The sequence below is a fragment of the Pantanalinema sp. genome (assembly GCA_036704125.1).
Classification (GTDB): Bacteria; Cyanobacteriota; Sericytochromatia; order S15B-MN24; family UBA4093; genus JAGIBK01.
In genome coordinates, this window is the sequence record DATNQI010000085.1 from 1 (window position 1) to 55,779 (window position 55,779).

At 67.8% G+C, this 55,779-nt stretch carries 52 protein-coding genes, 4 tRNA genes and 1 other RNA gene (1 of these 57 only partly in view); 39 read left to right on the top strand and 18 right to left on the bottom strand.

Translation table 11 applies throughout. The features are described 5' to 3' along the window. Window positions 1-41: 41 nt before the first annotated feature. A tRNA-Ile gene (locus V6D00_13315) sits at window positions 42-114 on the bottom strand. Between the two features lie 92 nt (window positions 115-206). Here V6D00_13315 and V6D00_13320 point away from each other — a divergent pair. Then, a complete protein-coding gene (locus V6D00_13320; protein HEY9900151.1) occupies window positions 207-1,286 on the top strand; it encodes an HD domain-containing phosphohydrolase in 1,080 nt (359 codons plus the stop codon). A gap of 78 nt (window positions 1,287-1,364) precedes the next feature. Next, on the top strand, window positions 1,365-1,952 hold the full coding sequence (locus V6D00_13325; GenBank protein ID HEY9900152.1) for a hypothetical protein: 588 nt from the start codon (window positions 1,365-1,367) through the stop codon (window positions 1,950-1,952). 55 nt (window positions 1,953-2,007) lie between these two features. Here V6D00_13325 and V6D00_13330 read toward each other — a convergent pair whose 3' ends face one another. From V6D00_13330 to V6D00_13345, 4 genes are all read right to left on the bottom strand, one after another. Beyond that, entirely contained in the window at window positions 2,008-2,859 is an 852-nt protein-coding gene (locus tag V6D00_13330) for a purine-nucleoside phosphorylase (GenBank protein ID HEY9900153.1), read from the bottom strand. Window positions 2,860-2,892: 33 nt separating this feature from the next. Continuing rightward, window positions 2,893-2,982 (bottom strand) — tRNA-Ser (locus tag V6D00_13335). 44 nt (window positions 2,983-3,026) lie between these two features. Next, a tRNA-Lys gene (locus V6D00_13340) sits at window positions 3,027-3,099 on the bottom strand. Between the two features lie 30 nt (window positions 3,100-3,129). Further along, window positions 3,130-3,202 (bottom strand) — tRNA-Lys (locus V6D00_13345). A gap of 334 nt (window positions 3,203-3,536) precedes the next feature. On the opposite strand from V6D00_13345, the gene V6D00_13350 reads away from it, so the two are divergent. The 8 genes from V6D00_13350 (at window position 3,537) to V6D00_13385 (ending at window position 11,980) form a co-directional block, all read left to right on the top strand. Continuing rightward, the gene (locus V6D00_13350; protein HEY9900154.1) at window positions 3,537-4,784 is read left to right on the top strand and encodes a D-alanyl-D-alanine carboxypeptidase family protein; all 1,248 of its coding nucleotides are present in this window, start codon (window positions 3,537-3,539) and stop codon (window positions 4,782-4,784) included. A 3-nt stretch (window positions 4,785-4,787) separates the two neighbouring features. Next, entirely contained in the window at window positions 4,788-5,366 is a 579-nt protein-coding gene (locus V6D00_13355) for a PilZ domain-containing protein (protein ID HEY9900155.1), read from the top strand. A gap of 86 nt (window positions 5,367-5,452) precedes the next feature. Further along, entirely contained in the window at window positions 5,453-6,529 is a 1,077-nt protein-coding gene (locus tag V6D00_13360) for a BON domain-containing protein (protein ID HEY9900156.1), read from the top strand. Between the two features lie 111 nt (window positions 6,530-6,640). Further along, window positions 6,641-7,636 carry a Clp protease N-terminal domain-containing protein gene (locus V6D00_13365; protein HEY9900157.1) on the top strand — a complete coding sequence of 332 codons (996 nt, stop codon included), beginning with the start codon at window positions 6,641-6,643 and terminating at the stop codon, window positions 7,634-7,636. Next, the gene (locus V6D00_13370) at window positions 7,621-9,252 is read left to right on the top strand and encodes an ATP-binding protein (protein HEY9900158.1); all 1,632 of its coding nucleotides are present in this window, start codon (window positions 7,621-7,623) and stop codon (window positions 9,250-9,252) included. Before V6D00_13365 ends, V6D00_13370 begins: the two co-directional genes overlap by 16 nt. After that, on the top strand, window positions 9,240-9,509 hold the full coding sequence (locus tag V6D00_13375) for a hypothetical protein (GenBank protein HEY9900159.1): 270 nt from the start codon (window positions 9,240-9,242) through the stop codon (window positions 9,507-9,509). The genes V6D00_13370 and V6D00_13375 overlap by 13 nt, the downstream gene beginning before the upstream one ends. 32 nt (window positions 9,510-9,541) lie before the next feature. Further along, entirely contained in the window at window positions 9,542-10,762 is a 1,221-nt protein-coding gene (locus tag V6D00_13380) for a nucleoside transporter C-terminal domain-containing protein (protein HEY9900160.1), read from the top strand. A 9-nt stretch (window positions 10,763-10,771) separates the two neighbouring features. Continuing rightward, complete coding sequence (locus V6D00_13385; protein HEY9900161.1) at window positions 10,772-11,980, top strand: nucleoside transporter C-terminal domain-containing protein; 1,209 nt, start codon at window positions 10,772-10,774, stop codon at window positions 11,978-11,980. Between the two features lie 106 nt (window positions 11,981-12,086). Here V6D00_13385 and V6D00_13390 read toward each other — a convergent pair whose 3' ends face one another. The 10 genes from V6D00_13390 to V6D00_13435 all read right to left on the bottom strand — a co-directional run bounded on the left by V6D00_13390 (window position 12,087) and on the right by V6D00_13435 (window position 27,469). After that, window positions 12,087-13,436, bottom strand: coding sequence for a glycosyltransferase family 9 protein (locus tag V6D00_13390; GenBank protein ID HEY9900162.1), 1,350 nt, complete (start codon window positions 13,434-13,436; stop codon window positions 12,087-12,089). Window positions 13,437-13,457: 21 nt separating this feature from the next. Beyond that, a complete protein-coding gene (locus V6D00_13395) occupies window positions 13,458-13,826 on the bottom strand; it encodes a hypothetical protein (GenBank protein HEY9900163.1) in 369 nt (122 codons plus the stop codon). Window positions 13,827-13,828: 2 nt separating this feature from the next. Continuing rightward, window positions 13,829-14,242 carry a flagellar export chaperone FliS gene (gene fliS / locus V6D00_13400; protein HEY9900164.1) on the bottom strand — a complete coding sequence of 138 codons (414 nt, stop codon included), beginning with the start codon at window positions 14,240-14,242 and terminating at the stop codon, window positions 13,829-13,831. Between the two features lie 24 nt (window positions 14,243-14,266). Beyond that, entirely contained in the window at window positions 14,267-16,051 is a 1,785-nt protein-coding gene (gene fliD / locus V6D00_13405) for a flagellar filament capping protein FliD (protein ID HEY9900165.1), read from the bottom strand. 123 nt (window positions 16,052-16,174) lie between these two features. Continuing rightward, window positions 16,175-16,558 carry a flagellar protein FlaG gene (locus V6D00_13410; protein ID HEY9900166.1) on the bottom strand — a complete coding sequence of 128 codons (384 nt, stop codon included), beginning with the start codon at window positions 16,556-16,558 and terminating at the stop codon, window positions 16,175-16,177. A 145-nt stretch (window positions 16,559-16,703) separates the two neighbouring features. Next, window positions 16,704-17,537: a flagellin gene (locus V6D00_13415; GenBank protein HEY9900167.1), complete on the bottom strand. Its 834-nt coding sequence runs from the start codon at window positions 17,535-17,537 to the stop codon at window positions 16,704-16,706. 113 nt (window positions 17,538-17,650) lie between these two features. Continuing rightward, window positions 17,651-20,017 carry a tetratricopeptide repeat protein gene (locus V6D00_13420; GenBank protein ID HEY9900168.1) on the bottom strand — a complete coding sequence of 789 codons (2,367 nt, stop codon included), beginning with the start codon at window positions 20,015-20,017 and terminating at the stop codon, window positions 17,651-17,653. Between the two features lie 98 nt (window positions 20,018-20,115). Continuing rightward, entirely contained in the window at window positions 20,116-21,768 is a 1,653-nt protein-coding gene (locus V6D00_13425) for a glycosyltransferase (GenBank protein ID HEY9900169.1), read from the bottom strand. Beyond that, window positions 21,765-26,942 (bottom strand): glycosyltransferase, encoded by a 5,178-nt coding sequence (locus V6D00_13430; GenBank protein HEY9900170.1) that lies wholly within the window; start codon window positions 26,940-26,942, stop codon window positions 21,765-21,767. Before V6D00_13430 ends, V6D00_13425 begins: the two co-directional genes overlap by 4 nt. Then, window positions 26,939-27,469 carry a hypothetical protein gene (locus V6D00_13435; GenBank protein HEY9900171.1) on the bottom strand — a complete coding sequence of 177 codons (531 nt, stop codon included), beginning with the start codon at window positions 27,467-27,469 and terminating at the stop codon, window positions 26,939-26,941. The genes V6D00_13430 and V6D00_13435 overlap by 4 nt, the downstream gene beginning before the upstream one ends. Before the next feature lie 315 nt (window positions 27,470-27,784). Between V6D00_13435 and pseB the strand changes: the two genes are divergently transcribed. The 9 genes from pseB (at window position 27,785) to V6D00_13480 (ending at window position 38,529) form a co-directional block, all read left to right on the top strand. After that, entirely contained in the window at window positions 27,785-28,795 is a 1,011-nt protein-coding gene (pseB, locus tag V6D00_13440) for a UDP-N-acetylglucosamine 4,6-dehydratase (inverting) (GenBank protein ID HEY9900172.1), read from the top strand. Between the two features lie 11 nt (window positions 28,796-28,806). Beyond that, entirely contained in the window at window positions 28,807-29,970 is a 1,164-nt protein-coding gene (gene pseC, locus V6D00_13445) for a UDP-4-amino-4,6-dideoxy-N-acetyl-beta-L-altrosamine transaminase (protein HEY9900173.1), read from the top strand. Beyond that, the gene (locus V6D00_13450) at window positions 29,967-30,719 is read left to right on the top strand and encodes a glycosyltransferase family protein (protein ID HEY9900174.1); all 753 of its coding nucleotides are present in this window, start codon (window positions 29,967-29,969) and stop codon (window positions 30,717-30,719) included. The genes pseC and V6D00_13450 overlap by 4 nt, the downstream gene beginning before the upstream one ends. Next, on the top strand, window positions 30,716-32,467 hold the full coding sequence (pseG, locus tag V6D00_13455) for a UDP-2,4-diacetamido-2,4,6-trideoxy-beta-L-altropyranose hydrolase (protein ID HEY9900175.1): 1,752 nt from the start codon (window positions 30,716-30,718) through the stop codon (window positions 32,465-32,467). The genes V6D00_13450 and pseG overlap by 4 nt, the downstream gene beginning before the upstream one ends. Before the next feature lie 2 nt (window positions 32,468-32,469). Further along, on the top strand, window positions 32,470-33,144 hold the full coding sequence (locus V6D00_13460) for a hypothetical protein (GenBank protein HEY9900176.1): 675 nt from the start codon (window positions 32,470-32,472) through the stop codon (window positions 33,142-33,144). After that, window positions 33,141-33,839 (top strand): PIG-L family deacetylase, encoded by a 699-nt coding sequence (locus V6D00_13465; protein HEY9900177.1) that lies wholly within the window; start codon window positions 33,141-33,143, stop codon window positions 33,837-33,839. Before V6D00_13460 ends, V6D00_13465 begins: the two co-directional genes overlap by 4 nt. Before the next feature lie 11 nt (window positions 33,840-33,850). Then, on the top strand, window positions 33,851-34,903 hold the full coding sequence (gene pseI / locus V6D00_13470; protein HEY9900178.1) for a pseudaminic acid synthase: 1,053 nt from the start codon (window positions 33,851-33,853) through the stop codon (window positions 34,901-34,903). 129 nt (window positions 34,904-35,032) lie between these two features. Beyond that, complete coding sequence (locus tag V6D00_13475; protein ID HEY9900179.1) at window positions 35,033-36,289, top strand: glycosyltransferase; 1,257 nt, start codon at window positions 35,033-35,035, stop codon at window positions 36,287-36,289. A gap of 113 nt (window positions 36,290-36,402) precedes the next feature. Next, window positions 36,403-38,529, top strand: a complete 2,127-nt coding sequence (locus V6D00_13480) for a S8 family serine peptidase (GenBank protein HEY9900180.1) — start codon at window positions 36,403-36,405, stop codon at window positions 38,527-38,529. Window positions 38,530-38,536: 7 nt separating this feature from the next. Here the strand turns inward: V6D00_13480 and V6D00_13485 are convergent, their stop codons facing one another. Further along, entirely contained in the window at window positions 38,537-38,974 is a 438-nt protein-coding gene (locus tag V6D00_13485; protein HEY9900181.1) for a transcriptional regulator, read from the bottom strand. Then, window positions 38,964-39,287 carry a type II toxin-antitoxin system HigB family toxin gene (locus tag V6D00_13490; protein ID HEY9900182.1) on the bottom strand — a complete coding sequence of 108 codons (324 nt, stop codon included), beginning with the start codon at window positions 39,285-39,287 and terminating at the stop codon, window positions 38,964-38,966. Before V6D00_13490 ends, V6D00_13485 begins: the two co-directional genes overlap by 11 nt. Window positions 39,288-39,534: 247 nt before the next feature. Here V6D00_13490 and V6D00_13495 point away from each other — a divergent pair, with 247 nt between their 5' ends. The 9 genes from V6D00_13495 to rimI all read left to right on the top strand — a co-directional run bounded on the left by V6D00_13495 (window position 39,535) and on the right by rimI (window position 45,390). Then, window positions 39,535-40,677, top strand: coding sequence for a hypothetical protein (locus V6D00_13495; protein HEY9900183.1), 1,143 nt, complete (start codon window positions 39,535-39,537; stop codon window positions 40,675-40,677). A gap of 27 nt (window positions 40,678-40,704) precedes the next feature. Continuing rightward, a complete protein-coding gene (locus tag V6D00_13500; GenBank protein ID HEY9900184.1) occupies window positions 40,705-41,778 on the top strand; it encodes a hypothetical protein in 1,074 nt (357 codons plus the stop codon). Then, window positions 41,762-42,595, top strand: coding sequence for a hypothetical protein (locus tag V6D00_13505; GenBank protein HEY9900185.1), 834 nt, complete (start codon window positions 41,762-41,764; stop codon window positions 42,593-42,595). Before V6D00_13500 ends, V6D00_13505 begins: the two co-directional genes overlap by 17 nt. 41 nt (window positions 42,596-42,636) lie before the next feature. Continuing rightward, window positions 42,637-42,818, top strand: a non-coding RNA gene (gene ssrS / locus V6D00_13510) — 6S RNA. A 101-nt stretch (window positions 42,819-42,919) separates the two neighbouring features. Next, a complete protein-coding gene (locus V6D00_13515; protein HEY9900186.1) occupies window positions 42,920-43,180 on the top strand; it encodes a hypothetical protein in 261 nt (86 codons plus the stop codon). Next, entirely contained in the window at window positions 43,180-43,458 is a 279-nt protein-coding gene (locus V6D00_13520) for a type II toxin-antitoxin system RelE/ParE family toxin (protein ID HEY9900187.1), read from the top strand. Before V6D00_13515 ends, V6D00_13520 begins: the two co-directional genes overlap by 1 nt. Before the next feature lie 192 nt (window positions 43,459-43,650). Next, window positions 43,651-44,127: a tRNA (adenosine(37)-N6)-threonylcarbamoyltransferase complex ATPase subunit type 1 TsaE gene (gene tsaE, locus V6D00_13525; protein ID HEY9900188.1), complete on the top strand. Its 477-nt coding sequence runs from the start codon at window positions 43,651-43,653 to the stop codon at window positions 44,125-44,127. After that, the gene (gene tsaB / locus V6D00_13530) at window positions 44,114-44,875 is read left to right on the top strand and encodes a tRNA (adenosine(37)-N6)-threonylcarbamoyltransferase complex dimerization subunit type 1 TsaB (protein HEY9900189.1); all 762 of its coding nucleotides are present in this window, start codon (window positions 44,114-44,116) and stop codon (window positions 44,873-44,875) included. The genes tsaE and tsaB overlap by 14 nt, the downstream gene beginning before the upstream one ends. Further along, window positions 44,872-45,390 carry a ribosomal protein S18-alanine N-acetyltransferase gene (rimI, locus tag V6D00_13535; protein ID HEY9900190.1) on the top strand — a complete coding sequence of 173 codons (519 nt, stop codon included), beginning with the start codon at window positions 44,872-44,874 and terminating at the stop codon, window positions 45,388-45,390. The genes tsaB and rimI overlap by 4 nt, the downstream gene beginning before the upstream one ends. A 5-nt stretch (window positions 45,391-45,395) precedes the next feature. On the opposite strand, the gene V6D00_13540 is transcribed toward rimI, so the two are convergent. Next, entirely contained in the window at window positions 45,396-46,511 is a 1,116-nt protein-coding gene (locus tag V6D00_13540) for a hypothetical protein (GenBank protein HEY9900191.1), read from the bottom strand. Window positions 46,512-46,639: 128 nt separating this feature from the next. On the opposite strand from V6D00_13540, the gene V6D00_13545 reads away from it, so the two are divergent. The 11 genes from V6D00_13545 to coaE form a co-directional block, all read left to right on the top strand. Beyond that, on the top strand, window positions 46,640-47,281 hold the full coding sequence (locus tag V6D00_13545; protein ID HEY9900192.1) for a zinc dependent phospholipase C family protein: 642 nt from the start codon (window positions 46,640-46,642) through the stop codon (window positions 47,279-47,281). A gap of 144 nt (window positions 47,282-47,425) precedes the next feature. After that, window positions 47,426-49,384, top strand: coding sequence for a BamA/TamA family outer membrane protein (locus V6D00_13550; protein HEY9900193.1), 1,959 nt, complete (start codon window positions 47,426-47,428; stop codon window positions 49,382-49,384). Between the two features lie 28 nt (window positions 49,385-49,412). Next, window positions 49,413-49,886, top strand: coding sequence for an OmpH family outer membrane protein (locus tag V6D00_13555; GenBank protein HEY9900194.1), 474 nt, complete (start codon window positions 49,413-49,415; stop codon window positions 49,884-49,886). A gap of 1 nt (window position 49,887) precedes the next feature. Next, window positions 49,888-50,922, top strand: coding sequence for a UDP-3-O-(3-hydroxymyristoyl)glucosamine N-acyltransferase (gene lpxD, locus V6D00_13560; GenBank protein HEY9900195.1), 1,035 nt, complete (start codon window positions 49,888-49,890; stop codon window positions 50,920-50,922). An 11-nt stretch (window positions 50,923-50,933) separates the two neighbouring features. Continuing rightward, the gene (locus V6D00_13565) at window positions 50,934-51,392 is read left to right on the top strand and encodes a hypothetical protein (GenBank protein HEY9900196.1); all 459 of its coding nucleotides are present in this window, start codon (window positions 50,934-50,936) and stop codon (window positions 51,390-51,392) included. Between the two features lie 21 nt (window positions 51,393-51,413). After that, window positions 51,414-52,298, top strand: a complete 885-nt coding sequence (gene lpxC, locus V6D00_13570; protein ID HEY9900197.1) for a UDP-3-O-acyl-N-acetylglucosamine deacetylase — start codon at window positions 51,414-51,416, stop codon at window positions 52,296-52,298. Beyond that, window positions 52,279-52,755, top strand: coding sequence for a 3-hydroxyacyl-ACP dehydratase FabZ (gene fabZ / locus V6D00_13575; protein HEY9900198.1), 477 nt, complete (start codon window positions 52,279-52,281; stop codon window positions 52,753-52,755). Before lpxC ends, fabZ begins: the two co-directional genes overlap by 20 nt. 1 nt (window position 52,756) lies before the next feature. Then, complete coding sequence (lpxA, locus tag V6D00_13580; protein HEY9900199.1) at window positions 52,757-53,563, top strand: acyl-ACP--UDP-N-acetylglucosamine O-acyltransferase; 807 nt, start codon at window positions 52,757-52,759, stop codon at window positions 53,561-53,563. 1 nt (window position 53,564) lies between these two features. After that, the gene (gene lpxB / locus V6D00_13585) at window positions 53,565-54,737 is read left to right on the top strand and encodes a lipid-A-disaccharide synthase (protein HEY9900200.1); all 1,173 of its coding nucleotides are present in this window, start codon (window positions 53,565-53,567) and stop codon (window positions 54,735-54,737) included. Next, window positions 54,734-55,675 (top strand): NAD(P)-dependent oxidoreductase, encoded by a 942-nt coding sequence (locus V6D00_13590; protein ID HEY9900201.1) that lies wholly within the window; start codon window positions 54,734-54,736, stop codon window positions 55,673-55,675. Before lpxB ends, V6D00_13590 begins: the two co-directional genes overlap by 4 nt. After that, window positions 55,672-55,779, top strand: the 5' end (the start) of a protein-coding gene (coaE, locus tag V6D00_13595; protein ID HEY9900202.1) for a dephospho-CoA kinase. Its footprint extends 495 nt past the window's final position; 108 of the gene's 603 nt are visible here — the first part of the coding sequence; its start codon is at window positions 55,672-55,674; its stop codon lies off the right edge, out of view. Before V6D00_13590 ends, coaE begins: the two co-directional genes overlap by 4 nt.

Consider the following 55,779-nt stretch of genomic DNA (forward strand, 5'->3'; position numbering starts at 1 on the left):
ATAGGACAAGCGCCCGGGGGATCCCCCGGGCGCTTTGAGAGTGGCACTGGCTGGATTTGAACCAGCGGATGAGCGGGTATGAACCGCTTGCCTTAACCACTTGGCGACAGTGCCGCTGTCGATGATCCCTACTTTATCGCATCCGGCGGGCGACGTCAAGATGGGTTGGTGGTAGGGTTAAGGAGGATGTCTGGAGGAGAGCCGCGATGCGCCTGTTGATGATCGACCAGCTCGTCGCCGGAGCGCGGCTCGGCAAGACCCTCTACGCCGAGGACGGGCGGGCCCTGCTGCATCGCGGCACCGAGCTGACGGACGGCTACCTGGAGGCCCTCTGGAAGCTGGGCTACCGGGCGCTGTACGTGCTCGACCCCCACTCGGAGGACCTCGAGGCGCGCGATCCCATCAGCGAGCGCACCCGCCAGGAGGCCATCACCGCCGTCCGCGACGTCTTCAGGCAGGTGCGCGAGCCCAATCCCGGCCTCGACCAGGAGTGGACGAGCCGCCGCATCCTCTACAACACGGCCGTCGGCATCCTCAACGACCTGCAAGGCAACCGGGACCTCAACCTCCAGGTCGCCGAGCTGCGGACCCTCGGCTCCTACACCTTCAACCACTCGGTCAACACCTGCGTGCTGGGCCTGGCCCTCGGCGAGCGGCTCGGCCTTCCCTACGGCAAGCTGGCGGACCTGGCCATGGGCCTCCTGCTGCACGACGTCGGCAAGACCGCCCTGGGCGAGGGCTGTGCCGAGATGCACGAGGGGGCCGAGCAGCTCGTGGATGCGACCTATCGCCGGCACCCGCGCATCGGCTTCGACATCGCGCAGCAGCTGGGCAAGACCCTCTCGAGCCCCGCGAAGATCGTCGTCCTGCAGCATCACGAGCGCCACGACGGCTCGGGCTTCCCCAAGGGGCTCAAGGGCGACGAGATCCACCTCTTCGGCCGGATCGCGGCGATCGCCAACACCTACGACAACCTGATCCACGACCTGGGCCTGGGCCGCCCCACCCCGCCGCACCAGGCGATGGAGTACCTGATGGCCGCGGGGGGATCCCACTTCGACCACGCCCTGGTCGTCGCGTTCCTCAAGCTGCTCGTGCCCTTCCCCCTCGAGGCCGCGGTCAGGCTCAGCACCGCCGAGGAGGGCCTGGTGGTCGCCATCGACCGGGGGCTGCCCATGCGCCCGACCATCCGCGTCACCATGGACCCCGACGGCACCGAGCGCCGCCGCCCCTACGAGCTGGATCTCAAGAAGCACCCCGACATCACCATCGTCCAGGCCTATTAACTCTTCGCCGCTTCTCGGAACGCCTCGGCGGCTGTGCTACGATGCCCGCGCAATGATCCTTTACACGGGAGGCACCATATGAAGGGACCGACCAAGGCCTCGGGCATCGGCGGCACGCTGAGCACCCACGGGGGGCGCGACGCGCGGCGCAAGGTCGTCGGGCGCGCGATCGACCAGTTCCGCCCCGATCTGCCCCACCACGCCAACGCCGCCCCGGACATCAAGGGGGAGGTGGCCTACTGCGTCAGCTGCCATGCGATCTACCGCCCCAAGCAGTGGCACCTGGACGAGGCGGAGTTCCATCGCCTCTCGATCAACCCGGAGGTCGAGGGTCTCACCTGTCCGAGCTGCCGGGCCATCGAGCGCGGGGATTTCTACGGGGAGCTGCGCATGCGCCTGAAGGGCCTCGAGCGCCACCGCGAGCAGATCCTCAACACGGTCTACAACGAGGAGGCCCGGGCCCGGATCAAGAACCCCCACGAGCGCATCGGGCGCCTGATCGACCGGGGGACCGAGATCCAGGTGGACACGGTCAACCCCTTCCTCGCGCACCGGCTGGCGGGCAGCCTCAAGAAGGCCTTCCACGGGACCGCCGTGGAGACCGACTACACCCCGGGCCAGGTCTACGCGCGGATCGCCTGGGGCAAGCCCGAGGGCAGGTCCTGACCAAGAACGAAGCGGGGCGGCCCTGATGGGCCGCCCCGCTTCGCGAATTTGGGAGCTACAGCCGGGCGACGAGCTCGCGGACCAGCGCCTTGGCCTTGCCCGCGCTCTTGCCCACGACCTCGAGCACCTCCTGCTCGGTGGCGTGGTGGTCGCCGTCGGGCAGGGCCATGTCCGAGATGAGGCCGAGGCCCACGACCTTGAGGCCGCAGTGGATGGCGACGATCGTCTCGAAGACGACCGACATGCCGATCGCGTCGGCGCCGATGGTCACCAGGTGCTGCAGCTCGGCCGGGGTGAAGAAGGCGGGGCCCGTGATGCCCGCGTAGACGCCCTCGTGCAGGGTGATGCCCTGCTGCTTGGCGATCTCGTGGGCCACGGCGCGCAGCTCGGAGCGGTAGGCGTCGAACATGACCGGGAAGCGAGGACCGACCTCGGGGTCGTTGGCCCCGATCAGGGGGTTGTCGCCCATCAGGTTGAGGTGGTCCTTGATGAGCATCAGGTCGCCGGCCTGGAACTGCTTGTTGAGGCCCCCCGTGGCGCAGGTGACGACCAGGGTCTCGACGCCCATGGCCCGCATGACCCGCACGGGGAAGGTCACCTGTTGCGGAGTGTAGCCCTCGTAGAGGTGGAACCGGCCCTGCATGGCCATCACCATCTGGCCGCCCAGCATGCCGAAGACCAGGTTGCCGGCGTGGCCGGGCGCGGTCGAGACGGGGAAGTGGGGGATCTCGGCGTAGGGGATGACCTCGGCGCCCTCGATCTCGGAGACCAGCGCGCCGAGGCCCGAGCCGAGGATCAGGCCGACCTTGGGCTGGACGGGCGTGCGCGCGCGCAGGAACGCGGCCGCGTCCGCGATCCGCGCGCGGACTTCGAGGACCTGCGGGGGGAGGGTGGCGGTCGTGCTCATGAAGCCTCCGTGGGGTTTTGGGTTGGAGTGGAGCGGGGAGAGGGGGATTCGAACCCCCGAGACCGCTTGACGCAGCCTACATTCTTTCCAGGAATGCCCTTTCAACCACTCAGGCATCTCCCCCTGCAGGGCTCCCCGCTGTCGATCGGGGGCCTGATAAAAAAGAGTGCACCCTCTGGGGCTCGAACCCAGGACCCGCTGATTAAGAGTCAGCTGCTCTACCAACTGAGCTAAAGGTGCGTGGCAAGACGCCGATCATATGAACTTGAGTGCACCCTCTGGGGCTCGAACCCAGGACCCGCTGATTAAGAGTCAGCTGCTCTACCAACTGAGCTAAAGGTGCCAGTTTGAGGCGGTGAGCGGCGCCGAAAGCGGCGCTGCGTCGCAACGTCTCACACTATAGCCGAAGCCTCGCGAGTTTGCAAGCGGTCGCGACGAAAATTTTAATCCCGATTTAAGGCGCCTGCGCGAAGCCGGGCGATGGGGGGGCGGCCGTGGTGTCTTGGATCACCGCCGTTTCGTCCCTTGCTTTCTAGGATGGTGGGAGAGCGAACCTTAACGAAGCTTAAACGTGGCGTGCCCCGCCGGGCCGCTATAATGTCCGTATCGTTGCAATGTTGATAATGAATGCAGCGACCGCAAGTCGTCCCCCCTCGTCGCACGGGAGGCTCGTTGCCTTGGTTCGAAAGATCCACCTCGCCGCCTTGCTGATCCCCCTGCTCGCGACGATCGCGGCCGTTCCCGCCCAGGCGGCCGGCACGCCCTCGGTCTCGGCCAAGGCGGCGATCGTCATCGACGGCGTCACGGGCCAGGTCCTCTACGCCAAGAACGTCCACGATCGCCTGCCCCAGGCGAGCACCACCAAGATGATGGCGGGGATCGTGGCCCTCGAGCGCGGCAGTCTGGCCGACGAGATCCAGGTCAGCAAGCGCGCCGCCGAGACCGAGGGCTCCAGCATGTACCTGGAGGCGGGTGAGCGCCTGACCTTCGAGCAGCTTCTCTACGGGATGATGCTCAACTCGGGCAACGACGCGACCGAGGCGGTGGCCGAGTACATCTCTGGCGACGCCGACCACTTCGTCGGCCTCATGAACCAGAAGGCCCAGGCCCTCGGCCTGAAGGACACCCGCTACGTCACCCCCCACGGTCTGCCGGCCAAGGAGCACTACTCCAGCGCCTACGACCTGGCCCAGATCGCGCGCTACGCCCTCTCCAACCCGGCCTTCGCCGAGATCGCCGCCACCAAGGCCTTTCCCCTGCCCGGCAACAAGCGCGCCCCCCACCGGATGCTCGTCAACCACAACAAGCTCCTGCGCTACTTCCCCGGCGCCTGGGGCGGCAAGACCGGCTACACCATCGTCGCGGGCAAGTGCTTCGTGGGCTCGGCCAAGCGTGACGGCCGCTACGTGATCGAGGCCCTCCTCAGCGCGCCGGACTGCTGGGCGGACGCCGAGAAGCTCCTCAACTACGGCCTGGACTCCTTCACCTCGGAGCCCGTCGCGGCCGCCGGCCAGGCGATGGCCGACGCGAAGGTCGCAGGCGGCGCCCGCGGCTCGGTCAAGGCGGTCCTCGCCCAGGCCGTCGCCCTCAGCGTCCCCAAGGGGGGCAAGAAGCCCGAGGTGAGCCCGAGCATCCGCCTTTCGCCTTCCCTCAAGGCGCCGGTCAAGGCGGGTCAGCCGGTCGGGACCTACGAGCTGCGCCAGGGCGATCGCCTCCTGGCCTCGACGCCTTTGGTCGCGGCCGCCGACGTGCCGGTGGGCGGCCTGGAGCTCGGGGACCTGGGGGCGGTCTTCGGCTGGTTCCTCAAGGGCGGCGCGCTCTCGGTGGCCCTCTTCTCGGCCTTCCGCTGGCGGGGCATGCGCCGCCGGGGCCGTCGCAAGCGTGGGAAGGGCCTGCTCGGCGCTTCCAACGCCATCCATCGCTAGATCGTGCCCGCCCTCGGATCGCTCGCGGTCGTGAGCCTCGACGGCCAGGAGGTGGTGGGCGAGGTCGTCGCCTGCGACGAGACCCACGCGACGGTGGCCGTCCGGATCCCCCACGACGTGGCCGAGGTCTTCCCGCTCGAGGGCACGGTGACCTGGGACGACGGCCGGGTGCAGCCCTGGCGCCGCGCCCAGGCGAGTGCCGTGACCGTCGTCGAGCTGCGCCTGCCGCTCGCGGCGCTCGGCCCCCAGGAGCCCCGGGCCGAGGTCCACCTCAAGCGCCGGGTGGCGGTGGACGTTCGGAGCCGCGCGGACGGTCAGCTGGTCGCCGCCGGTCACACCCAGACCCTCTCGCGCGCGGGGGCCAAGCTCGTGCTCAAGCGAGCGCTGCGCCCCGACCAGCGCTATCGCCTGGCCCTGTACCTGCCCGACGGCCTGCTCAAGCTCGATGCGGTGGTGCTGCGCGCCGACGCCGCCAAGACCCTCGTCGCCTTCCGGGACGTGAGCCCCGAGGCCGAGGCTCAGCTCGATCGCTTCTTGCGCGAGGGCCTCACGGCCCTGCGCCGCCTGCGCGAGACGCCGTAACCGTCGACGGGGTGTCGGTCCTCGCCGCCGCCCTGTGCTATCCTCTGCGCCCAGCATGACCCGACACGAGCAAAGGGGGAAGCGCGATGAGAGGCTCGAGAGGCACCAGAGGCAAGGAAGACGTCGCCAACGCCCTGCGGGAGGCGTTCGCCAAGGACCCGCTGATCAAGGCCGAGCGAATCCGCATCACCATGCTGGCGCCCGGCGCCCTCGCCCTCCAGGGCGAGGTCTCGACCCTGGCCGAGAAGGACGAGGCCGGCTTCATCGCTCGCCAGATCGCGCCCCAGTGCGAGATCGACAACTCCCTGACGGTCGCGGTCAATCGCCCCATGGGCGACGCCGCCCTCGCGCGGCGGGCCGAGGAGGCCCTGCTCGCGGCCAACCTGCCGCGCACCGTGGGCGTGCAGGTGCAGGACGGGCTCGCGGTGCTCAGGGGCAGCGTGGAGAGCAAGGAGTTGCTGCGCAAGGCGCGGCTCGCCGTCAGCCACGTCCCCGGCATCAAGGACGTGCGCGAGGAGCTGCTGAGCCTCGAGGGCCGGCAGGTCTTCGAGACGCTCGGCGCCGCGCGCACCGGGCGCACGGATCTCGAAGCGCCGGGCGAGGACCTGGAGCTGGTCGATGCGATCCCCGCGCCCGACGTGGTCAACCGCATCGAGGAGCTGCTCGCCAACCGCATGGATCCGGCGCGCGCCGACGAGATCCGCGTGACCTTCGACCAGGGGATCGCCCGCCTGACGGGCTTCGTCAAGACGATCGAGGAGCTGGCGCGGGCCGAGAAGCTCGCCCGCTCGGTGAGCGGGGTGCGGGCGGTGCGCAACCATCTGGTCTCGCTGGACGGCTCCGCGGGCTGCGACGAGGCGCTCGCCACCGAGATCCGCCGGGGGCTCGGCGCCAAGGGCGATCACGCGAGCCCCGTCGACATCAAGGCCTACGTGGCCGAGGACACCGCCTACCTCCAGGGGGTGGTGGACTTCCCCGAGCAGATCGCCCAGGCGGTCGCGATCGCGCGCGGGGTCCAGGGCATCGCGCACGTCCACCACAGCCTCCAGGTGAGCGAGCGCCACTTCCGCTCGGGGGCGGGGCCCGGGCATGCGGCGAGCGACGCGCGCGAGCAGCTGGCCGATAAAGGGCTCGACTGGGATCCGAACCGTCCGGAGTCCTGATCGTCCGATTAGGCGTCGCTCGGCGGGGTACATGGACCTGGAGGCCCGGTGGGGCGTATAATACCCGCGTATGCAGCCGAGCGACGGTCGAAAGGGTGGGGCGCGGCGGTCATGTTCGAGAACTTCTCGGCCAAGGCGATCGAGGCGCTCCAGCTGGCCCGCGAAGAGGCCCGCCGCCTGGAATTCGCTCAAGTGGACACCGACCACCTGCTCCTGGGTCTTCTGGCCGAGGGCAACGGCGTGGCCGCCCGGGCCCTGAGGCTCGAGGGGGTGGACCTGCGCCGGGCGCGGGTGGCCGCCGAGCAGCTCGGGGGGCGGGGCTACATGCGCGCCTCGCAGCTCTTCTTCTCGAGCGATTGCCAGGCCGTCTTCTTCGACGCCGCGGCCCTCGCCGCCCAGGTCGAGCCGGTGTTGGTCGACACCCAGGACCTTCTCTTCGCCCTGCTCAAGCACCCCGGCTGCCGCGCGATCGCCCTTCTGCGCCACCTGGACGCCGACCTGGAGGCCCTGCACCGCCGGGTGCGCTCGGTCCGCGCCCAGGACCTGGAATCGCCCAGCCCGCCTCCCGGCCCGGATCGGCCGGTGCCGCCCAAGCACTTCAGCCCGCGCCTCTTGACCCCGAGTGCTCGCAAGGCCTACGACCAGGCCTTTGCCATGGCGCGCGCCGCGGGCCACACCCTGGTGGGGACCGAGCAGCTCCTGGTGGCCCTGCTGGCCGTCGACGAGGGCCTCGCCTCGCGCGTGCTCGCCGAGAGCGGCATGAGGCGCCTCGACGCCGAGGCCGTCCTGCACCGGGTCATGGGGCTCGGCTCGGGCACGGTCGACTCCAAGCACGTGCTCAGCCGCCGCGCCCAGGAGGCCCTCGACGCCGCCTGGCGCGAGGCCTGCGCGCGATCGCACGACGCGCTCGGCACCGGCCACGTCCTGCTGGGCCTGCTGGGCCTGGACGCCGGCGGCGCCCTCACCCTCATGGACCACCTCAGGCTCAACCTCGGGGCGGTCCAGCTCGATACCGAGCAGGCCTTCGACGACTCCCCTCGCGATCCCGAGCCCCGGTGGGCGGGGGACGCCCTGCTTGCGACCGGTGACGAATGCCCACTTCCTTGAACGCGCTCGAGGCCTTCCTCGACTTCGATCCGCAGGCCCCCGACGCCGTCCGCGAGTTCGCGCGGCGCGCGCGGGCCCTGCTTTCGGCCGAGAGCGCGACCTTCTGGCGCATGGCCGGCACCACCCTGCACCTGGAGGAGGTCTGGGACGTCTCGGCGGCCGAGGCGATCGCGGCGCTGACGCGGCTTGCGATCCGCGACGACGCGCCGCAGGCCTTCCTCGACGCGGGCGGGGCCCTGCTGTACCTTCCCCTGCTCGCCCAGCGCCGGTGCCTGGGGGCCTTCCTCTTCAGGGTCAAGGCCATGCCCGAGGGGGCTTGGCACGCCGCTCTGGCCCTGCCGGCCACGGCCCTCGCCCTGGCCTTCGCCCACGAGCGGCTCGCGGTGCGCGAGGCGGCGCTGGGCGCGCGCTTCGAGCGCATGATCGACTCCCTGCACCTGCCGATGATCTTCCTGGACGCCGCCCTGCGCCCGACCTCCCTCAACAAGGCCTTCCGGGATCTGCACGGCCTGGCCGAGGCCGAGGCCTTCGACACCATGGAGGCCCTGTGGGAGCGGATCGGCCCGCGCTACCTCCATCCGACGGCCGTGCAGCGCATCTTCGCGGCCTGGGCCCGCGCGCCCCTCTTCCCGCCGAGCGCCGAGGTCGAGTTCCGCGAGCCGGGAGAGGGTCATTATCGCCTGGTCCTGACCCCCTTCGTCGACGGCCAGGGGGCCTTCGGCGGGGCGGTCGCGAGCTACTACGACGTCACCCAGGAGCGCCGCCTGATGCGCCTGCAGGCCGACTTCATCGACAGCCTGGAGGAGCGGGTCAACGAGCGCACCCACGACCTGGTCATCGCCAACCAGGCCCTGACGCGCGCCAACCAGCAGCTGCGCGAGCTGGACCGCATGAAGAGCGACTTCATCTCCACGGTGAGCCACGAGCTGCGGACCCCGCTCAACCTCATCGTGGGCTTCGCCTCGCTCCTGGAGGAGGGGGTGAGCGGCGAGCTGAACCCCGATCACCGCGAGTGGGTGCGCGGGGTGATCCTGGGATCCATGCGCCTCAAGGGCCTGATCGACAACATCCTCGACCTCTCGCGCCTGACGGCGGGGCGCTTCGAGCTCCACTGCACCTGGGTCGACCCGCGGGCCATGCTGGTGCAGGCCGTCGAGGAGCTCTCCGCCCACCCGGACGCGCAGGGCAAGCGCCTCGTGCTCGACGTGCCGAGCGAGCTGCCCTCCCTCTGGGCCTCGCCCGAGACCCTCTACCAGCAGGTCCTGATGAACCTCGCGGTCAACGCGCTCAAGTTCACCGAGCCGGGCGGCGAGATCCGCTTTGCCGCCTGGCTCGAGGGCGACAAGTTTGCCCTGGAGGTCACCGATACAGGGATCGGGATCCCGGAGGAGGCGTTCGGCAAGATCTTCGATCGCTTCGTCCAGGTCGACTCCAGCTCGACGCGCCGCCACGGCGGCTCGGGCCTGGGGCTTGCGATCGCCCGGGAGATCGTCGAGCTTCACGGCGGCACCATCGAGGTGAAGTCCGAGCTCGGCGTGGGGTCCCGGTTCTGCGTGCGCCTGCCCATCAAGGCACCGGGGCACGACGCAGGGGAAGGAGAGCCATGCACCAGCTAGGCCTGAGCGCCGCCGACGTGGCGGCCCTGCTGCACCGCGAGGGCCAGGACGCGTCGCGGCGCCTGGAGACGTTCGCGGCCGCCAACCGGCATTCGGGCCTCGCCGCCGAGGCGGCCCGAGAGCTCGCCTTGATCCAGTACCTGCAGGAGTTCGCGACGACCCTGCTAGAGGCGAACAACCGTAAGATCGCCGCCGACCTCGTCCGGCTGGGGGTGCTGACCGGCACCATCACCCGCGACGGGGAGGCTGCGTTCTGATGAGATCTACGAAGGAGTAGTATCCCCCGCCCATGAACAAGCTGATCAGTCTCGTCGGAATCGTCGTGATCCTCGGGATCGCCTACCTGCTCTCCACCAACCGCAAGGCCATCAGCCTGAGGGTCGTGGGCTGGGGCCTCGGGATGCAGGCGTTTCTCGCCCTGTTCGTCCTCAAGACCCCCATCGGCCACCTGATCTTCGAGAAGCTGGGGGCGGGCGTCACCAAGCTCCTCGACTTCTCGAAGGTCGGCGCCGGCTTCATCTTCGGCGACCTGGTCAACAAGATGGACACCTTCGGCTTCATCTTCGCCTTCCAGGTCCTGCCCGCCATCGTCTTCGTCGGCAGCCTGATGGGCGTCGCCTACTACCTGGGCATCATGCAGTTCATCGTGAGCCTGATCGCCAAGATCATGGTCAAGACCATGGGTACCTCGGGGGCCGAGAGCCTCTCGGCGGTGGGCACCGTCTTCGTCGGCCAGTCCGAGGCTCCCTTGCTCATCAAGCCCTACGTCCCCGACATGACCCGCTCCGAGCTGATGGCGGTCATGACCGGCGGCATGGCGACCATCGCGGGCTCGGTCATGGCGGGTTACCTCGGCATGCTCGGCAGCGAGTGGGCCCCCCACCTGCTGGCCGCCTCGATCATGGGCGCGCCCGCGGGCATGGTCATGGCCAAGATCATCGTGCCCGAGACCGAGGAGCCCAAGACCAAGGGCGGTGCCTCGCTCGTGATTGAGAAGACCGAGTCCTCGATCATCGAGGCGGCCGCCAAGGGCGCCGGCGACGGCATGCACCTGGCCTTCATCGTGGGCGCCATGCTGCTCGCCTTCATCTCCTTGATCGCGATGCTCAACGCCGGCCTGGGCCTGTTCCACACCTCCATGGAGACGTTGCTCGGCTACCTCTTCATGCCGCTGGCCTTCCTCATGGGCGTGCCCTGGCACGAGGCCGCGACCGTGGGGAGCCTCATCGGCCAGAAGATCGTCCTCAACGAGTTCGTCGCCTACTCCAGCCTCTCGTCGATCATCAAGGGCCAGACGGCGGGCGTGACCCTCGGGCCCCAGGCGACCCTCATCGCGACCTTCGCCCTGTGCGGCTTCGCCAACTTCAGCTCCATCGCCATCAACATCGGCTGCCTGGGCGGCATCGCCCCCAGCCGCCGCGGCGAGCTTGCCCAGCTGGGCCTGCGCGCCATGATCGGCGGCGCCCTGGCCTCGTGCCTGACCGCGACCCTCGCGGGCATGCTGAGCTAGGGGGGCGACATGCAGAATCTCATCAGCCTCGTCGGCATCGTGGCGATCCTCGCGATCGCCGCAGCCTTCTCGACCAACCGCAAGGCGATCCGCTGGCGGATCGTCCTCTGGGGCCTCGGCATCCAGCTCACTCTGGCCCTCTTCATCCTCAAGACCCAGCCGGGCAAGGTCCTCTTCCGGATCCTGGGAGAGGGCGTCAGCCAGCTTCTGGACTTCTCCAAGGTCGGCTCCAGCTTCCTCTTCGGCGGCCTGGTGACCAAGGTTCCCTCGTTCGGCTTCATCTTCGCCTTCCAGGTCCTGCCGACCATCGTCTTCATGGCGTCGCTTATCTCGGTGTTCTACTACCTGGGCATCGTGCAGAAGGTCGTCAGCTTCCTCGCGTTCCTCATGACCAAGACCATGGGCATCTCGGGCGCCGAGAGCCTCTCGAGCGCGGCCTGCGTCTTCGTCGGCCAGGTGGAGGGGCCTCTCTTGGTCCGCCCCTACATCCCCGACATGACCAAGTCCGAGCTGATGGCCCTGATGACCGGCGGCATGGCCACCCTCGCGGGCGGTGTGCTCGCGGCCTACCTCGGCATGCTCGGAAAGGACTGGGCGCCGGCTCTCTTGGCCGCCTCCTTCATGGGGGCTCCGGCGGGCCTGGTGATGGCCAAGATCATCGTCCCCGAGACCGAGCAGCCCAAGACCACCGGCGGGGCCACGATCGAGATCGAGCGCACCGAGTCCTCGGTCATCGAGGCGGCCGCCAAGGGCGCGGGCGACGGCATGAACCTGGCGTTCAACGTGGGCGCCATGCTGCTCGCCTTCATCTCGCTGGTGGCCATGCTCAACGCGGGCCTGGGCCTGTTCCACACCTCCATGGAGCAGATCCTGGGCTACGCCTTCTCGCCGCTGGCCTTCCTGATCGGCGTGCCCATGAACGAGGCGATGGCCGTCGGCAACCTGATCGGCCAGAAGCTGGTGCTCAACGAGTTCGTCGCCTACTCCCAGCTCCAGCAGATGATCACCAACCACCAGCTCAGCGAGCGCGCGACCCTGATCGCGACCTTCGCCCTGTGCGGCTTCGCCAACTTCAGCTCGATCGCGCAGAACGTGGGCGGCATCGGGGCCATGGCCCCCAGCCGCCGCGGGGATCTGGCGAAGCTCGGCCTCAGGGCCATGCTCGCCGGTGCTCTGGCGTCGTGCATGAGCGCGGCGATCGCGGGACTCCTGAGCTAACCAATAATGTCCCCCGCCCCCTGGTGGACTTGCGCACGGATGCGCTGATGCCGCGAAGGGCACGGATGCCCGAGAGCGGCTCGGGGTTAGGGGTGGGGGGATCTAATCAAGTTCCATACGATGGGGCCTCGTCCGCGTGCCGGATGAGGCTTTCTCGTTCTTCGGGGCTGATGCTGCCCAGGATCACCTTGATCTTCGGGACGACCTTGCCCGGCTTCAGCTCGCGCCGGATGAAGTCGTCCAGGACCTGCGAGACCTCCGGCCCGGTCAGGGGGTGGGCGGTCAGGGTCAGCGCCCAGGGAGCCGTCGCCTCGTGGTCGGCGACGAAGGCCGCCACCTCCTGCTTCCAGGTGGCGAGCGGCCCGAGCCAGTCGGGGAAGGCCACGCGCGTCCTGAGCCGGGCGAAGTTGTCCTCGCGGTGCTCGCGGCCCCAGCCGGGCTCGCCGCCCAGGTACAGGTGCTGGTGGGTGAAGGGGGTGATCGCGTGGTCGGTCTCGAAGCGCGAAAGGCCGCGCGGATCCCTGGCGGCCTCGCGCATGAGCGCCTTGGCCTCGCGCAGGGCCGTGCGCCGGGCCCTCAGGCGCGGCACGAGGGCGTCGGCCTCGGCGATCATGCGCTCCACCGAGATGGCCTGGGTGCAGGGGGTGCGGCCCTTCTGCAGATTGGCCGCGCGGCACTCGCTCAGCACGTTCCCGCTCCAGCCGCAGTTGCGGCAGGCGGGTGAGACCTCCACGGCGATCGAGTCGGCGTCGTAGGCGTAGGCGGCGTAGGGGTGGCTCGCTCCCCAGGGCGAGAGGATGGGCGTCCCGAGCGCGCCTGAGAGGTGGGTGAGGCCGCCGTGGTTGCCGACGAAGAGGTCCGCCAGGGAGAGGACGGCCATGGTCTGGCGGAGGGTGGTCTGTCCCACCAGGTCGTAGCCGAGGCCCAGGTGGCCCGCCGAGAGGCCACCGCCCAGCTCGATCAGCGAGACGCCGTGCGCCGTCTCCATGTGGGCCATGAGGGCCCTGAAGCGCTCTTCGCCCCAGCGCCGGTCGGGCTCCTTGCTGTCGACCGAGAAGGCGACGATCAGCTCGTCCCCGCCGTCGTCCTCGAGGCCCAGCTCTTCCATCTCGCGGGGCAGGACGTAGAGCGACGGCGGCGTGGGATCCGCAGGGAGGCCGTGAAAGCGCCGGAAGTTGTCGAACACGCTCAGCCCCTCGGCGAGCGCGTCGCGCAGGGTGGCCGTCACGGGCTTGAGATCGGGGGTGGCGACGATCAGGTCGAAGGCCTCGTCGGGGCTCGTCTCGTCGAAGGAGTCGACGAGCGGATGGCCCCAGGCGAGGGTGCGGCTGCCACGCGAGGCGATCCATGCCTCGGGGTGGCGCTCGCGCAGGGCACGGTAGAAGCCGGTCTCGCAGACGATGTCACCGAGGCCCTTTTCGCCGCGGTGATCGACCAGGATGCGAAGGGGAGTCATGGCGGGTGGAAAAGCGAATCCTTACTGCTCGTGATCCAGGAACTGCGGATCGATGGGGTCGCCGTAGGCCTCCATGTACCCGCTGAGGGCGTCCTTGGAGCGGTCGACCGTGCTGAGCTCGCGCATCAGGGTGTGGCGCTTGCGCTGGAAAGCCGCCTGGTTCTGGAGGTCGAGGGTCTGCATCTCGGAGAGCGTGGCCTTGAGCGCCGCGCGGTTGGCGGGCAAGGTCGGCCCCGCCAAGAGCTGCTCGGCAGCATCGAAGCAGACGGCTCGCTCGTCGAGCAGGTGGACGAACTCGTCCCACGCGTCCACGGCGATGGCGTCCGACTGCAGTCGCGTCAGCTCCATCGCCTGGTCGTAGAGGCGCTCGAGCTCGGCCTCGCGCTCCATCGTCAGGCGGTGGCCTGCGCGGTCTTGAGCGCGCCCACGTTCTTGGCGGCCTGCATCCAGGCCTCGCGCAGCTCCTTGAGGATGTCGAGGACGCCCGTCAGCAGCTGTGGGTTCTTGCCGATGTTCGCCTGGACGGTCTGGCGGGTCATGAAGTCGTAGAGGTCGAACAGGTTCTTGGCCAGCTCGCCGCCGACCTTCATGTCGAGGGTGACCATCAGCTCGTTGAGGATGTTCTGGACCTTCAGGCAATTGGTGTTGGCCGTGTTGAAGTCCTTGTCCTCGAGGGCCTTCTTCGCGGTGTTCGCGAAGCGGATTGCCCCGTCGTACAGCATCAGCAGCAGACGCTCGGGCGAGGCCGTCTCGACCTGGGTCTGCTGGTACTGGGAGTAGGGATTGTTCGCCAGCATCGTGTTCATGCGGGAAAGCTCCTCCTAAAGGGGTTAACCGAGGGCGCTGATCTGGGAGAGGAAGGCCGATTTCTGACTGTTGATCCGGGCGACGGCCTGCTCCATGGCGGCGAACTGTCGCTCCATGCCTTTACGGGTGAGGGCGAGGCGGCTGGTCACGTTGGTGATCTGATCGTCGTAGCCGCGCAGCTGCCGCTGGACCGACTTGTCTCGGGTCTTGAAGACCCCGTCGGTGCTGCCGACCTTGGTGAGGTAGGTCTTGAGCTTGGCGGCGATCCCCTTGTCGATCTTCTTGGTCGAGTCCAAGGGGTCGGTTTCGGTGAGCTGGAAGAGCATGGCGACCCGGTCGGGGTTGGCCTCCATGGCGGCCTTGAACTTGGTCTCGTCGAGCTGGAGGTGAATCTTGTCGTCCTTGCTCGTCGCGAGGCCGAGTTCGACCAGGCTCTTGGGGGAGTCGGTGACGCCCGAGACGTTGGAGGCGAGCATCGAGCGGATCGAGTCGGTGATCTGGCGCAGGTCTCGGTCGAAGGCGTTGGGTTGGCCCTTGGCCGTGGCATCGGTGATGGCGTCGACCAGCTGGTTGTACTGGTCGACGAAGCTCTTGACCTTGGTGATGGTGGCGCCGGGGTCGGCGGCGGTGGTCACGGTGATCGCGTCGTTGGTGTTTTCCTGGATCTTGACGGCTGTGAAGGTCAGCCCCGGGATTACGTTGGTGAAGGTGTTGGTCGCGCTGCTGATGAAGTGCGTCGCGTCCGTGTCGCCCGCGGCCCCGGTGAAGCCGTTGACTCCGACGATACCAATCTGGGCGTTCTGGCCCGCCTTGAGCTCGCCGTTCAGGAGCCCGAGCTTTGACATGAGATCGCCGGTGGTGTCCTCGACCGAGACGGCGCTGGAGCCCGTCGTGCGCGAGGTCATGACGATCTTATCCTCGAGGGGGTTGTAGGTGGCGGTCACGCCGGCCTTCGAGGCGTTGATCTTGGTCAGGATGTCGTTGAGCGACTCGGTGGCAGCGTTGTAGCTCAGCTCGACGCCGTTGATCTTGAAAGCGCCCGAGCTCGGCGCGCCGGCGACGAGGTTGGAGGTGGCGAGCGGAGTGTTGACCTGGAGGGTACTGATGCCACTGGTTGAGCGGATCGTCGCGCCGATCGGGCCATCGTAGGTCACGGTGCGCAGGTTGGTCACGCTCAGGAAGTTGGAGGTGTCGCTGCCTGCACCCAGGATGATCTTGGTGGCGTTCGCGGCCGTCAGCTCGATCTTGTTGCCAACCAGCGCGGCCGTCACGTCGCCGCCGGTCTGGGTCGAAATGCCGGCGAAGACATCGCTCAGGCTCTTCGTGGGATCAACGGTGACGGTGTTGGTCTGCGTGCTGCCATCGGAGTCCCGGGTCCACTGGATGGTGAAGGTTCCCGCCTTGATGGGGGCCGAGCCCTTGATCTCACTTAGTACGGTGCTGGCATCGCTCAGCGCGGTGCCGAGCCCCGCACCGGAACGCAGCGTCGTGGCGGTCGCCAGTTGCTTGACGTTGATGCGATAGGAGCCTGAGGCGGCATCCGCCCCGGCCTTGGCAGTGAGGACGTTGGTGTCGCTCGAGGTGGCGGACTTGGCGCGCAGGTTGAGATCCATCGTCAGCTCGGAGGCCGCCCCCTTGAGGGCCAGGATCCGGGTGTTGATCGTTTGGAAGACCTGGTTCTTGGTGTTGAGCGCCGATTTCTTCTGCTGGAGCAGCCGCAGGGGCTGCTGCTCGATCGACATCAGCTGCTCGACCAGCGCCTTGGTATCGAGGCCGCTCGCGATGCCTCCGACCGAAAATCCACCCATGATTCACCCTCCTTGGCGGGGTCAAGACCATCCAACAAAACCAGGCATGTTACGGCCATTGGCCGCCGCTGGCGGCTAGGGCGCCTGCGGCTCAACGCAACAGGAACAGTTTCGTTAGACGCTCTAGCGGTTCTCGTCCACCAGCAGGCCCGAGAGCTGCTTCTGGAACATGGCGACCAGATCCAGGAACTTCTCGGAGGGGATCTCGCGGATCACCTCGCCGGTATCCTGGTTGACCACGGTGACGATGGTGCGCTTCGTATCCTCGTGGACCTTGAAGCGCAGGGACTCGTTGAAGGTCGTCATCAGCTGATCGACCTGATCGACGGCCTGGGCGAGCATCTGCTTGCCCACGGGCTTGGCGTTGTCGCCCTGCTCGGCGTTCTGCTGAGCGGCGAGGGGGATGGCGGCTACCTGAGCGCGATCGCGCTGGGCCTGCTGATCGGCCGGGAGGTTGCTGAGTTGAGAGACCGCGCCGGCGGCCGCGATGGCTCCTTCTATACGCATAGGGACCCTCTCCTGTGCTCGTGTGGGGCGACGAGACGCGATTCCCACTCATGGTATCGGCCCGGTGGGCGCGATCTTTACGGGGTCGCGTAGCTATTTTCCCAAGAAAAGAGCCGGCCCGAAGGCCGGCTCTTTCCTGAGGGGCTTACCGGAGCAGGCCGAGGACGCCCTGCGACGACTGGTTGGCCTGGGAGAGCATCGCGGTCGACGACTGGCTGAGGATCTGGGCCTTCGACATGTTGACGACTTCCTTCGCCATGTCGAGGTCCTTGACTCGGCTGTTCGCGGCGTTGAGGTTCTCCGAGGCAACACCCAGGTTGGCGATGGTGTGCTGCAGGCGGTTGATCAGCGCACCCAGCTTGGAGCGGTTGTTGCTGACGGTGTTGATCGCGGCATCGAGCTTCGAGATCGCGGTCGAGGCGGCAGCCGAGTTGCCGACCGAGATGTCGGAGCCGTTGCTGACCGACAGCGAAGTCGCGCTCATGTTGCTGAGGGTGAAGCTGATGGTCTGGCCAGCGTTGGCGCCGATCTGGAAGGTCAGGCCGCCGGCGGACAGGTCACCGTTGATGAGCTTCTTGGTGTTGAACTCGGTCGTGGTCGAGATGCGATCGAGCTCGCTCGAGAGCTGGCTGAGCTCGTCCGAGATGTTGCTGCGGTCGGCGGTGGTCAGGGTGTCGTTGGCACCCTGGACGGCCAGCTCGCGCATACGCTGCAGGATGGCCTGGGACTCCTGCATCGCGCCTTCGGCGGTCTGGATGAGCGAGATGCCGTCCTGGGCGTTACGCGAGGCCTGGTCGAGACCACGGGTCTGGCCTTCCATCTTCTGGCTGATGGCGAGGCCGGCGGCATCGTCCGAAGCGCCGTTGATGCGCAGGCCGGACGACAGGCGCGCCAGGCTCTTGTTGAGCATGGTGTCGTTGTCGGTCAGCACGCGGTGGGCGTTGAGGGCGGCCACGTTGGTGTTGATACGAAGAGCCATGAGATACCTCCTTGTGGGGTGTGCGGGAAACTTCCGTGTCTCCTCGCTTTTACGGATCCACTATACCCGGCAGACGAGAGTGATAACAAGCCTTTGGCCGTTATTTTCTGCGGCTACCTTTTTTCGTCCGGAGCACCCGCCCCGAGGGTGAGCAGCTGGCGCCGCGCGTAGGTGTCCCGCGGATCCAGCTCCGTCGCCTTGGCGAACATCACGCGCGCGTCATCGACGTTGCCGGTCACGCGGCACAGGTCGCCCAGCGCCACGTAGGGCGCGGGATCCTGCGGCGAGCCTTCGCGAGCGCGCAGATAAAGGGAAAGGGCTTGCTCGTAGCGTCGGTGGGCGCCGAGGGTCTGCCCGATGCCGAGGGCGAGGCCGCCGATGCTCGGGCCGAGACGCTCGACCTGCGCCAGCACCTGCTGGATCCACTCCTCGCGCTCGCCGCGCAGGGCCAGGTCGAGGACCGCGCGCCAGGTACGGACGAGATCGGCATCCTGCGGGCGATTCTCGGGCAGCGCGTGGCCCGCGACGATCTCGCCCAGGCACGCCAGCGCGCGGCTGTCCGCGTCCTCGGCGAAGCGCGCCCAGATGGGACGGGCGGTCTCGATCCGGCCTGCGAGCAGGTGGACGAGACTCAGGTTCAGGAGCGCCGGGCGCGACTCGGGCTGCTTGTCGATCGCGGCCTCGAGCGCCGCCTGGGCCTCGCTCAGGTGGCCGAGCTTGAGCAGGGCCTCCGCCTTGGGGATCAGGGCGTCGCTCAGCGAGGGATCGAGCGCTAGGGCCTTGTCCCATGCTTCGACGCAGTCCGCGTAACGGCCGAACCTGAAGCAGATCGAGGCCATGTTGATCCATGCGCGCAGGTCCTCGGGGTCGCGCTCGAGGGCGGCGACGAAGTGATCGAGGGCCCGGGCGAAGTCCTGCTCCTGGTAGAGCATGATCCCCATGTTGGTGTGGATCTCGGCGTCCGGGTTCGGATGACGCGCGATCGCCCTCTCGATGTACTCGAGCCCCTTGCGGTTGTCGCCCAGCTTGGTGTGGCAGACGGCGATCGCGTTGAGGGCCTTGTGGAGGGCGATGGTCGGGTCGATCCCGCCCGCGTGGATCACGTTGCCCAGTTCGAGGCAGCGCTCGAAGTGGGGGATGGCCTCCTCCCAGCGCTCCTGGTCCATGTAGGTCAGGCCGATGGTGAAGCGAGTGTCGACGTGGTCACGGAAGAGCTTGGCGCCCTTCTCGAGGTAGCCGAGGGCGCGGTCGAACTCCTTGCGGCGGCGGCTCAGGTCGCCCAGGTTGTAGTAGACGTTCGGGTAGTAGGGCAGATCGGTCGGCGCCTTGCGCTCCTCGAGCAGCTCGAGGGCGCGCGCGTAGTTGGTCTCGGCCTCTTCGAGCCGGTTCATGAGCTTGAGGGTCTGACCAAGCTGGAAGTAGGCGTAGGGGTTCTCCGGATCCTGCTCGCGGAACTTCTCGAGCAGCTCGTAGTTGCGGCGGTTCTTGTCCCGCTCGTCCATGCAGGAGCGCAGGTAGCCGTAGTGGACGATCTTGACCTCGCAGTTGCGGGACTTGAGGCCGGTGCGGCCGGCCGAGGGTCCCGCTTGCTCGTGGATGATGCCCTCGAAGCGGATGTCGGGCCGATTCTGGAAGACGCGGAAGAGGAGGGCCATCTGGCTACCCTCGACCTCGTCCTGGCCGAGGTAGTTCTCGATGACCAGGCTGTAGCCGATGACGTTTTGCTCGCGCAGGAGGGGCTTGAGGTGGTGCTTGGTTGCCTCGTCCAGGCGCTCGTCGGCGTCCAGCACCAGGATCCAGTCACCGGTCGCCTGCTCGATTCCGGCGTTGCGGGCCGCCGAGAAGTCACCGATCCAGGGGAAGTGGATCACCTTGGCGCCGAAGCGCTCGGCGATGGCGAGGGTCCCGTCGGTGGAGCCGGTGTCGACGACGATGATCTCGTCGGCCACGCCCTGCACGCTCGCCAGGCAGCCCTCCAGGTACTTCTCCTCGTTCTTGACGATCATGCAGAGGCTGAGCGTGGGCTCGGCCGGCTTGGTCAGGGCGGTGAGGTACTCCAGGTCGTCGACGACGACGTCGCCGGTCTCTCGCACCCGGCGCATGGCCTCGACCAGGCTCTGGCGAGCGGTGGGGTGAGAGGGGTTCAGGTCGAGGGCGCGACGGAAGAAGACCTCCGAGGCCGCATACCACTCGAGCTTGAACATGGTCACACCCAGGGTGTTCACGGCGTCGACCAGGTAGGGATCGAGCGTCAGCGCCTGGCGAAGGGCCATGACCGCCTTGTCGTACTTGTCTTGCTGCAAGAGGGCCACGCCGAGCTGGGTGAAGAGCGTCGCGTCTTGATCGTCCTGCTCCAGGGCAGCGAGGAAGTGGGTCGCGGCAGCTTCGTAGTTCCCCTGGTCGAACGCTTGCGCCCCCATCTGGATGAGGTCGTCGCGCTGGGGGGCGATAGCGCCGGTTTTTACGATCTTGAGGGCCACTAAGGTTTCCTTTCTCATCGGAGAACCGCTGCCACGATCCTTTTCGGTTTCTTTGCCCCCGACTTTAGGTGATCTCGGGCGAAATGAGGAAAGAATCGTCAGCGGGCGAGAGATGCCGCCTTGGCATACATGGTCCGGGCCTCGTCCGGCTCGCCGAGGGCCTGGCATGCGTCGCCAAGCAAGCGATAGACCACCGGGTCCTCGGGGGTGCGCTGCTGGGCTCTTAGCAGGGCTCCGGCGGCAAGCTCCGCCAGGCCACCGCGCAGGAAGGTCTCACCCAGGGCGCGATCGAGCGAAGGGAGGGTTTCTCCGAGCGAGTCGAGGCGATCGAGCAGTGCCTGCACCATGGCCGTCCGATCGCTCGTCAGCGCCAGCTCCGCTGCCGCGCACCAGCTCGCCACCAGGGTCGCTTCGTCGGGCCGCGCGACGGGGAGGGGGCGATCCGTCAGGGCATGAGCGAGGACCAGGAGGGCGCGGCACTCGGGACTGTTTGGGCAGCGAGCGTAGGCCCCAGCCGCCTCCTCGTAGCGCTCGGCTTGGAGCCACTGCATGGCCAGGTTGAGCCAAGCGCGCGGCTCGCCGGCATCCCGGGCGATGGCGGCCTCGAAGTGACGGATGGCCTCGGCGTCCTCGCGCTCGTCCGAAAGGAGGATCCCGAGGTTCACGTGCAGGGCCGCGTCGGGCGCGGGATGGAGCGCCAGGGTTTGCTCCAGATAGGCCCTGGCACGCGGGCGATCGCCCAGCCGGATGTGGCAGTCCGCGAGGGCGCGCAGGGCCTTGTGGCCTGGCACGTCCGGATCGGTGGGGTAGGCGGGCCGGGCGCCTTGCATGCCCAGGCACCGCTCGAACCAGGGGATGGCCTCGCGGAAGGCCCCCGCGTCGAAGTGGCAGAACCCCCGGATGTAATAGAGATCGGGGTAGTCGGGATACCGCGCGATCGCCTCGTCCAGCACCGCGGTGGCGCGCTCGAAGCGCAGGAGCCTCCGGTAGAGGTCGCCGAGGCTGAGGTAGAGGTTGGGGTAGTAAGGGGTTCCCTTCGCGGCCCCCCGGGCCTCGAGCAGGTCGAGGGCGCGCAGGTAGTGCCGCTCCGCCTCGATGAAGCGATCGAGGAGCTTGAGGCCCTCGGCCAGGTTGAAGTGCGCGAACGGGTCGTCCGGCGCGAGGGTCGCCTGGCGTTCGAGGATGCGAAGGTTGCGCTCGCGCTTGCCTCGCTGCGTCACCGCCTCGGCCAGGTACCCCAGGTGACGGATCCGCACGCCCGAAGGGAGGGTCGCGCGGCCGGTACGCTTGGCTGAGGGGATGGCCTGCTCGTGGATCAGGCCGTCGAAGCGAATGCCGAGCCCGTTGCGGAAGAGCCTGAAGACAGGGGCATGCTGGCTCATCCCACCACCGGCCGAGCCGACGAGGTTCTCGCACACCAGGGAGTAGCCCGCCACGTCCTCGGCCCGGAGCAGGCGCCTGAGCTCGGGGATCGAATCGGCCAGAAGCCGCTCGTCGGCATCCAGCACCAGGATCCAGTCGCTGGTCACCTGCTCGATGCCCGCGTTGCGCGCCGCGGCGAAGTCCCCGATCCAGGGGAAGTGGCTCACCCTGGCGCCGTGGCGCTCGGCGATGGCGAGGGTCCCGTCGGTGGAGCCGGTGTCCACGATGACGATCTCGTCCACCACCCCCCGTACGCTCGCCAGGCAATCCTCCAGGTAGGCCTCCTCGTCCCTGACGATCATGCAGAGGGCGAGGGTGGGGGCGCTCATGCGTCCTTCCTCGCGGGGGCCGGTGGGTCCTGCCGAATGCCGGCCGGCGAGGCAACCCGCAGGCCCAGCGCGAGGGCGATCGCACGAGCCACCAGGTCCTGCGAGTCCACCCAGACGGTGGCGGCGCGCACGAGGCCCACCCCAGAGGTCCCCACCTGTTCGAGCAGCAGGACGTCGGGGATCGCCTCGGGGTCCAAGCCTCGCACGCTCAGCCACTCGGCGATCGCCTCCAGGGTCCCTTCGGCCTTGCCCGGTTTCACCGGCACGAGAAGGGAGCGATGGGGCTCGCTCTCTGCCGCCAGGAAGGCGGCGAGGCCCTCCTTCCAGTCGGTCGCGCAGAGCCAGCGCTCCTTGGCGCGCGCTTCCAGGAGAGGGGCTTCCTCGTTCCAGTTCAGGGCCTTGAAGCGCTCGCGCGCCACACGCAGCAGCTCCGCGGTGGGGGCCTCGAAGGCGGGGCGTCCCATGTCGCGCGCCCCCTGCGCGACGTCGGCCGGGCCCAGCACCAGATCGGCTGCGGCCAGGTAGCGGGGCAGCTCCAGCGGGATGACCGGCGCCTCCAGCAGGGAGATGTCGGGGATGTTCGCCGGGTCGAGGTTCAGGCGCGCGAGCTGCGCCACGACTTCTTCCTGGACGGCGGTGCCCTCGGGGCCCGTCAGGACGTGAAGGCACGTTTCGGCGCCCGGGGCGAAGGCCTCCAGGTAGGCCTCGAGGGTTGCGGCGAGCAGCGCCTCGTCGGGTGCGGCGAGCACCACGTTGAAGGCGGCGCGATCCGGCAGGTCTGTCGGCGCGGCCTCGGGGCTGAACACCGGCTCGGTGTGGATCCGGGGATCGAAGGGGAGGGCGAGGGCATCCGAGAGGCTGTAGCCGCGCTCCATTGGCTGGGCCTCGGGCAGGAGCCACTTGCGCTTGAACTTGCCCCAGTTCTCCTCCATGGCTTGCCGGTAGTCGATTTTCTGGCCCTTGAAGGTGACGCTGCCGAAGTGGTGGATGAAGACGTCGTTGGCCAGGGCGATCCCGAAGCCTGCCACCTGGGCGCGCAGGCAATAGTCGTCGTCCTCGAAGTTGCCCCGTCCGAAGCGCATGTCGAGACCGCCGAGGCGCTCGATCACCTCGCGGCGGATCAGCATGCAGAACCCGATGATGCGCTGGATCGAGAGGACTTCCCCCCCATGGCGTCGGCGCCAGTCGGAGGCGTAGGCCTCGAAGCCCGCCAGGCTGCGCTGATCGTAGCCGACCCCGTCGACCTGCTGGGGGCCCGTGATGCAGTTGGTCCGGGGCCCGACCAGCCCGATTCCGGGGGCTTCGGCGGCTGCGATCATGCCGTCGAGCCATCCCTCGCTGACGACGGTGTCGTTGTTGAGGAGTACCACGTGACGCCCCTGCGCCACGGCGATACCCTGGTTGCAGCCGCCGGCGAAGCCGCGGTTGCGGTCGTTGAGGAGCAGCTTCACGTTGGGGTGCTGCGCCGCCAGGTGCTGCAGGTAGCCGACGGTTCCGTCGGCCGAGGCGTTGTCGACCACGATCAGCTCGAAGTCGCGGGTGTGCCGGAAGAGGCTCTCCACGCAGAGGCGGGTCACCTCGAGCTGGTTGTAGGTGAGGACCACGATCGACGCGACGGGTTGTGCCGCTTCGCCTTCCAGGATGCCGGGGGTGGGGTCAAACCAGGACATGCCCCAGAGGTCGTCGGCCGACGGCACCCGGCCGGGGCCGTAGTGGCGGACCAGCTTCCGGGCCAGGGCGTCGGTGCTCTCCTGGACCAGGCGTTTGGTGCGATCCGAGGGCTCGGTCTTGAAGCTCACCTGGCCGACGTGGTGCACGAAGGCGTCGGCGGCGACCACCAGCCGATAACCCGCGTCGCGCAGGCGCCACGAGAGGTCCAGGTCGTCGTTGCCTAGGAAGAGCTCCTCGTCCAGGAGGCCCACCCGGTCCAGCACGCGGCGCGGGATCATCATGCAGAAGCCGATGAGGAGCTTGGTCTCGACGGTGCCGTCGAGATTGACCCCGGCCAGGATCATCGCGAGCGTCTCGGGGGTGATGGCCGAGGGGAGCGCCGGGGGCAGGTAGCGCTGGATCTTCTGCAGGCCCGCGACGTAGTCGGAGGTGGGGCCGACCGCGCCGACGGCGGGGTCCTCGCAGCGGCTGCGCAGTCGCTCGAGCCAGCCCGGGGTCACGACCGTGTCGGGGTTGAGCAGGATGCTGAACTCGCCCTTGCCGATCCGCAGGCCGGCGTTGCTGCCGGCCGAAAAGCCGAGGTTCGATGGGCTCAAAACGATCCGCAGGCGCGGGTCGCGCTCGGCCTGGGCCTGGAGCCACCCGGCCGTCCCGTCTTGGGAGGCGTTGTCCACCACGATCAGCTCGTCGTCGGGGGCCATGGTGCGAAGCGCGTGGGTGAGGCAGTCATCAAGCGTGCGCTGGGAGTTGTAGCTCACGACGACGAGCGAGCAGCTCCCGGGGATCACGGGCGTCCCGGCGGCCTTGCTCAGGGCCGCGGGGGTGGGCGGGAGGATGCGCAGGTCGAGGGCCTCGGCGCGGGCGCGCGACACCGCCGTGCCGTCATCGAGCCAGGCCGTGGCGAGGCGGAAGATGGCCATCTCCGACGTGGCTGGGGCGTCCAGGAGGATCACGTCGGGGATGGCCTCGATGTCGTGTCCTTTGGCCTGAAGCCAGGTGGCGATGCGATCTTGGTTCGCCTCGGCGGTGCCGGGCGCCACCCGGAGCAGCAGGGCCACCTCCTGGTCGGGGTTCACAGCCGCCAGGAAGGCCTCTAGGGGCTGCTGCCAGTCGTCGCCGCACGTTGCGAGCCAGCGCTCGCGGTGCTTCTCGGTCATGGGGAGCGGGCGCTCCGCCCAGGGGGTGTCCCCGATGGCGCTCACGGCCGCCCGGAGCGTCTCGGGCTCGGGACGGCTCAGGGCCGGTAGGCCCATGTCCCGAGCAACGCGTGCGAGGCGAGGCTCCGCCATCACCAGGTCACCCGCGCGCAGGTAGGCGGTCAGGCCCTCGGGGGCGGCGGGAACGTCCAGCAGGCAAATGTCCGGAATGGCCTCGGGGGAGTGGCCCGAGGTCTCGAGGGTTTGAACTACAGTGGCCTGGACCGCATCAAGGCGAGCGCCCGCCAGGAGGTGAAGGGCCACGTCGTCGTCCTGCGCGAAGGCCTTCAGGTAGGCTTCGATCATCATCGGCAGCTGTTCTGGGTCGCCCACGGGGACGACGATGTTGAAGCCCCGGCGATCCGGCAGCTCGATAGTCGCGGCCGGGGGAAGGGCCTGTGCCTGGGTGTGGGTGGCCCGGAAGAGGAGCTGATAGGCGTTGCTCTGTGCGGCCAGGGAGGGGTTGTCGATCCCGAGGGCGCTCGCCGCTTGCGTGAGGACTTCTCCGGCCAGGGGGTGGGGGACATCGATGGTGCTCGCCTCGAGGACCCTGAGGCCCGACTGGGCGAGCAGCTGGGCGAAGCTCTGCTGGGTGAAGAAGCGCAGGTGGGTGCGGTCCAGCAGCCCCTCGTCGGCGTAAGTGAACGCGCCGCTCAGGAGCTCGCCGATGACGGACCAGTGGGCCACGTTCGGCAGGCAGACCAGGACCTCGCCCCCGGGGGCGAGGTGGCGCCGGTGCTTGGCGAGGACCGCACCGGGGTCACGCAGGTGCTCAAGCACGTCGCCGTAGAGGATGCAATCAAAGTAGCCTTCGGGATACGGAAGGTCGAGGGTCTCCACGTCGCCCTCCACCACGGCGTCGAGACGCATCCGGGCTTCAAGGGCGGCCTCGGGGAAGGCCTCGAAGCCAACGACCTCGCGGGTGGGGTTCTGCTCCTTGAGCCACGCGCCCAGGTAGCCGGCCGCACAGCCGACCTCCAGGATGCGTTTGGCGCCAGGCGGGACCATGGTGGCGAGGCGCTGGTTGATGCGGCCGTAATAGCCGCCCTCGGGAACCCTCGGGGTCATTCGGGTACCTTCCTCCATCATGCGTTCGATGAACGCCACTGTACGCTCGGTGGCGTGCCCGTCGTTGCGGTAATTGAAGTGTTCGGCGGTCTGCGCGCGGCATGCTTCGAGGCTGGCACGGAAGCCTTCATCCATGAGGCAGGCGCGCAGGGCCTCGGCGATGGCGTCCGCGGCAGGGGGGCACGTCGCTACGCCCGGGTAGGGGGCATAGCCCGAGCGGGTGCCGGTTCCAGGTTGCTGCCATGCGATGGACAGGCCGTGCTTCCCGGCCAGGAGAGCCTCGGTCTGAAACGTGGAATCGAGACCCACCACCAGGTCGCAGGCACCGAGGAACCAATCGCGAGGTGCGTCGGGAACGGAGATCGCGATCCCGACCTCGTCGGCCAGTCGCTGATGCCAGGCGGGACCGAAGTCACCGAGGGCTCTGTGGCCGGGGTGAGGGCGCACCACGATCTGGGGCTGCGCGTCCGCAAACAGCAAGACCCCTCGCAGGAACTCCCGGAAGCCCTCTTCTAGAAGTCCCGGCAGGTCGAAGGTGGTGAGGGTGTGGGGCCAGCTACCCGAGAAGCCCACCACGAGGCGCTCGGGGGCCAGGCCAAGCCGGGCGCAGGCCGCTGCGCGCTCTGGAAGCGACTGCCGGTAGAGCTCGTCCCATGCCGGGCGCCCCAGCAACGCGATCTGCTGCGGCTGGTTTTTGGCGTTCAGTAGGAAAGTGTCCCGCGTATAGGCGCCTTCCGCCCCTACCCAGGTGGTCCGGATGAGGTCGTGGAAGTCCCCCAGGGGAAAGGGGGCCAGCGAGAGGCCGTGGGGCAGGTGAAGCGTCGCGATGGCGTGGCGTTCCGCCTCGGCGACCAGCAGCCTCAGATTGGGGGCGACGTCGTTGTGGACGACGACGGCGCCCAGGGGATGGTCGCGATGAAGCAGAGCGAAGGCTCGGGCGATGACCTGAAAGTTCAGGGTGTTCTGCAGCACGAGCGGCCCGAGACGATCCGCCACCTGGGGGGTCCAGTCGCGGCCGGAGAGGTGGAAGGAACGCGCGGGAAAGATGCCCTGGAAGGTCTCGTCCCAGCCGGCGGCCTGGGCCTGGAGTGCCGGTTGAAGCTGGGTGCGGGCCGCCGCCATGTACTGCGTGAAGGTGGGGGCGCCGAATACGACTACGTGGTGGCCCCGGTCTCGCAGGGCCTGGATGAGACCCTCGTGTCCGGAGTGAGGGGTAATCAGGATCGCGCGCGAACTCATGGCAGCAGGTTCCCCACAAGTGGCTTGAGGGCGAGGGTCAGCTGGTTCAGCACCTCGTACTCCAAGAGCGGCGGTAGCGGCATCCCTTGATGCTGGATCGCACGAGCCTGCGGGGTCTGAGCCCAGGAGCGCGCCCAGCGCCATGCGACCTGGTCGAGGACCCGCGCTTGTGCGTGCGGCTGGAGCATCCCAAGGAAATCCACGGCAAAGGGCAGGCGCGGCCCGATCCGATCGTTGAGGGTGGCGAGCAACTCGACGGCGCCCGGCGGTTCGAGGTGCGTGTGCAGGTCGGTGACGAAGGCTTCGTAGGCGGGCCCCAGCAGGGCCTGGAGCTTGGCGGCGTCGAGGTCGACCCCGGCGCGCAGGGCGGCCTGCAGTGGTCCGTGAGCCCTGCATGCAGTCTCCAGGAAATCCCAGAGCCTCGCGGCTGCGGGATCCCGCAGTGCGCTAACCAGCTCGATGCGGGCAGCTTCATCAAGGGCAAGCGTCGGCGCCAGGCGGGATATTCTCGCTTCGGCCGCTTCCACGGGGAGCGGCAAGCCCGGGGGAGCGACGTAGCGATCGTCCCAGACTCGCGCTTGCCAAGGGGGGCGAGGGGTGGGCCGGGCGTCCATCAAAAGCAGTCCTCTTCATTGCGAGCTCGCGAGTTCTCCTCGGATTGTTTACCCACTCGCGCCTCGATTGTATTGGAGCAAGCGGCTTTCGGTCATGGCGCGGGGCAGGGGAGGCGTGTTAGACGTCCCTCGATGCAGGGTATTTTGCTGGTGGATTTGTGCCTGTGGAGCGCCGGCCTTGCTTGCTGGCGAATACCCGCATGGTTAGAGGAACGAGGCGGTAATAGGTTGCTTAAAGGTAGCTCGATTCTGGTGACGGGGGGGACCGGGTCCTTCGGAAAGCGATTTATTCGAACGATCCTGGAGCGGTATCCGGATATCACCCGCCTGGTCGTTTTTTCGCGTGACGAGCTCAAGCAGTTCGAAATGGCGCAAGATTTCTCCGCCGCTCGCTTTCCCCAGATCCGCTACTTCATCGGAGACGTTCGTGACAAGGACCGCCTCCTGCGCGCCATGGAGGGGATCGACGTCGTGGTCCATGCCGCAGCCCTGAAGCAGGTCCCTGCGGCCGAGTACAACCCTTTCGAGTGCATCAAGACCAACGTGCTCGGGGCGCAGAACGTGATCGAGGCCGCCTTCGATGCCGGGGTCAAGCGGGTGGTCGCCCTCAGCACCGACAAGGCGGCCGGCCCCATCAACCTGTACGGGGCTACCAAGCTCTGCTCCGACAAGCTCTTCGTCGCCGCCAACAACATGAGGGGCAAGCGGGACATCCGGCTCTCGGTCGTGCGCTACGGCAACGTCATGGGTAGCCGCGGCAGCGTCATCCCCTTCTTCCTGCAGAAGCGTCATGAGGGGGGGCTGCCGATCACCGATTCGCGAATGACTCGGTTCAATATCACCCTCGACGAGGGGGTCCAGATGGTTCTGGACGCGCTCGATCGCATGTGGGGCGGCGAGATCTTTGTACCCAAGATCCCGAGCTACCGCGTCGTCGACGTGGCCGAGGCGATCGCCCCGAGTGCCAGGCGCGAGATCGTGGGCATTCGACCGGGTGAGAAGCTCCACGAGGAGATGATCACCGAGACCGACGCCATCTCCACCCTGGAGTGCAAGGACTACTTCGTGATGCTGCCCTCCATGCGGCTGTGGGACGTCGAGGAGTTCAAGCGAGCCTTCGACGCGCGTCCCTGCCCGGATGGCTTCAAGTACAACAGCGGCACCAACACCGACTGGCTGAGCGTCGAGCAGATTCGCGCCCTGATCAAGCAGCACGTCGACCCGGCCTTTTCGGTCTAGAGGAGGGCCTCATGTCCGCATCCATTCCCTATGGCCGCCAGTGGATCTCCGAGCAGGACATCGCGGCGGTCGTCGAGGCCTTGCGATCCGACTGGCTCACCCAGGGCCCCCTGGTTGCGCGCTTCGAGGAAGCCCTCGCCGAGAAGGTCGGCGCCCGCTATGCGGTTGCCGTCGCCAACGGCACCGCGGCGCTGCATCTGGCCGCCCTTGCCGCGGGCTTCGGCGCGGGGGACGAGGTCATCACCACCCCCAACACCTTCGTCGCCTCGGCCAACTGCGTCCTCTACGCCGGCGCGCGCCCCGTGCTCGCCGACATCGATCCCCAGACCTACTGCATCGACCCTGTTGCGGTCAGAGCACGCCTGACCCCCGCCACCAGGGGCCTGATTCCCGTTCATTTCGCGGGCCAGCCTTGCGACATGGCCGCTCTCGGTGCGATCGCCCGGGAGCACGGCCTGACCGTCATCGAGGATGCGGCCCATGCCATCGGGGCCACCTACCAGGTGGACGGCGTGACGTATCGGGTGGGATCCTGCGCGCACAGCGCCATGACCATCTTCTCCTTCCACCCGGTCAAGCACGTGACCACCGGTGAGGGCGGAGCGATCACCACCAACGACCCCGCACTGTACCAGAAGCTCGTCCAGCTCAGGACCCACGGCATCACGCGTAACCCCGAGCGCCTGACCCGCAACGAGGGCCCCTGGTACTACGAGATGCAGGAGCTGGGCTTCAACTACCGCCTCACCGACTTCCAGTGCGCCCTGGGCCTGCAGCAGCTCAAGCGCCTGGATGACTTCGTCGCGCGCCGCCGGGCGATCGCCGCTGCCTACGACCAGGCCTTCGGGGCGGAGTCCGAGCTGATCGTTCCCTTCGAGCGGCCCGATGCCTCCTCGTCCTATCACCTGTACGTCGTGCAGTTCCGGACCGCGGACCGCCGTAAGGCCTTCGAGCGCTTGCGCGAGCTGGGGCTCGGGGTGAACGTCCACTACATCCCGGTCCACCTACAGCCGTATTACGCGCGCGAGCTGGGATGCCGCCCGGGGGATTACCCGCAGGCCGAGGCCTATTACGGGCGCGCCGTCTCGCTTCCGATGTATCCCGGGATGAGCGACGAGGAGGTCGCGCGCGTGATCGCACTGGTGAGGCAGACGGTACGGGAGCTTGCGGCATGAGGACGGTTGCGATCATCCAGGCCCGAATGGGGTCTTCCCGGTTGCCGGGCAAGATTCTGATGCCGCTCGGGGATCGGACCGTCCTGGAGCACGTGGTGGCGCGAACCCGGGCATGCCCTTTGATCGACGAGGTGGTCGTCGCGACGACGCAAGGGCCGCAAGACGATGTCCTTCTCCCGGTGCTCGAGCGCCTGGGCGTGCCGTGTTTTCGCGGAAGCGAGGGCGACGTCCTGGAGCGTTACTATCAGGCGGCACTGCAGCAGCGTGCCGACGTGGTGGTCCGGGTCACCTCCGATTGTCCGTTGCTCGATCCTCAAGTGCTGACGCGCTTGCTGGAGGCCTTCTTCGTCGCACGTGCGGGCGAGACCCCATGCGACTACCTGAGCAACACGCTCACCCGAACCTTTCCGCGCGGCCTGGACGCCGAGGTCTTCAGCTTCGAGGCCCTCGCGCAGGCGCATGCCGAGGCGCGCGAGCCATACGAGCGCGAGCACGTGACGCCCTTCCTCTACTTCCATCCGGATCGCTTCGCCCTCAACGACTTCAGGGATGACGCCGACGCCTCGGGTCACCGCTGGACCCTGGACACGATCGACGACTACCGGCTGATCGAGGCGCTTTACGCCGCGCTCTACCGACCGAACGAGCTCTTCTCGACCCGGGAGGCGCTTTCCTATCTGGATCGCCACCCACAGCTGGTTCAGCTCAACGCCCACGTCGAGCAGAAGAAGATCCAGGAGGGCGCATGAGGGTCGTGTTCCGGGCCGATGCCTCACAGGAGATCGGCAGCGGGCACGTGGCGCGCTGCCTGGTCATCGCCCGTCTGCTGCGCGCGCGCGGCGCTCAGGTCTCGTTCCTCTGCCGGGAGCTGCAAGGCCACCTTTGCGACTTCGTCGAGCGGCAGGGCTTCGAGGTGCATCGCCTCCCGCGGCCCGAGGCGCCTTTGGCACCCGGTTTCGCGCGCCTCGCGCATGCCGCCTGGCTGGGGGTGAGCTGGGAAGAGGATGCGGCGCAAGCGGCGGCCTACCTGAGCGCGCTCCCGGCTCCTCCCGATTGGCTCGTGGTGGACCACTACGCCCTGGACGCACGCTGGGAAGAGGCCCTGCGCCCCCATTTCAACCGCCTGATGGTCATCGACGACCTGGCGGATCGCCCTCACGCGTGCGACCTCCTGCTGGACCAGAACCTTCACCCGGGCTTTGAGCACCGCTACGAGGCCCTGGTGCCGGCGGGATGCCGCCTTTTGCTGGGATCGCGCTTCGCGCTGTTGCGGCCCGAGTTCGCCTGGGCGCGCCGGGATCTGCGCCTGCGGAGCGGCGCGCTATCGCGTCTTCTCGTCTTCTATGGCGGGAGCGATCCGACCAACGAGACCCTCAAGGCCCTCCGGGCCCTGCGCTCGCTCGCGGATCCCGCGTGGCGCATCGACGTGGTGCTTGGAGCGGCTAACCCTCATCGAGAGGCGATCGAGGCATTCTGCCGCGACTGGCCGCAGGTGGCCCTGCATACGCAGGTGGACCGGATGGCCGAGTTGATGGCTTCGGCGGACCTTGCGCTGGGAGCGGGGGGCGTGACGACCTGGGAGCGCGCTGCCCTGGGCTTGCCTTGCGTGGCCTCGGCCATCGCCTACAACCAGGAGTCGATCCTGAGGGGGGCGGCAGAGGCCGGTATCCTCTTCAACCTCGGGAAGGTCGAGGACGTCACCGAAGAGGCGATCGCCGCGGCGATCGAGAACCTGGCGGCGGATCCCGCTGCCCTGCAGGCGATGGGGGAGGCCGGCCGCGCGCGGGTCGACGAGTGGGGGGCCTTCCGGGTTCTGGCTGAACTGGGTGCCGCCTCGTATCGCATCACCGTGGTCTCGGATGCGTCCAGCTGGATCAACGCCCACGTGCCGGAGTTCGTCCGGATGCTGGAGGCCCAGGGTCACCACGTGAGCTGGGTGCACGAGGTCGCCCGGATCCCGGCGGGGGATTTCGTCTTCTACTGGGGATGCGGCCAGATCGTCTCGGCCGAGGTTTTGGCGCGCAATCGCCACAACCTGGTGATCCACGAGAGCGCCCTGCCTCACGGCAAGGGCTGGTCGCCCCTGACCTGGCAGATCCTCGAGGGCCGCGCAGAGGTCCCCGTGACCCTGTTCGAGGCGATGCCCGCGGTCGACAGCGGCCCGATCTATCTCCGAGGGACCATGCGTTTTCGGGGGACCGAGCTGGTGGACGAGCTGCGCGCGATCCAGGCCCAGGAAACCCTGCGTCTCTCTCTTGCTTTCATCGAGGGTTACCCCGAGGTGGTGCACCAGGCGAGCCCTCAGCTGGGCGACGCCACCTATTATCCACGGCGCACCCGGGAGGACAGCCGCCTCGATCCCGAGCGTTCGCTCGCGGATCAGATGAACCTGTTGCGGGTGGTCGACAATGAGCGCTACCCCGCTTTCTTCGACTGGGGCGGGGAGCGCTACGTGCTTGCCGTCCACAAGGCGGATGCCCCGCAGAAAGGCGCTTGACCATGCACGTCGTTGCCGCGAGCCGGGTCTGGGATCCTGCCATGCTCGAGCGCCTGCGTGAAGCCGCCCAGCAGGACTTCGTCCTCATCGAGCGCAAGGAGGACCTGACGCCCGAGCGCCTTGCCGCCCTCGAGCCGGGCTACGTCTTCTTCCCTCACTGGTCCTACTTGATCCCGCGCGAGATCCACGAGCGCTTCGAGTGCGTGATCTTCCACATGACCGACGTCCCCTTCGGCCGGGGGGGGAGCCCTCTCCAGAACCTCATCGCGCGGGGCATCTACGAGACGAAAGTCTCGGCGCTGCGCTGCGAGGCGGGCCTCGATGCCGGGCCCGTTTACATGAAGCGCCCGCTTTCGCTGCACGGGACGGCCGAGGAGATATACCGTCGCGCCACCCGGGTCATCGAGGGGATGATTGTCGAGATCCTGCGTTCGCGCCCCGAACCCCGCCCTCAAGAAGGAGAACCGGTCGCCTTCCCGAGGCGCAAGCCCGAGCAGAGCGACCTCTCGGCCCTGCGCGACCTCGAGCAGCTCTTCGACCACATCCGCATGCTCGACGCCGAGGGCTATCCCAGGGCCTTCCTGGAGACCGAGAATTTCCGCTTCGAGTTCGAGCGCGCGGCGCTCCGTGGGGAGAGCCTGCTCGCCGACGTTCGCATCACCAGGAGGAAGCAGTGAGCCGCACCGTGCTCGTCGTCGCCGCGCACCCGGATGATGAGGTTCTCGGCTGCGGGGCGACCATCGCCAAGCATGCCGGGGCCGGTGATCGCGTTCACGTGGTCATCATGGCCGAAGGGCTGACCAGCCGCGACGCGAAGCGCGATCGCGCCGGGCAAAGCGAGGCCCTCTCCGAGCTGGCCCAGGCTGCCCATCGCGCCAACGAGATCCTCTCGGTCGCCTCGCTGAAGCTGCTCGACTTTCCGGATAACCGCATGGACAGCCGCGATCGCCTCGACGTGATCAAGGTCGTCGAGCAGGCGGTCGCCGAGCACCGCCCGAGTCTCGTCTACACGCACCATGCCGGCGACGTGAACATCGACCACCGTCGGATCCACGAGGCGGTCGTCACCGCCTGCCGTCCCATGCCGGGGGGCTTCGTCGAGACCCTGCTCTTCTTCGAGGTCCCCTCCAGCACCGAGTGGCAGCCCCCGCATTCGGCGGCGCCCTTCTTGCCCAACTGGTTCGAGCCGGTCGAGGACACCCTCGCGATCAAGCAGGAGGCCCTGCGCGCCTACCACTCCGAGATGCGGGCCTGGCCCCATGCCCGATCGTACGAGGCGGTCGAGCACCTGGCGCGCTGGCGCGGGGCGAGCGTTGGAGTCGAGGCCGCCGAGGCCTTCATGCTGGGGCGCCGCGTGGCGCGTCGTCCATAGGAAGGAAGAACATGCAGGAGATCGTCGTTCAAGGGGTTTCGATCGGCCCGTCCGCGCGCCCCTTCGTCATCGCCGAGATGTCCGGGAACCACAACCAGTCCCTGGAGCGGGCGCTCGCGATCGTGGAGGCGGCGGCACGCGCGGGGGCGCACGCGCTGAAGATCCAGACCTACACCGCCGACACCATGACCCTGGATCTCGCCGAAGGGCGCTTCTTCATCGACGACGCGAACAGCCTCTGGAAGGGCAAGTCGCTCCACCAGCTCTACCAGGAGGCCTACACCCCCTGGGAGTGGCACCGGGCGATCTTCGACCGCTGCCGGGAGCTCGGCATGATCGGCTTCAGCACCCCCTTCGACGCCACCGCGGTGGACTTCCTGGAGTCGCTCGACGTTCCCCTGTACAAGATCGCTTCCTTCGAGAACGCCGATCTTCCCCTGATCCGGAAGGTGGCGGCCACGGGCAAGCCCATGATCATCTCGACCGGCATGGCCACGCTGGCCGAGCTGGACGAGACGGTACGCACCGCCCGCGAGGCGGGGTGCCGGGATCTCGTCCTGCTCAAGTGCACGAGCACCTATCCGGCGACCCCGCAGAACACCAACCTCCTGACGATTCCGCACATGCGCGAGCTGTTCGGGGTGCAGGTGGGCCTCTCCGATCACACCATGGGCATCGGGGCCGCCGTCGCGAGCGTGGCGCTCGGGGCGACCGTGATCGAGAAGCACTTCACCTTGGCCCGGGCAGACGGAGGGGTGGACTCCACCTTCTCGCTCGAGCCCGCGGAACTTGCGGCCTTGGCGGTCGAGAGCGAGCGTGCCTGGCAGGCCATGGGGCGAGTGACCTACGGGCCCCTCGAGCGCGAGAAGCCGTCCATGCAGTTCCGGCGCTCGCTGTACGTCGCCCAGGACATGCGAGAAGGTGAGCGATTCACGCTGGAGAACCTCCGCGTGGTGCGTCCGGGCTACGGCCTTTCCCCCAAGTTCTACGATCTGCTTCTCGGACGTACGGTGGGCCGCGATGTTCCAAAGGGAACGCCACTGAGCTGGGACCTTCTTAGTTAGCTGCCGTATTCTGACAGGTAGGCCCCCAGGCCCTTTGCGACGGTCTGGGGCGCTGATGGAATGAGCATGAGACAGCGGTGCCTGATGGTAGTGAGGTGAGGCTTGCGAGGCAATGGATTGAGCTTGTGCATGATCGTGCGCGACGAGGAGGCGCTACTTTCACGCTGCCTCGAGAGTGTGCGGGGCGTCGTCGACGAGATCGTCGTGGTCGACACGGGCTCGGAGGATAGGACTGTGGCCGTAGCCGAGCGTTTTGGTGCCGAGGTGATCCGGTTCGACTGGTGTGACGACTTCGCGGCGGCGCGCAACGCGGGAATCGAGCAGGCCACCGGGGATTGGATCCTGGTGCTGGACGCCGACGAGGCGCTCGCGCCGGACTCCGCGCAAGCCCTCCGGGCCTCCATGGCCCTGGAGCATGGCGGCTTCTTGTTACCCCTCGAGAACGATCTGGGCGAGGGTCGGCGCCACCAGACTCGGCTCTTGCGTCTCTTTCGACGCCATCCGGACATTCGCTTCAAGGGACGCGTGCACGAGCAGCTCAGCGAGAGCATCCTCGCGCTAGGTCTCCACGTCGGCGATTGCGCGGCAGTTATCCGCCACGACGGATATCTGCCCCAGCGTATCGCGGAGCGCAATAAGCACGAGCGAAACCTTGCGTTGCTCGAGACGATGCGCCGTGAGAACCCCTCGGATCCCTACGTCGCCTATCAGTATGGCAAGACCTTGCTGGCGAGCGGATGTGCCACCGATGCCGTCGTGCCGCTGCGCGAATCGCTTGCCGTGCTGGCCCGGGTGGAGGATCCCGAATCGTACCCTTTCTACTCGAAGGTTTACCTGCACCTGGGCAGCACCCTCGAAACCAGTGCGGACCTGGATGGGGCCCTCGCCGTCTTGCAGGAGGGGATTGAGCGCCTACCCGACTCCCCTCTCCTCTGGCTGAATTACGGCTGCTACGCCCGGGAGCTCGGGATGGCACAAGAAGCCTTCGATGCCTTCGAGCGATGCCTGGCGATGGACGCGGAGGGCAAGGAGCGGGCTGCGGCCCTCAGCGCCGACATGCTGTGGGAGGACGGGCAGCGTCAAGAAGCGCTGGTGCGTTATCGCTTCGCCGCCAGCGAGGCCGGGGTGGATGCGTTTTCGATCTGGTTGAAGCTGGCAAGTCGTGCGATGGAGCTTGGCGAGGCCGAGGAGGCCATCGGCGCATACGAGGTCGTTGCCGGCTTGAATCCCGATTACTTGCCCGCGCAGCTTGCCCTGGCGAGCCTCAACTTCGAGCGGGGAGCATTCGGGGCTGCGCAACGCGCATTGGAGGTCGTGGAGCGCCTTGAACCCGGTCGTGCGGATGTGCACTTCCTACTTACCGCGTGCCGCGACCAGGCAGGGTGATGCTTCGGTCCGTCAGCGCCGACAAAAAAGGTGAATCCTCTCAAGCTTAAGCCTCGCTCCTTTGGGGAATAAGGGGGATCGTCACTGCTCGGCTGCTCGAGGGGGTTACTAGGATGAAGCTGAACCGCCACGCATGGTTGCTCGGGGCGCTGCTCGCGACGAGCTGCGCGCTGCGCCCGCCCGGCCTCACCCCCCCCTCGCCGGTCGCCGGCCTCGCGCCCGACACTCCGGGCCTCGCCCCGGACGGCATGCCCGACTTCGAGCAGCAGGGCCTCTCCGAGCGCAACGAGGTCATCGTGCGCTTCAAGCCCGGCAGCGAGGGCAAGGACATCGGCGTTCCCCTCGTGCGGGAGCTGTTGCTGCCGCGTACCAAGCTCTTCAAAGTCGACTCGCTCGAGGCCCAGGCCGCTCTCTTGCGCCAGCTGCGCGAGGACCCCGACGTGGAGTACGCCGAGCCGGACTACACGGTCCACGCGGCGGCCCTGCCCTCGGACCCCAAGCTCGGCGACCTCTGGGCCTTCACCAAGGTGAACATGGCGGGCGCCTGGGGCACGACCCTGGGGGATGCGGCCGTCAAGATCGCCGTCATCGACACCGGGGTCAACTACAAGCATCCCGACCTCGCGGACAACTGCCTGGTCGCCGAGGGCTTCGACTTCCAGAATTACGACACGGATCCCATGGACGACGAGGGGCACGGCACCCACGTGGCCGGCACCATCGCCGCGATCGCCAACGCCCAGGGCGTGGTGGGCGCCGCTCCCGGCTGCAAGATCATCCCCATCAAGGCCCTGGGCCTCAAGGGCGGCGCTTCCTCGGCGGTCGCGAGCGCCATCGTGCACGCCGTCCAGAAGGGCGCCAAGGTCATCAACCTGAGCCTGGGCTCGACCACGGCCACCCAGACCGAGCGCAACGCCGTCGACTACGCCGTCGGCCAGGGCGTCATCGTGGTGGCCGCCGCGGGCAACAGCAACACCACCCGCCCCTCGTACCCGGCGGGCTATCCGAGCGCCATCTCGGTCGGCGCCACCGACCGCGACGACAAGCGCGCCTCGTTCTCCAACTACGGCCCCTGGGTGAAGCTGGCCGCGCCGGGCACCGAGATCCTCTCGACCGACTACTTCTCGTCGAGCACCAGCGGCAACTACTCGATCAAGCAGGGCACCAGCATGGCGAGCCCCCTGGTGGCCGGGGTGGCTGCCCTGATGCGCAGCCAGCACGCGGACTGGACCGTGCAGGAGATCCAGCAGGCCCTCGTGACGACGGGGGTGGCCCTGCCGGTTCCCTTCTACACGGACAAGACCGGCCCGTCGGGCATCAAGCGCCTCGACGCCAACGCCGCGCTCGCCCTCTCGAGCCCGCCTTCGGACCCGGCGCCCACGATCAAGCTGCTGCAGGCGGTGCCCGCCCTCGGCGGAGCGACCCTGCGCCTGGAGGCCAGCGAGCCCGTCTCCGTCGCGGTGGAGGTCTCGGAGAGCGTCGACTTCGCCGATTCCCGGACCTTCAATGGCCCGAGCAGCAAGGCGAGCTTGCCTGTTGTCGCCCTTGACGACCTGAAGGCGGGGACGACCTACTACTACCGGGTGAAGGCCACCGACCCCAAGGGCCAGGAGGCTTCCGAGACCGGTCTCACCGCTCCGCGCACCCTCAAGACCTTGCCCATCACCTACACGGGGATCAGCGTCTCCGGGGTGCCCGTCGCGCCGGGCAGCAAGGTCGCGGACGTCTACAAGATGCTCGTGCGGTGGAAGAGCAGCCGCCCGACGACGAGCAAGATCGAGCTCAGCTTCTCTCCGGACATGTCCTCGAGCGGCGTCATCACGGATTCAAATCGGGTGAGCGATCACGCGCTGACCCTGGGGAGCACGACGCCCCTCTATCCGGGCAAGAAGTATTACTATCGCCTGAGCGGGGACGACTCGCTGGGCAACGCCGTGGTGTCGCCGACGGTTGGCACCTTCACGACCTACCCGGTCTCCTACTCGGTCAAGGCCAGCTACACCCGCACCTCGATCAATCTGGAGTGGACCTCGGGGGTCGCGCTGAACACGTGGGCCGCCACCGCCTCCACGGCCGCGGGGCTGCCCGAGCCCGAGGACGGCTCGGAGCGCCAGACGACCCACGCCAAGACCTTCGAGGGCCTGGCGCCTGGCAAGACCTACTACGTCAGGATCGGCGGCTACGACGCCAACGGGTACCCCGTCACCCTGCGCGTCTTCACCGTCCCCACGGCCCGCTAGCGTTGCGCTAGCGAGCGATGGTCTTCCGTGTCGCCGGCTTCTTCGGTGCTGGTGTCCTGTTGTCGATACGATTCGATGCCTTCTTGAGCGCCATTGGGCGGATCAAGACGTCCGCGGGAATGCTCAGGTGCTGATTCAGGCGCCAGATCATCGCGAGGGTCAGGCCGCGCTGGTGGTTCATCACCTCGTAGACTCGGCTGCGGTTGCCGATCACGTTGATCAGCGCCTTCTGGTCAAGCCCCCGCTGCTCGAGGCGGAATTTGATGGCCTCGACGGGATCCGGTGGATCGATCGGATGGTGCGCGCGCTCCCATGCCTCCGCCAAGGTGATGAGGACGTCCAGGCGATCGCCTTCCGGGGTGCCGGGCTCGGTTCCCCAAAGCTCCTCGATCTCGCGGAGCGCCGCATCGTGGTCCTCGTCGGACCGGATAGGCTTAATCTCCATACTGCACCTCCTCGGCATCGATCTTGTCATACTCTCTGTGGGAGCCAACCCACTTGATGAAGATGACCTGACGCGTGTAATCGATCGCCACTATCAGGCGATAGGAGTTGCCCTTGATGTTGAACACCACGCGATCATTGCTGACGATGCTGGCCGAAGCATACTGGGCTTTTAGCGCTGCCGAGTCCTTCCACTCGGCCTTCGATGCCTCCTGGAACCAAGCCGTCAAGGCAGACTTGAGTGCAGGATAGTCCTTGTGGCCCGCGCGGCTTTCGAGGTAGCTGCTCAACGTCTTTCGGGCGATCACTCTCATGGAGGTAATGATATCCTGTTCCCATGGTGGGAACAAGGTGTCATGGCCAAAACTTAACCAGGGCTCCGGAGTTTCCAGGTCGCCATCGCTCCTGGCATAAGCCTCGCTTCTTCGGGGAATAAGGGGGATCGCCACTGCCTGGCTGCTTGAGAGGGTTTCAAGGATGAACAAGATCGGCGACTACGACGCCAACGGGTATCCCATCACCCTGTGCGTCCTCACCGTTCCCACGGCCCGCTAGCGTGACATGAGCGCGCCTCGCCTTCCAAGCACTCTCGGGCGCGCGGCGATCGCCCTTGCGATCGCCCTCGCGCTCGGGGCCTGCGAAACCGACCTTCCCGCGGGGGTGCAGACGAAGCCGGGCGTCACCCCCGCGGGGACCGATTCCGGCGGCTCGGCCACGCAGGCCCCCGCCCTTCCTGCCGGCTCGCGCCTCGGGGCCTTCCAGGTCGTGCCCGGGGTGGCGCTCGGCACGGCTCGCTCGGAGCATACGAGCCAGGTGGTCGGTGCGTTCTTGTACGTGCTCGGGGGGCTCTCGGGCGAAGAGACGTCGTCGAACCTGGTGGAGCGCGTGGCGCTCGACGGGGTGGAGCGCGCGGCGATCGCGAGCGACGGGACCCTCGGCCCCTTCTCGAGCGTCGAGCGATCGCACCTGACGACCCCGCGCTTCGGCCACTGCAGCGTGGTGGTGGGTAGCTATTTGTACGTGCTCGGGGGGCTGGACGGGAATTTCGTCAGCCTCAACACGGTGGAGCGGGCGGTGATCAACTCCAACGGAGTGCTCGGCCAGTTCGCCCCCGACCCCGAGGCGACGCTCGTCCTGCCCCGCTACGGTGCTGCCTGCCAGGTGGTCGGGAAGTACCTGTACGTGATGGGCGGGGGCGGGGATCACCAGAACGCCACCGAGCGAGCGCCTATCCGGGACGACGGCACCCTCGGCCCCTTCGAGCTGATGCCGGCCTCCCAGGCCGCCTCGGGCCGCGTCTTCTCGAGCGCCCACCTGCTGGGTACTTTCGTCTACCTCCTGGGCGGCGACGAGGAGGACAGGACCGAGCGGGCGTCGTTCGCGACGGACGGCGCGCTCGGGAGCTTCGCCCCCCAGGCGAGCGCGAGCCTCACGGTGCAGCGGGGTTCGGCGACGAGCCACGTGATCGGGAACTCCCTCTATGTGCTTGGGGGCTGGAGCGGCGTGGTCGAGAAGACCCTGGAGCGGGCGAGCCTGGGAGCCGGCCAGGCCCTGGGCGCCTTCTCGAGTGTCGCCGAGACTGCCCTGAGCGGACCGAGCATGCGCCACACCAGCCACATCGTTGGCCCCTACCTCTACGTGATCGGGGGCAGCGACGACGGCCGGCGCGCCCTGAGGCGGGTGGAGCGTGCTCTGATCGAGTGAGCGGACCCAAAATCATGAAGCGGGTTCTTGCGTTCGATGCTTTCATGTATTACCGTATTTCATGTGAAAAGAAATGATAAACTTTCTGAAAGCGAGATTCTCTCCACCGTGGAGAGACTTCTGAAAGCCCGACTCCCTGCGGGATGGTCCGCCTACGTCCGAGACGCCGATCGGGGCCACGATGGCCGGTTAGTCGTCGAAGGCGCCGATGGGACACAGGCCGTGTGGGCCATCGAGACAAAAAGGCGGGTATTTCCCCGAGACATCCCCTTCTTGGCCGACGGTCTAAGCACTCCCCTGCTCTTGGCGGTCTCCTATGCAGGGCCATCAACACGAGAGGCCCTGGCGTCAGCGGGCATCAGCTATTGCGACACGACCGGGAACCTCAGGATCATTGCGACAAGACCGGCAATATGGCTGGAAGATCGTGGTGAGCAGAAGGATCCATGGCGCCCGGAAGGGCCGCTCGCCTCGCTCAGAGGACGCTCGGCAAACCGGGTTGTCCGGGCCCTTTGCGATTTTCGACCACCTTACAAGATCGGTGAACTTGCCTCTCTTGCAGGAACGTCCGCTCCGACAACATCACGCGTCTCCGAGCTCCTGGAGCGCGAAGCGATTATCGACCGCAACAACAATGGTGCCATCACACAGGTTGACTGGCGCAGACTACTTGAGCGCTGGACACAAGACTATGGGCTGCTCAAGTCCAACACGGTTCGGACGTTCCTGGATCCTCGCGGCCTCTCAGCATTGCCCAAAAAACTTGAAGCGATGAAAGGTCGATTTGCCTTCACCGGCACGTTCGCCGTTCCACCGGACGCCCGAGTGGCACCATCCAGGGCTGCTGCCCTCTACGTTGAAAACATTCCGGAGTTCGCCTCGCAACTCAACCTGACCCCGGTCGAAACCGGAGCTAATGTCCTCTTGATCGAACCGGCCTCGGACGTCGTCTTCGAGCGCATGGTCGAACAAGAAGGGTTACCTTGCGTCGCAGTGAGCCAGGTCGCCGTCGACCTCCTCACCGCTCCTGGCCGAGGAAGCTCGGAAGCGGCAACGCTCATGACCTGGATGGAGAAGCACGAAGATGCCTGGCGCTCCTGAGCCGATCTACGTCGCTGCGAGAGCCTTGTTGCTGGATGCACTTGACACCCTTGCACCGCATCATCCGGCCCTGACCCTCGTAGGAGCCCAGGCGATCTATCTTCATACGGGCAGCGCAGACCTCCGGGTCGCGGAGCACACCACCGATGGGGATTTGGTCGTTGATCCCGATATTCTCTCGGATGAGCCCTTGCTGGAAGGCATCATGACGGGTGGCGGATTCCTTCCGAGCGGCCAACCCGGGACCTGGCTTAAGTCAGGAACGGAAGCCAAGGCGATCGATTTGCTGGTTCCGGAAGCGGTAGCAGGTGCGCTCGGTCGCCGTGGTGCAAGAATACCACCCCATGGAAGCCGTGTGGCAAGACGCACACGAGGGCTTGAGGGAGCGCTCATCGACCGCTCTCCGATGCGCATTTCGGCCCTAGATGATCAAGACGAGAGGAGCCATCTCATCCACGTCGCCGGTCCTGCCGCTCTGGTCGTAGCCAAGCTGATCAAGATCGGCGAACGAAGCGAGCATCCAGAACGCTTGAAGGGGAAGGATGCACTCGACATCCTGAGGCTCCTGCGTGCCCATGACACGAACGAACTGGGCGCAGGCCTGCTGCGCTTGAACAACCGCCCACCATCCGCAGAGGTCACCAAGGAAGCCTTGGGCTACTTGTCCGCTCATTTCCTGGATCCTCAGGGGATCGGCCCTCAACTCGCGGCGCAAGCCGCGCACCCCTTCGAAGACGCCGATGAGGTCGCGCTATCGTGCGCAATCTTGGCAGGCGAACTGCTGCGGGCAATTCCCGGACTCAGTGAAGGGAGTTAACGGCTTCTTGCCAACCCCTGCCAACCTGTGATATGGTGACCGCAACTTCGTCGGGCACGAGACGGTCCAGTTTTTGGGCTACAATCTCGAACAACGGGCGCCCGGAACTCTGGATGTCGAAGTAGACCGTCCCCGCAGACGGAAACGGACGCATTTCAGGAGGGCACCCACCTGCTTGTTAAGCAGGTCTAAAAACTCCCGTCCACGGCCCGGCGGAGCCCATTTCTTCCCCTTCGGCCTCTTCGGAGGCCTTTTTTGCATGCGCTGCGTCAGCGGAAGGGGGTATGATCGCAGTGATGACGACGAACCAGAAAGGAGACGAGCATGGGCGAAGCTGAACGCTTGGATCTGAACGCGGCCGCGCGCGGCCTTGATGCGCATGATCTCGAAGCGGTGATCGACTTCATCGGCTATCTTCGGATAAAGCGCGAACATCAAGCGCTACCGCCCGTGCTGGCCGAGGCTCCGCTGGATGATGAGCCCCTGACCGATGAGGATCTGACGGCGATCGCGGAGGCCAAGGCCGACATTGCCGCTGGACGCATGACCACAGCTGAGGAGATGAGGGCGGAGTTCGGCTTGTGATGACCTGGTCCTATCAGTTCTCTGACGGGGCCAAGCGGCAGTTCCGAAAGCTGGATAGGCCGATTCAGTCGGCCATGCTCGGGGCACTGGATCGACTTGCTTTCGAGATGTCAAATCCGAGTGCCCCGCGCACCGTCAAGGTCAAGAAACTAGGCGGGCGCGGCGAAGAGTGGCGTTTGCGCGTGGGTGATTACCGTGTCATCTTCGAGCACCGAGGCGATCATCTTGTGATCCTCGTGTTGAAAGTAGGGCATAGAGGAGATGTTTATCGAGACTGACGGGCTCAGCTCATCACGCGAAAGAGGCCATCCGGAGTTCTTGGACGAGCGGGAGGAGTACCTGCTGGCCATCAGTCGTCTCGAGGACGACTCAGACGTCATTCTTGGCGCTGATGAGGCCTGGAGGCGCCTTGGTCTGGACACCTGAGGTCATGGTGTCCGCCGTCAAGGAGCTACGACTGAGAGAAGACGATGACTGAACCCCTGCGGATCCCCCTGCCCGACCTCGATGCCACCCAGCGCTTGGGCGAGGCCATCGGGCGCACCGCCCGGGCGGGTGATATAATCCTGCTCTCGGGCGACCTCGGCGCGGGCAAGACCAGCCTGACCCAGGGGATCGCGCGGGGCCTTGGGATCTATGATCGGGTGACGAGCCCGACCTTCAACCTCCTCCACGAGTACCACGAGGGGCGCGTGCCGCTTTACCACTTCGACCTGTATCGCCTGGACGCCCACGGCGTCATGGCCCAGGGCTTCGACGACTACTGGGAGCGCGGCGACGGCCTGTGCGCCCTCGAGTGGGCCGAGCGCCTGGAGGGCGCCCCCTTGCCCGATCACCTGGACCTCTTGCTGGAGCACGCCGGCGAGGGGCGCCTCGCCACCCTCACGGCCAGCGGCGGTGCCGCCGCGGCCTGGCTCGAACGGATCCGCGTCCATGCCCCGGCCTAGCCCCCTTCCCGACGCCCCCTGGGTGCTCGGCCTCAACACCGCCTCCGAGACCCTGGGCGTCGCCCTGGCCTCGGGCCTCGACCTGCGCGCGGAGCTCTTCGTCGCGCCCTCGCCCGGCGCGCGGGGCCACCACGCCGAGCGCCTCATGGTCGCCGTCGACTCCCTTTGCCGCCTGGCGGGGATCACCCCCTCGGCCCTTTCGGCCCTCTCGGTGGCCGTCGGGCCCGGCGGCTTCACCGGGGTGCGCACGGCCCTCTCGGCCGCCAAGACCATCTCCCAGGCCCTCGACAAGCCCCTGATCGGCGTCTCGACCCTCGAGGCCCTCGCCCAGCAGGCGAGCGCCATGGGCCTGGTGGCGCCTCTGGTCGATGCCCGGCGCGGCGACGCCTTCGGGGCCCTCTACCGCAAGGGCGAATCGACCCTCGAGTGCCTCATCCCCCCCGAGCTGGCCTCGGTGGCGGAATGGATGGATCGCCTCTCGATCCACGCCGCGAACGAAGCCCTGGTGTTCGTGGGCGACGGGGCGGCCTCCCACCCCGAGGCGGTCGCCGGCCGCTGGCCGGGCGGCGCCTACGTGCCGAGCGAGCACCTCCTGCGGGCAGGAGCGGTCGCCCAGCTCGGCGCGAGGGCGCTCGCGGCGGGCCGCTACGAGGACGCCGTGGCCCTGATGCCCGAGTACCTCCGCGCCCCGAGCGCGGTCCCCAACTGGCAGCCCCTGTACGCCCCCCCGCGAGAGGAAGGCCGATGATTTCGATCCGCCCCATGACCCATGACGACCTGATCGACGCGGTCGCGATCGAGCGCCTCAGCTTCGGCGAGCGCTGGAGCGTCCAGACGTTCGCCGGCGAGCTCGACAACCCCTCGAGCAACTACTTCGTGGCCCTCGACGACGATCGCATCGTCGGCTACGCGGGGTACTGGCTGATCCTCGACGAGGCGCACATCACCACCATCGCCGTCCACCCCGCCGAGCGCCGGCGGTCCATCGGCGAGATCATGCTCCAGCACCTGATCACCCACGCCGCCAAGGCCGACGCCAAGTGGCTCACCCTCGAGGTGCGCGTCTCCAACGAGGGGGCCAAGAAGCTCTACGAGAAGTACGGCTTCACCGCCCTCGGCCGCCGCAAGGGCTACTACCAGGACGACGGCGAGGACGCCCTGGTCATGTGGACCGAGAACATCTGGCAGAGCGAGTACCGTGAGCGCTTCGAGCGCCTCAAGGCCGAGCTCGCCGAGCGCCTGGGGGCGGCGAAGGAGGCCTAGATCGGCTAGTGCCGCGTGAGGGCCATGACCACCTCGAAGGCGATCAGCAGGATGATGATCAGCTCGAGGGCGACCGAGCGCCGGGTGTTCACCTGATCGGTGAGCATCTGGTACACCTCCTGAGCCGTGCGGATCTTGCCGTCGAGGGAGGCCTCCCACTCGCCGAGGCGCAGGCGCTCGGCGATCGCCCGGTAGACGCGAGCCGAGTACAGGTCTCCTATGAACTTGAGGGCATTCTCGATCTGCTCGGTCAGCTCGATCACGTCCATGGTGACGGCCATCAGGCGCTGCTGGGTGCGCTGGTAGTCGTTGCGCAGCCAGGACTTCCAGCGGGGCAGGGCCTGCCCGCGCTCGATCTCGTGGTAGATGGCGTCGAGCTGCTCGTCCAGGAGCCTGTCGTAGAAGCGCAGCTCCAGGAGCTCGGCGTTGGCGAACTCCAGGGTGTCCACGTGCTCGGTGGCCCCCTCGGGGTCGTAGATGAAGGCGGTGTTCCAGTCGATGACGGCCAGGTCGTCCGCGAAGTAGCTGACCTTCTTGCCGAGCACCTCGGCCTGCTCGGAGGCCGAGAGGGCCTTGGCCTCGCCGCGCATGAGCTGGGCGAGGCTCGCGCCGCTCTTCAAGAGCAGGCGCTCGGCGTCGATGTCCTCGCCGAAGGCCTGCACGTAGAAGATGGTGTAGTCCTCGAAGAGCACCTCGCGCGGCGGGTTAACCATGAAAGGGGAGAGGCGCGGCTGCAGGTCGTGCAGGATCTGGCGGCTCAGGACCTCGATGGCGGGGTTGTCGATGTAGGCATCGGCCTCTCTCACCAGCGTGTCCCAGGCGTCCGGGCACGGCACCTCCCACCGCAGCGCCACCACCCCGAAGTCGAAGACCTTGGCGCTGACACGGGCCTCGCGGGCCTGGTCGGGGCGGGGGTGAAGGGTGCGCTTGCCCAGCGAGAAGGTGAGCGGCGGGTTGCGGTACTGGAGGTGCTCCGGGGTGGGCCGGCGCGGGGTGAAGCGCGCGATCGCGGCGTCCGCGCCCAGCGCGCGACCCAGCCTGTCGAGGTCGACCGTGTCCGCCACCGTGAAGAGGTGGTAGACGAGAATCTGGCCCGAGGCGATCGCAAGCGGCATGTCCATGCCAGGATGCTATCAGATTCGACGCTCGCCGTCTTTACCAAACGTGACGCCGAGATCATTCGCCTTCTCGGTGCGCCTGGGCGTCCCCTTTGGCATCATGAGGTCGTCCTTCCGTCAGCGAGGCCTCGATGAACACCCATTCCCACGCCTTCTTCACCTTCGCCGCGCTCCACCAGCTCGAGGGAGCCCCGCTCGCGGTCGCAGGCTCGGTCCTGCCCGACGCGCTCTACTACCTGGCGGTGCCCTTCCTCGCCGCCCGGCGCGGGATCTCGTATCGTTCGGCGCAGACCGAGGTCTACCGCATCCCCGCCCTGCGTCGCGCGGTCGACGCGCTGCACGCCGTGCCGGTGCTCGCCGTCGTGAGCCTCCTGGCATGGCTCTTCTGCCCGCCACTCTTGATGCTGTGCCTGGGCTGGGCGAGTCACCTGGCGATCGACTTCGTGACCCACGGCGAGGGGAGCCACCCGCACTTCTGGCCCCTGGTGCCGTGGAGGTTCAAGAGCCCCGTCTCCTTCTACGAGGAGGATCGCTTCGGGCGCCAGTTCATGATCGCCGAGCACGCCTTGATGGTCGGGATCGTGCTGTACTGGCTCAGGACGGGCTTCATCGGAGCCCGCTCGCTCGAGGTCCTGGCGGGGAGCGCGGGGCTCATGCTGCTCTCGGCCTTCAGCCTCGCGACGATGGTGGCCTACGTCGTCCACCTGCGCCAGCGCCGCGCGGGGGTGGCGCGCAGGGGGGGCGGCTGGGCCTCGGCCCTCGGCATCGAGTAGCTCGCCTCGACGGAACCTCCTTGCCGCCTCTCTCGTCTGAAGGATCGGTCCGCATCCCTCTCAAATTGCGAATCGATGGCACACCCCCTATAATGTCCGCTGGACCGGAACCTCCGGTTGCCATGTCACGAGAGAGGCGCCCAATTGATTTCGAAGACGAACCTCGCCGGGGGGCGGGGCTGGCGCGCGGCCCTGGCGGCCCTGCTGATCCTCGCGGGGATCGGCTCGCTGTCGCCCGCTCGGGCCCAGCCCGCACCGGCTGCCAAGCAGCCCACCCCGGTCCCGCAGCAGTCTCCCAGGAAGGCCACGCCCGCCAAGCCGGCCGTTGAGCCCCAGGCACCCGCCGCGACGCCGAGCGTCTCGAGCGGGGCGACCTCCTCCTTGACCCCCGAGGTCGACGAGGGTCCCAAGATTCACCTGGTGGACATCCGGATCCGCGGCAACAAGACCGTCTCCGAGGAGACGATCCTGCTGTCGATCCCCATCCACGCGGGCCAGGACGTGACCCGGGCCCAGGTCGAGGAGGCCCTCCAGCGGATCTATGGCCTCGGCTACTTCCACCCGCCGAGCGCCTCGACCCAGCCGGTCATGGGCGGCGAGCGCCTGATCATCACCGTGGTGGAGTACCCCGTCCTCAAGGGAGTGACCCTCTCGGGGGCGACCCTCTTCCCGGCCAGCGAGCTCGAGCAGCCGTTCGAGGCCATGAAGGGCCGGGTGATCAACCTCAAGGACATCCAGGAGGCCATCAAGCGCATCGAGAAGCGCTACGCCGATCAGGGCTACGTGCTCGCCAGGATCGTCGACCTGCAGGTCGCCCCCGACGGCCAGCTCCTGCTCAAGGTCGCCGAGGGCACGATCAACGCCATCTCGATCGCGGGCAACGACGAGACCCAGGACTTCGTCATCCGCCGCGAGATCACCCTCAAGCCCGGCGACATCTACAACTTCGGCCGCATGCAGGACGACCTGCGCCGGGTCTACAACCTCAACTACTTCGAGGACATCGGCATCAAGTACGAGCCGGCCGAGAGCGATCCGACCAAGGTCAACGTGATCGTCACCGTCAAGGAGAAGCAGACCGGGACCTTCAACCTGTCGGCCGGCTGGAGCAACCGTGACGGCCCGCTCGGCATCCTGAGCCTGCGCAAGGACAACCTCCTCGGTCGCAGCCAGTCGGTGAGCGCCGATCTGACCATCTCGAAGAACTGGGCCGCCGAGCTCAACTACTTCAACCCCTGGATCGACGACCGGCACACCTCGTTCGGCGCGAGCCTCTACGCGCGGCGGTTCTTCAACTACTACGCCTCGTTCCTGGAGGAGCGCCAGGGGACTGCGCTCTCCTTCGGCCAGCCCCTCTTCGGCCAGGACCCGGTCACGGCCCAGTGGCGCGGCGCCTGGCGCCTGAAGCTCGAGCGGATCGGCATCCTGGGCGGCTCGAACTACGACCAGCGCCTGGACACCATCACGGCGCAGCCCCACGTCGCGGGCACCGGGCGCGAGGCGGACCTGTCCACCAGCGTCGGCTACACCGTGACCTTCGATAGCCGCGACTACATCCTCAACCCCAACACCGGCTGGTTCAACACCGCCATGGTGGACCAGTACGTGCCGGGGCTGGGGGACCTCAAGATGACCCGCCTGCAGCTGGATCTCAACCGCTACGTCCCGCTGTGGCTGGGGCACACCCTGGCCGTGGGCTGGAAGCTCGGCACCATGCAGACGCCCTTCGGCGGCAACATCCCGCCGTACGAGCGCTTCTACTCCATCGGCAACTACATGGTCCGCGGCTGGCCCGAAGGCCTCAACCTGACCAATGCGGGCAACCAGGGAGCGCCCGGCCAGGCCTTCGTGGGCGACTCGTTCACCCTGGGCTCGATCGAGTACCGCTTCCCCATCGTCAACATCCTCTCGGGGGTGGTCTTCGGGGACACGGGCCTCTTCTGGGACCAGGCCCAGCAGAACTTCGGCTGGGAGCGTGCCCGCTCCGGCTACGGCGCGGGGATCCGCCTCAACACGCCGCTCGGTCCCTTGCGCCTCGACTACGGCCTCAAGAAGTGGGGCGAGGCCGGCCAGATCCACTTCTCGATCGGTCAAAAATTCTAGGTTTTCTGCACCCTTAAAGGAGAACGACATGCTTCAACGGATGGTTTCGGGTTTTGCGGCGCTCGCGCTCGCCGCGGGCCTCATGCTCCAAGCGCCCGCCCAGGCGGCGGCTCCCGGCGCCCTCGGCTACGTGGACACCCAGAAGGTCTTCCAGAGCTACAAGGGCGCCCAGTCCGCCCAGGACCGCTTCCGCAAGGAGGCCCAGGACTACCAGGAGGAGCTGGTCGACGCCCAGCGCAAGCTCGAGGAGGCCCGCAAGGCCAACAAGAGCAGCGACGAGATCGCCAAGATGCAGAAGAAGTTCGAGGACGAGCTGAAGCCCAAGAAGGCCAAGGTGGAGGCCCTCGACCGGGAGCTGTCGGGCAAGATCAAGAAGCAGATCGAGGCGGCGATCGCCCAGGTCGCCAAGACCAGGGGCTTCGCCACCGTGGTCGACAAGGCGGCGATCCTCTACGGCGGGGAGGACCTGACCGGCGACGTCCTCAAGAACCTCAACAAGTAACATGGCCGGCCTTACCCTTCAGGAGCTCGCGGAGCGCCTCGGCGGGACGGTCGACGCCCAGGACGCCTCCTTTCGGATCGCCGGGGTGGCGAACCCCGAGGAGGCGACGCCGCGGGATCTCGTCTTCCTGGTCGAGGACAAGTACCTGGCTTCCATCGCGGCCTGCGCGGCCGGGGCCGTGGTGGCCCGCTCGCCCGTCGCGGGCAAGGCCACCGTGGTCGTGAAGGCCCCGCGCGAGGCCATGGCGCGAACCCTCGCCCTCTTCGCCCCCCCTCAGCCCTTGCCGCATCGCTCCGAGTTCGCCTCGGTCGATCCCAGCGCCGAGATCGCCGAGGGGGTGAGCGTCGGCCCTCACGTGACGGTGGGGCCGAGGGCTCGCGTCGGGCGCATGACCGTCCTGCATCCCGGGGTGGTGATCGGGCCGGACGCCCGGGTGGGCGAGGCCTGCGTCCTTTACCCCAACGTGGTGGTCCGCGAGGGCTGCACGCTGGGGGACCGGGTGATCGTCCAGCCCGGGGCCGTCATCGGCTCGGACGGCTTCGGCTTCGTCACCATGCCGGACAGAACCCACCTCAAGATGCCCCAGATCGGGGTCGTCGAGGTCCAGGACGACGTGGAGATCGGGGCCAACGTCACCATCGATCGCGCGACCATCGGCGCGACGGTCATCGGGCAAGGAACCAAAATTGACAACCTAGTGCACGTCGGCCATAATGTGCGTATCGGGGAAAATGGCCTCCTGGTCTCTCAGGTGGGCATTTCCGGCTCGGTCACCGTCGGGGATCGGGTCACGATCGCCGGCCAGGCCGGCGTCGCCGGGCACTTGACGATCGGCGCGGACACGGTGGTGGCGGCCAAGGCCGGCGTCACAAAGAGCCTGCCGCCGAGGGTCATGGTTTCCGGGTTTCCCGCGCGTCCCCACCGCGAGGAGCTGCGCCGCCAGGCGCAGATCGAGCGTCTGGGCGAGCTGGCGGAGCAGGTCAAGGCCTTGCAGGCCGCGATCGCTGCCGTCCAGGGGACCTGCCAGGGGACCTGAAGGGGGGCGGCATGGCGTTTGGGATCCGACAGGCGGCGATCCTCACCGGGCTTGCGCTCGTGCTCGGGGCCATTGTCGTGCCGATCCAGGCCTTTGCGTCGATCGCCATCCCCAACGGCGAGGTTCGCTTGCAGGAGGGCGGCTACGTCCGGGTGACGGCCATCGGGCTGCCGCCTCTGGGCGTGACCGAGCGCTCCGGCGCGCGCGACGTCGCCCGGCAGAACGCCATGGGCCTGGCGCAGCGTCGCTTGCTCGCCGCCGTCCTGGACCTGCCGGTCGGGCCGAGCAAGGTGACCGTCCGCGATCGCCTCGCCGCCAAGCCGAAGGCGCGCGAGCGCCTGCGCGACCTGATCGCGCGGGCCCGCGTCACCGGCCAGGAGCTCGCCGACGGCTCGGCCGAGGTCACGCTGGAGCTGCCCTACTCGGGTCCTGGCGGGCTCGCCGAGTTTTTCGCCGTCCTTTCGCCCTAGCGCCGCAGGAGACTCATGCCGTTGGACCGCACCCTACAGTGGACGCTCGAGCGTCCGGTCACCTTCGAGGGCGTTGGCCTGCACTCCGGCGCCCGCGTCACCATGACGCTCCTGCCCGCCGATCCCCACAGCGGGATCCGCTTCCTGCGCACCGACCTGCCCGGCACCGCCGCGATTCCGGCCCTGGCCGACCACGTGGTCGAGACCACCCTCTCGACCACCCTCGGCCTGGACGGGGTCCGCGTCGGCACCGTCGAGCACCTCATGGCCGCCCTCTACGTGATGGGGGTCTGCAACGTCGAGGTGCTGGTCGATTCGCCCGAGCTGCCCATCATGGACGGCAGTTCGCTCGCTTACATCGAGGCCATCCAGCGCTGTGGCCGCGTCGAGCAGCAGGCTTCGCGCCGCACCCTGATGATCCAGGACAAGCTCGAGGTGCAGCGCGGCGACCGCTCCGTCATCTACCAGCCCGCCGAAAGCGACGAGGCCGAGCTGACATGCATCGTGGACTACGGCCACCCTCACGCCGGAGCGCAGCTCTACGAGGGCGTCCTGAGCGAGGAGCGCTTCGGGGCCGAGCTGGCCCCGGCCCGCACCTTCTGCTTCCTGGCCGAGGTCGAGGCCATGCGCAGGGCCGGCCTCGCGAAAGGCGGCACCCCTGACAACGCGGTGGTGATCGCCGACGACGGCCCCATGACGGCTCTTCGCTACGCCGACGAGTGCGTCCGCCACAAGACCCTGGACCTGATCGGGGATCTGGCCCTGTGCGGCTTCGAGTGGCGCGGCGCGATCACGGCCGCCAAGGCCGGCCATCCCCTGCACGTCGCCCTTGCCCTTCAGCTTCAGCGCCTCGCCAGCCGCGAGCGCGCCAAGGAGGAACCCGTCTATGCCCACCATGCTCGCTGAGGCTGCCGCCGTGCCCCCCGAGACCCCCAAGACCCTCGACATCAACGAGATCATGGCGATCCTGCCCCACCGCTTCCCCTTCCTGCTGGTGGACCGGGTGCTCGAGGTCGTGCCCGGCAAGCGGGCGGTGGCCATCAAGAACGTGAGCGTCAACGAGCCGCAGTTCACGGGGCACTTCCCCGAGCGGCCCCTGATGCCCGGGGTGCTGATCGTCGAGGCGCTCGCGCAGGTGGGCGGCATCGTGCTGCTGCAGCTCGAGGAGTACCACGGCAAGCTCGCGCTCTTCGCGGGCATCGACGGGGTGCGCTTCCGTCGCACCGTCCTGCCGGGGGATCAGCTCGTCATGAAGGCCGAGCTGATCAAGATCCGCGGGCAGATCGGCCGGGTCAAGGTCGAGGCCCGGGTCGCAGAGGCGCTCGTCACGGAAGGCGAGCTGATGTTTGCACTGGTCGACTGACGTGATTGAAGTTCACCCTACCGCGGTCATCCATCCCAGCGCGCGCCTGGGCGACGGGGTCAAGATCGGCCCCTACGCCGTCATCGGCGAGCACACCTCGATCGGGGCGCGCACCGTCGTCGGCCCCCACGCCGTGATCGAGCCCTACACCACCCTCGGTGTCGATTGCCAGGTCTTCAGCGGCGCGATCATCGGGGGCGTGCCCCAGGACCTCAAGTTCGGCGGCGAGGAGTCCTACACCGTCATCGGCGATCGCAACATCATCCGCGAGTGCGTCACCATCAACCGCGCCACCGGCATGGGCGAGGAGACGCGCATCGGCGACGACAACATGTTCCAGGCCTACGTCCACGTGGCCCACAACTGCGTGATCGGCAACCAGGTCGTGATGTCCAACTGCGCCACGCTCGCCGGCCACGTCTCGGTCGACGACTACGCCATCATCGGCGGGCTCGCGGGCATCCACCAGTTCTGCCGGGTCGGCACCATGGCCATGGTCGGCGCCATGAGCCGGGTGACCCAGGACGTTCCCCCCTACATGCTGATCGAGGGCGCCCCCCCCAAGGTGCTGGGCCCCAACGTGATCGGCCTGAGGCGGCGGGGCCTCGCTCAGGACGAGCGCACCCTCATCAAGCGCGCCTACAAGCTCATGTACCGCTCCGATCTCAACTTCGCCCAGGCCCTGGAAGCGATCGCGGAGCTCGGCGACTCGCCCTACCTTCGCCAGCTGATCGCCTTCGTGGAGGCCTCCGAGCGCGGCGTGGTCGGCCGCTCGGCCCGCGCCTCGGCCCCCGAGGCCGACGCCTAGCATGGACCGAGTCCCCACCGTCTTCATCTGCGCGGGCGAGGTCTCCGGGGATCTCCACGCCGCGCGCCTGGTTTCGGCCCTCCTCGAGCGCCGGGGCGGGCTTGCGGTCTGGGGCGTCGGCTCGCACCGCATGCGATCGGCCGGCGTCGAGGTGCGCTGGGACGTTACCCGCTACAGCGCGGTCGGCCTGCTCGAGCACCTGCCGGGCGTCCGCCCCATCGCCAGGGTCCTCTCCGAGGTCCGCGAGGCCCTGGCGGCCAACCGGCCCGACGCGGTGGTGCTGGTGGATTACCAGGGCATGAACATGCAGATCGCGCGCTTCGCCAGGGCGCTCGGCATCCCCACCGTCTACTACATCTCCCCCCAGGAGTGGATCTGGGGCCTGCCGGGCGGCTGCCGCAAGGTCGCCGAGGTCTCGGACCTGATCCTGGCCATCTTCGAGAAGGAGGCCGAGGCCTACCGCGCCTCGGGGGCCAACGTGGAGTTCGTCGGTCATCCCCTGCTCGACATGGTGCCGGGCGACGAGCGCGGGGCCCTCGCCCATCGCCTGGGGGTGGACGTGGCCGAGCCCATCGTCGCCCTCTTCCCCGGCAGCCGCCGGATGGAGCTCTCGCGCCTCCTGCCGCCCATGCTCGAGGCCTGCGAGCGCCTGCTTGCGGCCAACCCCCGGGTGCAGTTCCTGCTGCCGGTGGCGAGCCCGGATCTCGCCGAGCTGGTCCTGCGCCTGCGCGCACAGCGGCCGGGCGTCGCGGTGAAGGTGGTCTCGGACGTGAGCGGCATGGCCCTGATGCGCCTTTCGGACGTGGTGCTCGCCGCCTCCGGCACGGTGGTGCTCGAGGCCGCGGTGGTCGGCACCCCCGTGGTCGCCGCCTACAAGATCGGGGCCCTGGCGGCCTTTCTGGCCAGGCGCCTGATGCGCGGGGCCTACGTGACGCTGCCCAACATCGTCATGGACGAGGGGATCGTCCCCGAGCTGCTGCAGGGCGAGGCGAACGGGGCGCGCATGGCCGAGGAGGTGCTGCGCCTGCTGCAGAGCCCGGGCGATCGCGCCCGGATGATCGCGCGCCTCGCGGCCGTCCGGGCCCGCCTCGGGACGCCGGGGGCCGTCGGCCGCGCCGCCGACCGGATCGTGGCACGCCTGGCGGCCACGGAGGAAGCCAAGACGCTGGCATGACCGAACACGTCTTCATCACCGGGATCAGCGGCTGCGTCGGCCACTACCTCTTCGACGCCCTCGCCGGCGACCCCCGCTACCACCTCCACCTCCTGGTCCGCGACGTCTCGCGCCTGCGCTTCGACTACCAGGACCGGCCCAACGTCTCGATCGTCGCGGGGGACCTGATGGACATCGAGCGGCACGCCGAGCTGCTCGGGCGGATGGACCACATCATCCACGTGGCGGCCGCCTGGGGCGAGGCGGTGAGCTACGAGGTCAACCACCGCATCCCCTTTCGCATGTTCGAGCTGGCGGATCCCGGGCGGATCAAGCGTCTCGTCTACTTCGCGACCGCGAGCGTGCTGGACCAGGACAACCGCCTGCTGGCTCCCGCCGAGGAGCACGGCACCGACTACATCCGCAGCAAGTACCAGGCCTGCGCGCAGCTGGACGCCCACCCCCTGGGCGACCGGATCGTGGCCGTCTTCCCGACCCTCATCTTCGGAGGCGGGGCGCGCCAGCCCCTCTCGCACCTCTCCTCGGGCCTCTCCGACGTGGGGCGCTGGCTCTCGATCGCGCGCTTCTTGACCCTCGAGGGCACCCTGCACTTCATCCACGCCCGCGACATCGCCCGGATCGTCGCGCACGTCCTCTCGCACGAGGTCCCCGAGCGCTGGCTGGTGCTCGGCAACCCCGAGCTGAGCGTCGACCAGATGATCGACCAGCTGTGCGCGGCCTTCGGCCGCCGGCGTCCGCGCCTCTTGCGGCTCGATCTCACCCCCATGCTCGGCCTGATCGAGCGCCTGGTGGGCTCGGGCTTCAACACCTGGGACCGCTACAGCCTCAAGCACCGCCACTTCCGCTACCGGACGGTCAACGCCGAGACCTTCGGCCTGCCGAGCGACCTCTCCACTCTTGGCGCGGTGGTGCGCGAGCAGCTCGCGGCCTCGCGATGAAGGTCATCGGCCTGACCGGGGGGATCGCCTCCGGCAAGACGACGGTCGCGAACCTTCTGGCCGAGCACGGCGGGGCGGTGATCGACGCGGACGTGGTCGCGCGC

What these genes read in the sequence shown, in the direction of transcription:
- V6D00_13395 (HEY9900163.1), bottom strand. Translation starts at nt 13,826, where the DNA reads ATGGAGCGCGAGGCCGAGCTCGAGCGCCTCTACGACCAGGCGATGGAG.
- V6D00_13365 (HEY9900157.1), top strand. Translation starts at nt 6,641, where the DNA reads ATGTTCGAGAACTTCTCGGCCAAGGCGATCGAGGCGCTCCAGCTGGCC.
- pseG (HEY9900175.1), top strand. Translation starts at nt 30,716, where the DNA reads ATGAGGGTCGTGTTCCGGGCCGATGCCTCACAGGAGATCGGCAGCGGG.
- V6D00_13485 (HEY9900181.1), bottom strand. Translation starts at nt 38,974, where the DNA reads ATGGAGATTAAGCCTATCCGGTCCGACGAGGACCACGATGCGGCGCTC.
- V6D00_13460 (HEY9900176.1), top strand. Translation starts at nt 32,470, where the DNA reads ATGCACGTCGTTGCCGCGAGCCGGGTCTGGGATCCTGCCATGCTCGAG.
- V6D00_13330 (HEY9900153.1), bottom strand. Translation starts at nt 2,859, where the DNA reads ATGAGCACGACCGCCACCCTCCCCCCGCAGGTCCTCGAAGTCCGCGCG.
- V6D00_13490 (HEY9900182.1), bottom strand. Translation starts at nt 39,287, where the DNA reads ATGAGAGTGATCGCCCGAAAGACGTTGAGCAGCTACCTCGAAAGCCGC.
- tsaE (HEY9900188.1), top strand. Translation starts at nt 43,651, where the DNA reads ATGACTGAACCCCTGCGGATCCCCCTGCCCGACCTCGATGCCACCCAG.
- V6D00_13430 (HEY9900170.1), bottom strand. Translation starts at nt 26,942, where the DNA reads ATGAGTTCGCGCGCGATCCTGATTACCCCTCACTCCGGACACGAGGGT.
- V6D00_13320 (HEY9900151.1), top strand. Translation starts at nt 207, where the DNA reads ATGCGCCTGTTGATGATCGACCAGCTCGTCGCCGGAGCGCGGCTCGGC.
- V6D00_13410 (HEY9900166.1), bottom strand. Translation starts at nt 16,558, where the DNA reads ATGCGTATAGAAGGAGCCATCGCGGCCGCCGGCGCGGTCTCTCAACTC.
- V6D00_13590 (HEY9900201.1), top strand. Translation starts at nt 54,734, where the DNA reads ATGACCGAACACGTCTTCATCACCGGGATCAGCGGCTGCGTCGGCCAC.
- lpxD (HEY9900195.1), top strand. Translation starts at nt 49,888, where the DNA reads ATGGCCGGCCTTACCCTTCAGGAGCTCGCGGAGCGCCTCGGCGGGACG.
- V6D00_13475 (HEY9900179.1), top strand. Translation starts at nt 35,033, where the DNA reads ATGATCGTGCGCGACGAGGAGGCGCTACTTTCACGCTGCCTCGAGAGT.
- tsaB (HEY9900189.1), top strand. Translation starts at nt 44,114, where the DNA reads ATGCCCCGGCCTAGCCCCCTTCCCGACGCCCCCTGGGTGCTCGGCCTC.
- V6D00_13370 (HEY9900158.1), top strand. Translation starts at nt 7,621, where the DNA reads ATGCCCACTTCCTTGAACGCGCTCGAGGCCTTCCTCGACTTCGATCCG.
- pseI (HEY9900178.1), top strand. Translation starts at nt 33,851, where the DNA reads ATGCAGGAGATCGTCGTTCAAGGGGTTTCGATCGGCCCGTCCGCGCGC.
- fabZ (HEY9900198.1), top strand. Translation starts at nt 52,279, where the DNA reads ATGCCCACCATGCTCGCTGAGGCTGCCGCCGTGCCCCCCGAGACCCCC.
- V6D00_13555 (HEY9900194.1), top strand. Translation starts at nt 49,413, where the DNA reads ATGCTTCAACGGATGGTTTCGGGTTTTGCGGCGCTCGCGCTCGCCGCG.
- V6D00_13360 (HEY9900156.1), top strand. Translation starts at nt 5,453, where the DNA reads ATGAGAGGCTCGAGAGGCACCAGAGGCAAGGAAGACGTCGCCAACGCC.
- V6D00_13450 (HEY9900174.1), top strand. Translation starts at nt 29,967, where the DNA reads ATGAGGACGGTTGCGATCATCCAGGCCCGAATGGGGTCTTCCCGGTTG.
- rimI (HEY9900190.1), top strand. Translation starts at nt 44,872, where the DNA reads ATGATTTCGATCCGCCCCATGACCCATGACGACCTGATCGACGCGGTC.
- V6D00_13565 (HEY9900196.1), top strand. Translation starts at nt 50,934, where the DNA reads ATGGCGTTTGGGATCCGACAGGCGGCGATCCTCACCGGGCTTGCGCTC.
- V6D00_13480 (HEY9900180.1), top strand. Translation starts at nt 36,403, where the DNA reads ATGAAGCTGAACCGCCACGCATGGTTGCTCGGGGCGCTGCTCGCGACG.
- V6D00_13495 (HEY9900183.1), top strand. Translation starts at nt 39,535, where the DNA reads ATGAGCGCGCCTCGCCTTCCAAGCACTCTCGGGCGCGCGGCGATCGCC.
- V6D00_13390 (HEY9900162.1), bottom strand. Translation starts at nt 13,436, where the DNA reads ATGACTCCCCTTCGCATCCTGGTCGATCACCGCGGCGAAAAGGGCCTC.
- pseC (HEY9900173.1), top strand. Translation starts at nt 28,807, where the DNA reads ATGTCCGCATCCATTCCCTATGGCCGCCAGTGGATCTCCGAGCAGGAC.
- V6D00_13325 (HEY9900152.1), top strand. Translation starts at nt 1,365, where the DNA reads ATGAAGGGACCGACCAAGGCCTCGGGCATCGGCGGCACGCTGAGCACC.
- V6D00_13425 (HEY9900169.1), bottom strand. Translation starts at nt 21,768, where the DNA reads ATGAGCGCCCCCACCCTCGCCCTCTGCATGATCGTCAGGGACGAGGAG.
- fliS (HEY9900164.1), bottom strand. Translation starts at nt 14,242, where the DNA reads ATGAACACGATGCTGGCGAACAATCCCTACTCCCAGTACCAGCAGACC.
- fliD (HEY9900165.1), bottom strand. Translation starts at nt 16,051, where the DNA reads ATGGGTGGATTTTCGGTCGGAGGCATCGCGAGCGGCCTCGATACCAAG.
- lpxB (HEY9900200.1), top strand. Translation starts at nt 53,565, where the DNA reads ATGGACCGAGTCCCCACCGTCTTCATCTGCGCGGGCGAGGTCTCCGGG.
- V6D00_13540 (HEY9900191.1), bottom strand. Translation starts at nt 46,511, where the DNA reads ATGGACATGCCGCTTGCGATCGCCTCGGGCCAGATTCTCGTCTACCAC.
- V6D00_13380 (HEY9900160.1), top strand. Translation starts at nt 9,542, where the DNA reads ATGAACAAGCTGATCAGTCTCGTCGGAATCGTCGTGATCCTCGGGATC.
- V6D00_13415 (HEY9900167.1), bottom strand. Translation starts at nt 17,537, where the DNA reads ATGGCTCTTCGTATCAACACCAACGTGGCCGCCCTCAACGCCCACCGC.
- V6D00_13545 (HEY9900192.1), top strand. Translation starts at nt 46,640, where the DNA reads ATGAACACCCATTCCCACGCCTTCTTCACCTTCGCCGCGCTCCACCAG.
- V6D00_13515 (HEY9900186.1), top strand. Translation starts at nt 42,920, where the DNA reads ATGGGCGAAGCTGAACGCTTGGATCTGAACGCGGCCGCGCGCGGCCTT.
- V6D00_13520 (HEY9900187.1), top strand. Translation starts at nt 43,180, where the DNA reads ATGACCTGGTCCTATCAGTTCTCTGACGGGGCCAAGCGGCAGTTCCGA.
- V6D00_13385 (HEY9900161.1), top strand. Translation starts at nt 10,772, where the DNA reads ATGCAGAATCTCATCAGCCTCGTCGGCATCGTGGCGATCCTCGCGATC.
- V6D00_13375 (HEY9900159.1), top strand. Translation starts at nt 9,240, where the DNA reads ATGCACCAGCTAGGCCTGAGCGCCGCCGACGTGGCGGCCCTGCTGCAC.
- V6D00_13505 (HEY9900185.1), top strand. Translation starts at nt 41,762, where the DNA reads ATGCCTGGCGCTCCTGAGCCGATCTACGTCGCTGCGAGAGCCTTGTTG.